Here is a 57,671-nt window from a genome sequence, read left to right on the forward strand (position 1 = left end):
AACAACATGTATTTAAATATCCAAAAGCAGGAGAAAAAAATGCAACTGTTTCATTGCACTTATACAACTTAAATGCTGCAAAAACGTCTGAAATCAACTTAGGAAACTACAATGATTTCTACATTCCAAGAATTGAATGGACAAATGATCCAGCAGTATTAAGTGTGCAAGTGATCAATAGACATCAAAACGAATTGGACTTGATTATGTATAATGCGGCAACCGATAAAGCAACAATCGTACTCAAAGAAAAAGACAAGGCATATGTTGATATTACAGATGATTTAACATTTTTAGCGGATAACAGCTTTATTTGGACAAGTGAAAAAGATGGGTTCAAACATATTTATCATTACAAAAAAGATGGGACGCTTATCAATCAAGTAACAAAAGGTTCTTGGGAAGTAACGGCATATTACGGATACAATGAAAAAGATGATATTATTTACTATCAATCTGTAGAAAATGGTTCTGTAAACAGAGATGTATATTCGATCAAAATTAATGGAAAGAAAAAGAAAAGGCTTTCTACTAAAGAAGGAACAAATGGAGCCAACTTTAGTGCTAACTTTACATACTACATCAGTTCTTTTTCTAGTGCGACAACTCCGCCAGAATATGCTTTACATTTAGCTAAGAATGGTAAGTTGGTTAAAGAAATTAAAAACAATGCAAGCGTAAAAGAAGAATTAGACAACTATAAAATCTCTAAAAAAGAATTCTTCACAATAACAACTGCCAAAGGACACGAGTTGAATGCTTGGATGATAAAACCAGCAGACTTTGATGCTTCAAAAAAATATCCTGTATTCATGTATCAATATTCTGGTCCAGGTTCGCAAACAGTTTCTAACAGATGGAATGGTAGTAATGACTATTGGTATCAAATGTTAGCACAAAAAGGAATGATCATTGTGTGTGTGGACGGACGTGGGACAGGTTTCAAAGGAGCAGACTTTAAAAAAGTAACCTATAAAGAATTAGGGAAATATGAAGTAGAAGATCAAATAGATGCGGCTATTGAACTTGGGAAACGTTCCTATGTTGATAAAGACCGTATCGGAATTTGGGGATGGAGTTACGGAGGATTCATGTCTAGTAACTGTATCTTAAAAGGAAATGATGTATTTAGTATGGCAATTGCAGTTGCACCAGTAACAAGCTGGCGTTTTTATGATACAATATATACGGAACGTTACATGCAAACGCCACAAGAAAACGCAAGTGGCTATGATGACAATTCGCCAATAAACCATGTAGAAAAGCTAAAAGGTGATTACTTAATAATTCATGGAACAGGTGATGATAACGTACATGTACAAAACACAATGCGCATGGTTGATGCATTAATAAAAGCAAACAAACAATTTGATTGGATGATTTATCCAGATAAAAACCACGGAATTTACGGTGGATATACACGTTTGCATTTATACACAAAAATGACCGATTTCATCGAAAAGACATTACTAAAAAAATAATTTCAAAAAAGGTACTAACCCAAACTATTTAATATAATGACAAACTCAGTAAAACAAGCTCATCAAAAAGAGCTATTTGGACATCCAGTAGGATTATATGTGTTGTTCTTCACAGAAATGTGGGAACGTTTCTCGTATTATGGAATGCGAGCAATCTTAGTATTATATCTTGTAGCACAAACACAAGGTGATAATGCAGGATTAGGCTGGACAAATGGAGAAGCATTGTCGCTTTATGGAACATATACGATGTTAGTATATGTAATGTCTATTCCTGGTGGATGGATTGCAGATAAATTTTTAGGACAAAAAAAATCTGTACTCTACGGAGGAATTTTACTGGTTGCTGGGCATAGTGTCTTGGCAGTTGAAGAAATGTGGGCGTTTTATACAGGTTTAGGATTAATCATTGCAGGTGTTGGAATGTTAAAGCCAAATATCTCAACAATGGTTGGTGGATTGTATAAGCAAGGAGATATCCGAAGAGACAAAGGATTCACAATTTTCTATATTGGAATCAATGTTGGAGCGTTCTTATCAAGTTTAATCGTAGGATATGTTGGAGAAGTGCACGGATGGCACTATGGTTTCGGATTGGCTGGAATTGGAATGGCTTTAGGGTTATTACAATACTTAGTTGGTCAAAAACACTTGGCACATGTTGGAAACTTCTTAGGAACTTCTGAAAATGAAGCTGAAAAAGAAGCAATGAAAAAGCCACTAACAAAAATAGAAAAAGACAGAATTGTAGTATTATTTATATCATTCTTACTTGTAATCGTATTCTGGGGAGCTTTTGAACAAGCTGGAGGATTAATGAATATCTATGCCGCAGAAAAAACAAACAGAATGCTAATGGGTTGGGAAGTACCTGCTTCATGGTTTCAGTCTTTAAATGCAATGTTTATTATCTTCTTAGGTACTTTGGTTGCAGGATATTGGGCGGCAAGAAAACTAAAAGGAAAAGTATCTACATCACTATTTAAAATGATTATTGGGTTAATCATTATGGGAGCAGGATTTTTCTTTATGACAGCTGCTGCTGCTGAATTTAGTGCTAACGGACCAATTGAGAATGGTGTTGGAGGTTCTGCAATGTACTGGTTAGTATTAGCATACTTATTCCATACAATTGGAGAATTATGTATTTCGCCTGTAGCGTTATCATATATTACAAAACTTGCGCCGCTAAAATATGCATCATTAATGATGGGTGTATACTTTGCAATGACAGGATTTGGAAACAAATTAGCTGGAATTTTAGGAGAAGCTTCTGAAAGCTTAGGAGAATACACAATATTTACAGGAATCGCAGTATTCTGTGTAGTATTTGGATTATTAGTGATGATATTCAGAAAGAAACTCGAACTATTAACGCATGGTGCTGAAGACAATGAAAGAGATATCAATGATGATCTTACGGAAGGTTTTGAATTAGCTGATAACTAAAATTAACGCTACATGAGTACTAATAAATATAGATTTGAAGGTTCTGAAATGAACCGAAAGTTATTAATGGGACATCCATCAGGATTATTTGTCCTATTCTTTACAGAAATGTGGGAACGCTTTTCGTATTATGGAATGCGTGCCATTTTGGTATTATTCTTAACAAGGTCTTTGATGGAAGGCGGATGGGGATGGGACAGAGCAGATGCTTTAGGACTATACGGAACCTACACAATGTTGGTATATTTTTCTCCAATCGTTGGAGGGTTTTTAGCAGATAAATTTTTAGGATATCGAAAAGCAGTTGCTATTGGAGCAGTTATAATGACTCTAGGGCACGCCGCTATGGCATTTGATACGCCATGGGGACTATATGCTGGAATTGCATTTTTAGTGGCTGGTAACGGTTTGTTTAAGCCGAATATTACGTCTATAATCAGTGGAATTTATATAAATGCACAAGACAAAAAAGATGGCGCATTTACCATTTTCTACATGGGTGTAAATGCAGGAGCGTTTATCGGAATCTTATTATGTGGGTACATTGGAGAAAATGTAGGTTGGCATTATGGATTCGGATTAGCAGGAGTTTTTATGTTCTTCGGAATGTTACAATTCTGGTTTGCACAAAAAATATTTGGAAAAGTAGGATTGTCACCTTCGGAAACAATTGATTATGTAGATGCAATTGAAGATAGAAATGACACTGAAGAAGGAACCGAAATTGAGAAGTTTGAAAAAGAAGTAGTGCCAGCTAATGTACAACGTGACCGTTACATTGTAGTTGGTATACTAGCTTTCTTTACGGTATTTTTTTGGGCAGCTTTTGAACAAGCAGGTGGTTCCATGACTATTTTTGCGGCAGATTACACCGAAAGAGTATTAGAAGGCAATGCCGCTAACATTTTTAGGGTTCTAAACACATTACTTACAGTAGTTCCGCTACTAATAATTACATATGTATTATATAAGTTATTTCAAATAACGTTTAGTAAATATGCACTCTCAAATATATTTCTTGCGACTAGCTTCGTAATTATATGGATAATAGTTATTTGGATGTTAAATATTCAATTTAGTGAAGTAGAAACTGAAGTGCCAGCATCTTGGTTCTCCATTCTAAATTCATTCTTTATCATTACACTAGCACCGTTATTTTCAAAAATTTGGGAAAGTAAATACAATCCGCCAGCCACCGTAAAGTTCGGAATGGGATTAGTATTACTTGGAGTCGGATTTGGAATACTTGCCTATGGTTCATCATCAATTGAGCAAGGAGCAACAACAGCCTCTGTAAGTATGATTTGGTTAATCTTAGCGTATCTATTCCATACGTTAGGTGAATTAAGTTTATCACCAGTAGGATTATCATATTTATCTAAATTGGTGCCAGCTGCCAAAATCGGAATGATGTTCGGATTGTGGTACATTGCTATTGGTTTAGGAAACAAAGCTGCAGGTTCTATGGGAGGAATGATTGACTCTATCACAGAACAGTACAATATGAGTACATTCTTCTTAATATTTACAGCAGTACCAATTGGAGCAGGTTTATTAGTTATGGCATTAACGCCAGTTGTAAAAAAACTAATGCACGGAGTAAAATAAACAACATAAAATATAAATCGTAAAAAAGCGTTTTTCTTTTTGAAAGACGCTTTTTTTATATAATGTATATTTGTAAATAATAATTTTCACGTAAAGAAGGCATGGACTTTGCGACAGACAACATATAAAGATTGAACACATGAAAAATATAATAGCACTCATAAGCATACTTTTAGTAAGTATTACGACAGTAAATGCACAAAAAATCAATTGGGTTACGATGGAAGAAGCCCAAGAATTGATGAAAAAAGAACCGCGTAAAGTTATTATGGATGTGTATACAACTTGGTGTGGTCCGTGTAAAATGTTAGATAAAAATACATTTGGAAATCCAGATGTGGCCAACTATATCAACGAGAATTACTATGCGATAAAATTTAATGCGGAGGGTGACACAAGTGTAACATATGAAGGAAATACATTTACGAATCCAAATTACGATCCTGCAAAGAAAAAAAGACGAAATGCACAACATCAATTTGCTCGCTATTTAAGTGTAAGAGCGTATCCAACGATGGTGTTTTTTGATGAAGATTTCAAACTCATTGCGCCAATATCAGGATACTTATTGCCAAATCAGATAGAAATATATTTGAAGTTATTCAAAACAGATAAATACAAAGTAGTGAAGTCTAAAGAAGATTGGGATAAATTCCAAAAAGAATTAGTGCTTGAGTTTAAAAGTTAAACTTATTCTTCTTTAAGAGAAATAGACAAAAATCCTTTTTCATACGTTGCATGAAAAGGGATTTTCTGTTTTAGAGCAGCTACTTTCCAACGTTGTATATAACTCTTATAATTACTTCCATCTGCAATAATTAATTTGGGTTGTAAGGTTTCTATCATACGATCAAAATTGATTTTTGGCGATTGTGTCAGTAAAACATATTTCGGTTTAAAGCCCAACGATTCATACACGCCCAAACTGTCAATTCGCAACAAGTAATCATCTTGCAAACGATACACGTTTTGTAGTGTGTCAATACGTGTAGCTGATAAAAATCGTTGTGTTACTTGTTGTTGTACGATGTAATTCTTCGCGAAAGCGGTACTATCCAACTGATGAAAAATATGTAAGTCTGTTTTATTTTGATACGCCAATACAGACGTTTTAGTTTGATGAAATATTGTAAAAAAACGATCTGTAGGTACATGTCGAGAACGATCAAAAAACCACAAACCTTGACATATTAGAACGCTCAGTAATGCAATTTTTAAATGTTTTACTTTTGGAAGATGGAAATAATTCGCAAATGCAACAATCACCAAATAACAACCAATCATTTGATAGAGACTGATAAAAATATCATCAAACAAAAACTGTTCATGTGAAGCAATCCAAGCAATAAAATGGTTCATTTGCTGAATGATAAAAATGTATATAGAACTTAAAAACTCAGGCAATATTTCAAAATAGGCTAAAATAATCACCAAAATTCCCGTAATTAAAATGATTCCAAGTACAGGAATAATCGTCAAATTTGCTACAAAGAACAATCCAGGAAACTGGTGAAAATAATACAAACTTAATGGCAAAACGCCCAATTGTGCTGCCAAACTTACGGTAAGCAAACTCCAAAACGATTTCAAAAACCACACTTGCGGATTCCAAAGTTTTTTCCATAAAGGTTGCAACCAAACAATTGCAAAAACGGCGGCATAACTTAGTTGAAAACCAACATCAAACAAAAAATGAGGTTTACAAATCAACAAGAAAAACATAGAAATTAGTAATACTTGAAACGTATTCGTTTGTCGTCTTAAATGCGTTGCAATCACAAGTGCAGTAAACATAGTAACGGCTCGCACGACAGAAGCTGACAACCCAGATACAATTGCAAAACTCCACAAAATAAAAATCATAAGGAGAAGTTTTAATAATTTTCCACGTCGAAAACGCGTCATAGGTTTCAATATAAAATTTAACAACAACACTATAATTCCAATATGTAACCCTGAAATTGCTAAGATGTGAATAGCGCCAGCGTTGGCGTAACTTGTTTGTAACTCTTTCGAAATCTGTTGCCGTTGTCCTAACAAAAGTGCTTCAATAACAGCCAATTCGTCTGCGTTAAAATTATTCTTTAGCAGACTTTCATGAATCCGATTTCTAATTGAAGCGGCATACCCAAAAATTGTAGTAGAAGTACTTTTTGCAACGATAAAATCATTCGATTTCAAATACAATTGATGAAAAATATACCGATCATTCAAATAGGTTTTATAATTAAAATTAGTTGGGTTTAATGGCGAACGAACAGCTTTCAACTCAGTATTTGTATATATAAAATCATCTACATGAAGCATTTTGGAAACACTATCTTTCTGTACATGAATCAACAACTTTCCAGAAACCTGTAAGCTATCTTTCAATAAAATTTCACCAACATATCTATTGTAATAATTTGTAGATTTTAAAACTTCCCGAATTTGAATTGTAGTGTTAGAATGTTCAATATTTTTAGCTAAAAGTTGTGTATAATGTGTTTTGTGATGTTTTTCTTGATGAAAATTTTCAATCACAATTCCCAAGCTAATAGCTGTCAAAAAAGCAATTCCACCAAAATACATTGTCTGTAAAAACTGCTTGCGAGCAATCCAAAAGAAAATACATGAAAAGACAAATCCAACACAAAAACCTGCAATACTTAAATTGACAGGAATCTGAAAATAATAACCAATCAATATTCCGAAAACCAGACACAACGTAACTTTTGTAATAATAAAGTCGAACAATTTCATAAGCTATTTCATTTTTTACTTGAATAAAGTAGACAATAGAAATCGGTTATAAACTATATTTTATATAAGCGTAGGATAAAATTAATAAGCGTCGTAAAATCAGCAGAAAATGACTTTCTCTCTGTTAAATATGATTAGAAAACTGAAATTTAAAATTATTTCCTACAAAATGAAGATATAAAGTATTATTTTTATAAAAACCAATCAACCAATACATTACATGAAAACAAGACTACTTTATACGATATTTATATTCTTGACTTATACAACTATAGGCTTTTCGCAAGTAGATCTCGGTGATGACATCACTACATGCGATGGACAAGAAATTCTTTTAGATGCTACAACACAAAATGCAACTTCGTACCAATGGACTGTTAACGGACAAATACTTGTAAATGAGACAAATGCTACGCTTGTAGTGTTGCAAAGCGGTGTGTATGAAGCAACAGCAATAATTATTGGAGTGCCTTCATCAGATACTGTAACAGTAAGTTTCAATCCGTCACCAGTAGTTGGAAACATAACAAATTTACTTGCGCAAGGAGCAAGCGGAGGTGATATTGGTGTTTTTAATCTTACCACAAAAATACCCGAAATTACGAATGGAAATACAAACTTAGATGTTACTTTTTATGAATCGTTGTCAGATGCGGAAGCTGATACAAACCCTATTGTAAACCCTACAAATTATCAAAACACAGTCAATCCACAAATCTTATTTGTACGTGTGCAAGACATAAGTACTGGCTGTTTTAGTATAGGGAGTTTTGCATTGGAAGTATCTACGCATACCGTAGTAAGTTGTAATACAAATCCTGGAATTACTACATATTGTTATGGAAATAATGATTCAACTCAATTTGTTATCAGAAGTGCAGATGACATTTCAACTGTAAGCGTAGAATTTTTAGCTGGTGAAGTAGAAAATAGTTGGGATGAATTGATTGTTTATGACACGGGCGGAACAGTCGTTTATACTGGTTATGGAAATAATGGCGATCTTACAGGATTGATTTTTGAGTCTACAGGAAATGAAATTACGATACAAATTACTTCAGATGGTTATATGTCATGTGTAACAGACTCTTTAGAACCTTGGGTATTTACAGCGTCATGTACTGATACGAGTTCGGTAGGAATTATTAATACACAAAGTTTTTTAGATGAAAATAATAACAGTGTTTTTGATGATGGAGAAATTTTATTCCCTTTTGGAAATATATCGTATGAACTAAATGATAGTGGAGAAATCAATGTTGGCTCAACCAATGGAACTTATTTTATAATAAGTGATGATGCCAACAATTCCTACGATCTAACCTTTTCTTTATTTGAAGGATATGAAGATTGTTACGACGTCACTACACCAACGGTTGATGATGCTACTGTGGCCATTGGCGAATCATTGGTACTGTATTTCCCTATCACAGTAGCACAACCATGTGAGGATTTAGAAGTTGTTCTAATAAATTCTTTTGCGCCGCCGCGACCAGGGTTTACGCATAATAATTATCTGTATCTCAATAATGTATCAACTTCAACAATAGCTACAGGAACTATTGAAGTAGTAATTGATGATTTGTTAGTGTTTAATGGTGTTATAAGTATAAATCCAAATTATATAGTAACAAATACAGCAACTGGTTTTACAGTCGATTTTGTTAATTTTGCACCTTTGTCAACTGAACTAATAGAAATAGAATTGCTATGTCCTGCAAGTGTGGCTTTAGGTGAAGTAGTGACAAACACGGCAACATACACGACTGATACAAACGATCTTATAACAGAGAATAACAGTTCTTCTTTATCAGAAGTAGTTGTCGGTTCATGGGATCCAAATGATATCACAGAATCTCACGGCCCAGAAATTGTTCATGAAAATTTCACTTCTCAAGATTACTTATACTACACAATCCGATTCCAAAACTTAGGAACTGCAGAAGCTGTAAATGTTAGAATAGAAGAAACGTTAGATACAGAATTAGATGAAACTACTTTTGAAATGATTACGGCTAGTCATAACTTTCAAGTACAACGCGTAAATGATGAACTTGTTTGGAATTTTGACAATATCAACTTGCCAGCAGAAATGTTTGATGCGGAAGGAAGTAACGGCTTTGTGTACTTTAAAATAAAGCCTAAAGCAGGATATGCTATTGATGATATGATTCCGGGAGTAGCAGGAATCTACTTTGACTTTAACGCGCCCGTAATTACAAATACCTTTGAAACTACTTTTATAGCGCCACTTTCAGTTGATGAAATAGCTACAACAAACATTGCAATTTATCCAAATCCTGCAAAGGACATACTATACGTTTCTTCTGAAATACTAGAAAAAATAACAATTCAATTATACGATTTACAAGGAAAACAAATACTACAAAAAGTTGCAGAAAACACTAAAATTCCATTAAATATATCAACGGTAAAAAGTGGTATTTATTTCTTGAAAATTACAACTGCGACAAAGCAATTCATAAAAAAAATAATAGTTGACTAAAAACTATAGCACACGACGCGCTTCGGTAAATGCATTTTTCCAATACCGCTCGTCCAATGAAGAAACCAATACGCCTCTTGAAGTTGTAGAATGTATAAATTGAATCACACCTTTTTTAACTTCTACAACCAAACCAACATGATTAATTCGTTTTCTGTTTTTATTCGTTTGGAAAAATAACAAATCTCCTTTTTTAACGGAAGATTTGCTAATCTTTTTACCGCGTTTTGCTTGCTCATAAGAAACTCTTGGCAACTCAACTTGATGCGCTCTAAAAGCAGTATACATCAAACCAGAGCAATCCATTCCTTTTCGCGTTGTTCCGCCATATTTATAGCGTGTACCTTTATAAGCCAATGCTGTTTCAATAATTGCATTCGACTTGCTAAATGTCCGCTTTTTACTTGCACGCGTCTTAGTCGTTTTAGTTTTTACAGTTCGTTTAGAAGCTGTTTTCTTTGAAGAACCACAAGACAATACAGAAAAGGCAAGGAGAAGGAATAGTAATTTTTTAATCATGTGGTAATTTACTTAAATTTTTCAACAATCAACTTTGCGGCGTTTTCACTTGCGCCTTTTCCGCCTAATTTTAACTCTAAATCATGGTAGTCATGAAATAGCTTTTTACGATTTTCGCCATCTAAAATCTTAGTCAATTCTATTTTCAGATTTTTAGTGTTCAAATCATGTTGAATAAGCTCTTTCACAACTTCTTTATCCATAATCAAATTCACCAAAGAAATATACTCCAACGTAATAATTCGTTTTGCAATTTGATATGAAACATTGCTAGCTTTATAACAAACAACTTGCGGTACTTTATACAGCGCAGTTTCAAGCGTAGCGGTTCCGGAAGTCACCAACGCGGCAGTAGAAATACTCAACAAATCATACGTTTTGTTGCTTATAAATGTAACATTTGTATCATTTATAAACTGACTGTAAAATTCTCTATCCTGACTTGGTGCGCCAGCAATAACAAACTGATAATCTGGGAAATCTGCTACAACAGAAAGCATTACGGAAAGCATTTTTTTAATCTCTTGTTTTCTGCTTCCAGGTAACAAGGCAATAATATCTCGAGTGTCTAATTTGTGTGTAGTTCTAAATTTTTTACTATCAATCTTTGGTCTATCTGCAATAGCATCTAACAATGGATGTCCCACAAAATGAACATCGTACTCATACTTTTTATAAAATTCTTTTTCAAAAGGAAGAATAACAAGCATTTTATCAACATACTTCTTAATATTCTTAACTCTTCCAGCTCTACTTGCCCAAACCTGTGGAGAAATAAAATAATTTGTAGTAAAACCTGCTGTCTTTGCCCATTTTGCAATAGGAAGATTAAAGCCAGAATTATCAATTAAAATAAGAACATCAGGTTGATACGACGCAATATCTTTCTTGCAAAAAGACATCATGCCCAAAATTTTACGAAGATTCATGATAATTTCAATGAATCCCATAAACGCACGTTCTTTATAATGTTTTACCAAAGTACCACCAACTGCTTGCATCAAATCTCCACCCCAAAACCTAAAATCGGCAGTTGGATCTTGTTTTACAATGGCTTTCATCAAATTAGAACCATGTAAATCACCTGAAGCTTCTCCTGCAATAATGTAGTACTTCATAATTTTTTTAAAAAAGTAATTTATGCAATAAAACAATGATGGCAGTAACGATTGTCACAATTAAAACACCTTTAGCTCTAGCTTCTTTATTGAACTTTAGAAAACCAAAAAATGCTAAAAAATTAAGCGCGGCTCCGTACACAACTACTGAGCTAATTTCGCCAGTTGTAATCGCAAAATCCCAAATAGCACCAAAAGTAGCATTTCGTTGTGAAGCTACATATAACATATACAATACGGTACCTATGCTTGTGGAAAGTAATCCAACAATGATCCCAATAATAATCTCTTTATTTTTCATTAAATCCTAAACTATTAAGTTTTTGAATAGCATGGTGTGCTGTCAAATCAAACTGAACAGGAACCAAAGAAACATATCCATTAGCCAACGCCCATTCGTCTGTATCTTCACCTTTATCTTGACTTACAAGTTTTCCAGAAAGCCAGTAATATTGTCGTCCATGCGGATTGGTGCGCTTGTCAAAATCTTCTGCCCAATATGCTTTTGCTTGTCTGCAAATACGAATTCCTTTAATCTCTTTCTTCTTCAATTTAGGAAAATTCACATTCAACACAACACCTTCAGGCAAACCGTGTTCCAATACTTTAGACGTAATAGTTTTTACATATTTCTTGGTTGCTTCAAAATTTGCTTCCCAATCATAATCTAATAATGAAAATCCAATTGCAGGAATTCCTTCAATACCAGCTTCTACAGCGGCACTCATGGTTCCTGAATAAATTACATTAATAGAAGAATTTGATCCGTGATTAATTCCTGAAACACAAATATCAGGTTTACGATTCAAAATTTCATTCACGGCTAGCTTTACACAATCAACGGGCGTTCCCGAGCTTGAATATTCAATCTGCGGGCCTTCATCAATAGTGATGGCCTTACAATAAATTGTTGAGTTTACTGTAATTGCATGTCCCATGCCACTTTGTGGACTATCGGGCGCAACAACAATAACATCGCCAAGTTCATTCATTACATCAATTAATGCGCGCAAACCAGGCGCAGTTATACCATCGTCGTTGGTAACTAAAATTAAAGGTTTATCATCCATAAAAAAATACTTCTTTTTCAATTGCTAAAGTAAGCATTTTACTGATTACATACATAGCATTTTATTTTTAACCAAAATTATATGTAATGGATTTTATTAGACATAATTCGGGTTTAACAAAAAATTAGTAACATTGTTAAAAAATGGCATGGTTTTTTCGTTATTTTAGTGGAAAATTAAAATGATTAGCATTGATTACCCCTAAAATATTCAAACTATAAAAGAATAACACGCTAATTAATGTGAATGAAAAAAATAAAATGTGTGAAAATCCGAGCGTTTATGAGAAGGAATAAAATATACTTAGTGGCATTATTAGTTTTTGCAATGGTGTCATGTAGTTTTGCAAAAAAGTCATTTGATGATCCTGAAAAGGATAAAACTCTAGTAGACTTAATAGCATATGTGTTAAATAGATGGCACTTTGACCCACAAGAAATTAATGATGAGTTTTCTGAAAACGTATACAACGATTTCATTGAGGCAGTTGATCCGATGAAACGTTACTTTTTAGCGTCAGATATTGAAGAATTTGAAGTGTACAAAGACAAAATTGATGATGAAATTAAAGAACCAGGTGTAAAATTCTTTACATTGGTGCATACACGCTTAGAGAAAAGAATGCTGGAAGCGAAAAAGTTTCAAAAAGAATTATTAGGTTCTCCATTCGACTTTACAATTGATGAAAGTATCAATCGTGATTATGAAAAATTACCGTTTGCAAAAAACGAAAAAGAATTAAAAGAGCGTTGGAGAAAAGAATTGAAATTCTCCACCTTAGCAAATTACGATATCAAACTTGAAGTTGAACAAAACAAAAAGAAAGAAGACAAATCGTATGTAATTAAAGATGAAGTTACGCTAGAAAAAGAAGCACGCGAATCTACTACAAAAACATACATTGAGTTTTTTGACCTAATGGACGATTTGGAACGTAAAGACTGGTTTAGTATTTACGTAAATACAATTGTAGAAGAATTTGATCCGCATACATCATATTTGGCTCCAGAAGACAAAGATCGTTTTGATATGAGTATGTCTGGAACGTTAGAAGGAATTGGAGCGCGCTTACAGAAACGTACAGAAGGCGCAAAAATATTTGAAGTAATTTCTGGTGGTCCAGCTTGGAGAAGTAAAAAAGTTGAAGCAGGTGACATTATCCTAAAAGTTGCACAAGAAGGTGAAGAACCTGTTGATATTGTGGGCATGCGTTTGGATGATGCTGTAAAACTAATAAAAGGACCAAAAGGAACAAAAGTTACCTTAACAATGAAAAAAGTTGATGGTTCCATAGATGTAATTACAATCAAAAGAGATTTAGTTGAAATTGAAGAAACATATGCAAAATCAGCTGTTGTAAAGAAAAATCAACGAACATTTGGTGTTATTAATCTACCAAAATTTTATGTTGATTTTCAAGATTACAATAACAGAAATGCTGCAAGTGACGTGAAAAAAGAAATTGAACGTCTCAAGAAAGAAGGTATGGAAGGTTTGGTAATTGACTTAAGAAACAATGGAGGTGGATCGTTAAAAACGGTTGTAGACATGGCAGGATTCTTCATCAAAGACGGGCCAATTGTTCAAGTAAAAAGTTCAATTGACGGAAAAGAAGTATTAAGTGATGAAGACAGTCGCATACAATGGGATGGACCTTTAGTAATCTTAGTAAATGAATTATCAGCTTCAGCTTCAGAAATTTTAGCGGCAGCATTACAAGATTATAAAAGAGCTGTTGTTATCGGAAGTAAACAAACGTATGGAAAAGGTACGGTTCAAAATGTAGTAGACTTAAACAGATTTATAAGAGGCGGCGATACCAATGTTGGTGCTTTAAAATTAACAACGCAAAAATTCTACAGAATTGACGGTGGATCAACACAATTAGAAGGTGTAAAAAGTGATGTCGTTGTTGTTGATAAATATAGTTTCATTGACATAGGAGAAAAAGACCAAGAAAATCCATTACCTTGGGATCGAATTGACCCAGCAACGTATGATGTTTGGGACGGATATATTGGATACGAAGAAACAATTGAAAAAAGTAAAGCGCGTATGGCAAACAATGCGCAATTGAAATTGATTGAAGAAAATGCAAAATGGATTCGTACACGTCGAGACGACAATGAATATCCATTAAACTATGCAACATACAGAAAAGAAGTAGCTGCAGATGAAGACTATGCAAAACGTTTCAAAGCACTTTCTGATTATGATACAAAACTTGTGTTTACGTCATTGCCTTATGAAGAATTACTAATGAAAAAAGATTCTTCATTACAAAGAAAACGTCAAGCCTGGCATGAAGATTTAGCTAAAGACGTTTATGTAGAAGAAGCAATCAACGTATTAAGCGATATTCAAATCAACAACATCAAAAAACAAAAAAGAGCTGTTGTAAAAGGATAATATAAAAGACATTAATGAGTAAAAACTCAAATTCATTAGCACAATTAGCGCTCCAAAAATTTAAAAAGAATTTTTGGGGCGTTTTGAGTTTAGGCTTTATTGCAATGTGTGCGTTTATCGTAATTTTTGCGTATCTCTTTACACCTGATGACACAAAAAATGCAAATCAAATGCATTTATCAATTCATTCGAAAAAGCCAGGATTTTCGGTTCAAATGTTGACAATTCCATCTAAAGAACCAGCAACAGAAAGCTTTGTAAGTACACTTTTTTTAGGAAAAGAAAACACAACGACTGAAATTCCAATTTCAAGGTATAGAATAGAAAATAATACTTTATTCGTAACAGAATATTCTGATGATGCTGTTGCTGGAATTGAAAAAGAAATTCCGCTAACGTCGTTTCCTTCAATGACAAATGCAAATGAAATTCCAACCCAATTCATTCAACAAAAAACCTTTCGTTTAGGAACCGATAAATATGGTAGAGACGTATTGAGTAGAATGCTTATTGGAATGCGAATATCGTTTACAATAGGCTTTGTTGCAGTATTTATATCATTATTAATTGGAATCTCATTAGGTGCGCTGGCAGGTTATTTTGAAGGAACAGTAGATGCCGTTATCATGTGGATAATCAATGTAACTTGGTCTATTCCAACCTTACTATTAGTCATAGCAATTACACTCACACTTGGAAAAGGATTTTGGCAAGTTTTTGTCGCGGTCGGATTAACCATGTGGGTTGAAGTTGCCCGAATTGTGCGTGGACAAGTATTAAGCGTAAAACGAATGCAATATGTAACAGCGGCACGTGCGTTAGGATATCACGATTTTAGAATCATCATCAAGCACATATTACCAAATATTATGGCGCCAGTTATTGTAATTTCGGCAGCAAACTTTGCAGCGGCTATTTTAATAGAAAGCGGATTGAGTTTTCTAGGAATAGGCGCACAACCGCCAATGCCAAGTTGGGGCGCAATGATAAAAGATCATTACAGTTATATCATTCTTGGAAAACCCTACTTAGCTATTATTCCAGGTATTGCAATTATGAGTTTGGTAATGGCATTTATGTTAGTTGGAAATGCGTTACGTGATGCATTGGACGTGAAAAATTAATTCAATGTATTAATGTAATAATTTGAAAATAGTTTTGTGTCATCTAACTAATATAGCGTAACGTCACTTCGAGTAGTTTTTCGAAATAAAATGAAGAAAAATTGTATCGAGAAGCAATTCTGGGAGTTTAAATAAAAAGATAATTTTAATAGTAAAGCGACAAAAAACCAAAACCCAAAATCGTCTTGAAAAGAAACAAAATATACCCTTTAGTTGTACTATTTATCGGAGCTGCTTTTATCATATACGAACAATATGGTGAGCAACTTACTGAAAAAACCACTTACAATCCGAATGATGAAATTCACGGAAGTAAAACACAAACGACTAATAGTAATCCGAAAGCATTAACCAATGCATACTATTTGCCAAGTTCTACAACGGGACAAGTAATTCATCATGAAGGCTATTCGTTATCATATCATGAAACCTATGAACAAGCGGAATGGGTTGCGTATGAATTAAAAAAAGATCAAGTTGTTAATACCGATTTTAAACGTCCTTATTTTGAGATTGATAATGCGGTAAAAACAGAATCGGCACATTGGCGAAACTATAAAAAGTCGGGATATGATCGTGGGCATTTATGTCCGGCGGCAGATCGAAAGTATAGCAAAGCTGCATTTACGGAAACGTTTCTAACAAGTAATATATCACCACAAAAACATGATTTTAATGCAGGTATTTGGAATACTTTGGAACATAAAGTGCGGTATTGGGCAAAAAAGTATGATGGTGTTTATGTAATTACTGGCGGAATTTTACAAGATGGTTTAAAAACTATTGGAAACGAAGAAGTTGCCATACCAAATTACTTTTATAAAATATTACTCGATAATACTGGCGGACAAACTAAAATGATTGCTTTTTTGATGCCACATAAAGATATAGACAAACCTTTGTATGAATTTGTTGTATCTGTTGATGAGGTGGAAAGGCGTACAGGAATTGACTTCTTTCCTGAATTAGAAGATGCCAAAGAAAACCAATTAGAAGCTTCTACAAGTTATAAGGAATGGAGTTTTAGATAACAAACTTGATAAAATTTCACTTGGAGTAAAGTCGGGAATACGATCCAATTTAGATGTTAAATAGTTCTTTATTAAATCAAATAAAAAACTATCTAGATAACTTTACAAAAACATCAAGACAAAAAAATATTTTGTCTTGATAAGTTGCGCAAAATGTCTTGATAAAAAAATATTTTATCTTGACAAAATTTAAGTTCTTTCAATACCTAGTGTTTACAGGGCTTTCGGCGTATGCGTAAATTGCAAGATCGCGATACAAAATTCTTTCTGAGTTTCACCTGATCTGACATGATTCTAACTTAAAAATCTTCAATTTAAGTACTTTAACTTACGAGTCACTTTCTTCAGAATCTTGTTGCGTTTCTAAAATTATATCCTGAATAAATAACGGTAAATCTTTAATTTCATATGTTTTCGGGAAGAAATTATTATTTAAAATACTAGCTGGCGTATAATGAACATCATTAATATTTGACCATTCGTTATGTGCATCAAGTACTTGTGAAACTAGTGTGTTTTCTGAAAATCCGAAGTTTTTATGCCATTCGTCAATATCTCTATTGGCAAACCAATTTTTTAAAGCGGTATATGATTTTCTAGGATTTTCTAAATATAAATCAACCAATCGTGCGGCAATTTTAGTACTCTTATTTTCAGCATTCTTAGGTACATTAAAAATAATTTCTAAACGAATATCATCTCCGTATGTACTAAGTAACTTGTCATACGATTCAAAAGCCGCCGTACAATAGCCACATAGCGGATTTGTAACACCTTGAAGTTGTATGGCGCCATTTGGATTTCCAAAAACAACACGCAATGGTTTCGGAATTACATCTGGATTTATAACAGATTGCTCTTGCAACATCTTTTTAAACAATTCTGGATTTCGTTTAAACTTTAAGAAATCACGTTCGGTGTTTCCTAGTTTTTCATGACTTTCCCAATAGGCTTTACAGTAATTCCATGCAATGTAGATTAATCCGAAAATCCCAGCGGCTTTGGCAATATATACCCAGTTTAGTACCCAATTGTATGAAAATGTACTTGCTAATAATCCTGTTTGTAATACCAAGATTCCTGCAATTAGTAAACATAAAGCACACCATTTTTTAAGTACAATGCCTTGTCTGTAAATAGCGTATAATACTATTGGAATTCCTACTAAAGACAATCCAAATAATGTAGTTTGCTGAAATCCTATAGATGATAATATTAAAAATAATGCGGCAAAAAAGACAAATGAAGCATCACTCAATGCAATAAACCCAAAGAGTAAGTTTCCTTTTGTGGTAATTACGTCGCCACAATCGCTATTTTTAGAAATAGCACCACAAACTTTAGCTACAGCTTTGCTTTTTATGCCTAAATCTTCTCTGATAATTAATACACTAATATACAAACCTACTAACGTAAGAGAAGTATATAATAAATATGTCAAACTAAAATTAAACATCACATTTACAGAAGCCACAACGGCAACCACAAAATATGGAAGTGCCGCTTTGATAGATTGTGTATCTACTACTTTTTCAACCTCTTCAACAGCAATTATAGTTCCTGTCCAACGCTCAGTAAATGTTTCTTCAGTCAGTTTTTCCTTGGTATCATCAGACTTAGACATTTGAACCATACCGCGTTTCTTTTCCACTAAAACAACATCATCACCATTTTCAGAATTTACCAATGCTAAAAAGGACGTTGGCATTTCAGGCAATGCTTCTTTTGGTACAGTTGCGGCTAGATTTTCAATTTCAAAATAATCGAGTGTATCTGTAATTGATTTTAAACTTGGGTATTCAGGATGTGATAATAATTGCAAGTTAAGACGTTCGCTATCTACACCTAAATAGCCGTTGGTTCTTAATAAAGAAAGTATAATATGTTCCATCTAATTGATTTCAATTTTGGTAGGGGAAATTAAAATTTTGTTATCGTTAGCTAAAGATAGAAAGTATTTTTGATGTATGTTGTATGAATAGCTGTTTTTAAGAGTTAAGGCTGTTCGATTTATAAAATGGCAAATGTAATAGATATTAGAAGTCTTTGATTAATAGTTGTAATGTTATGGTTAGTTGTATTTAAAAATAAAAAGTAAGATAATACATCAGATAAAGTCTATTTGGTATAAAGTTTGTTATACAATTTATATCATTAACTTTAAAAAAAATTATTATGAAAAAACAAAAATTGAAACTATTTTTAAACAAAAAAGTAATTGCTAACCCACAATTAAATAACCTTAAAGGTGGAGTGCGATGGTCTGAATACTATTGGCAATGTCCATACAATAGTGAAGTGTGTACTGATTTTGCTTGCCCAACAGGTAACTGTCCTGTTACATCCAACGATACTGATGGTCATTCTAATCAGTGTGATACAACAAATCCTACTGTAGTAGTGATTTTTTAAACGATAAGACTATTTTTGCTTATAGCAAGAATAGTCTTTATATTTTCTTTCAATGAAAAACTACATTATCATATTTCTCTCTTTTCTATTTGTTAATTGTACGAATGATTCTAATAAGGTATATTTAACGGAGGCGCTGGAGATAATAGAATCTAATTCTATAGTAGTGTCAGGTATAGATTGGGAGAAAATCAAAACAAAGGCATATGAAACGCTAGAAGATAAAGAAAGCACAGAAGATATACATGAAATTATAAAAGATGTATTAAAACAGTTAGGAGATAATCATAGTACTTTTATATCACCTTCGAAAAAAAATAATATTGCTAATAATAATAATAGAGCTATTGCAATCAATCATAAGCTTATAGAAAATAATATTGGATATATTAATATACCATCATTTTCTGGTAATGGTCGTTTGTCTATTCAATTTTCAAAAAGAATTATTGAGAAGATTACATTATTAGATGATTCAAATGTTCAAAATTGGATTATTGATTTAAGAGGCAATACTGGAGGTAATATGTGGCCTATGTTGTTAGGATTATCACCATTATTAGAAGAAGGTGTAGCAGGATATTTTATACAAAAAAAAGATACGTTGAGTTGGTCCTTGGAAAATGGTAAAGTATTAGAAGGTAATAAGACTCGATTGAAATTTGCTAAACCATATCAGCTTAAGACAAAGAAAAAAGCTATTGCTATTTTAGTTAGCAATAAAACGTGTAGTTCTGCGGAAGCAGTCGTTATCTCATTTATGAGTAGACCTAATGTTAAGATTATTGGAACTGAGACATGTGGATTAACAACAAGTAATTCAGTTTTTCATTTAAAAGATGGAAGCTTATTAGTGTTAACAACGTCTGTGTTTGCTGATAGAAATAAAAATATATTTGGTAAAAAAATTCAACCAGATATAAGTTCTAATAAACCATTAGAAGAAGCACTTATATGGATGAATAATGAGTTTTAGTTACTTCTTACCACTCATTAATACGATTCGCGTCAAGCTTAATGAAGATAAATAGTAAAATAGTAAATCCCCAAAGTCCAGAACCACCATAACTAAAGAAAGGTAGTGGAATGCCAACCGTTGGAAACAATCCTATCACCATTCCTATATTAATAGCAAAGTGGAAAAATAATATGGCGGCGACACTATAACCATATACACGACTGAATTTATTCTTTTGTTGTTCGGCTCTGCTGAGAATCCGCAATAGTAGTGTTACAAAGAGAAAGATAACAACAAAGCTTCCTATAAAACCCCATTCTTCACCAACAGTTGTAAAGATGTAATCGGTATCTTGTTCTGGGACAAAGTCTCCACGTGTACGAGTCCCTTTAAGCCAACCTTTACCAAAAAATCCTCCTGAACCAATAGCAATTTCAGATTGATTGGTGTTGAAACCAAACGTTTTTCGCATCTGTTCAAGCTTTACAGGGTCTTTTTCTAACCCTAAAACAAGTGTAAAACGATCACGATGGTGTTGTTGAAATACATTGTAAAAGATATAGTTTACAGCAAGAATAAACATAATAGCTGTAACTAATGAAGTAATAGCTAAAGATGTGTGGCGTTGTCGTTTTAATTTCTTTCGAAAGAATATAAAAATACATGCTAGCCCAATAATTAACGTAGCAATAATTGTGATGAGATATCCTAATTTCAGTGTGATGATAAATAGTAAAACCAACATAAAACCAATCCCTAAATAAATAGCTGGTAAGCCTTCGCGATACAATACAAAAAAGAATGCCATATATACCATGGCACTTCCGGCATCAGGTTGTAGCATAATGAGTACTGGTGGTGCAAGTATGATAGCAAATGAAATTAATTGGTGTTTGAAGTTGTTGATATTCGTTTGAATATCACTCAAAAACTTTGCCAATGCTAATACGGTTGCTGCTTTCGCAAATTCAGATGGTTGTAAAGTGAAACTTCCAATAGCATACCAAGAAGTTGCACCATTTATGTTTTTACCAAAGACGACAACGCCCATTAAAGCTAGTAAGCCAATAATGTAAATAATACTGGAAAACCGTTCATAGAATTTGGCTTCTATGGAAAGAATTAAAATAATAAGTATGATACTCGTGATGATGAATACTAGCTGTTTTCCGTAGAGTTCGCTCATATCAAGAAAACCTGTAGAAGCATTTGTAACGGAAGCTGAGTAAATATTAATCCAGCCAATTCCAACTAACAAAAAGTAGAGGAGGATGGAAAGCCAATCAATTTTTTTTATAAATTTTACTTCTCTACTCATTAATGGTAAAAGGTTTCCCGCTTAAAGGCTTTGCATATTCTTCTTCTAAACTCTTTTCTAATACTAGTTTTTCCATTGCTTTCAAGGTAATTTCACCATTCAAGTACTTTTCAATCATTAAACTAGATATCTTTCCTGCCCAACGCGCACCGTAATATCCATTTTCAACAAATACTGCAATAGCAATTTTAGGATTGTCTTTTGGTGCAAATGCTACAAATATAGAATGATCGGTTAGTTGTTTTCTTTCACCTTCAACAATAGCAAAGTTTTCTGCGGTTCCTGTTTTTCCACATATTTCAATACCTGGCACATTTAAAAAACGAGCTGTTCCACCTTTTTTCATACTAAATACATCATGCATTCCTTGAATTACTGGTTCAAAATGTGCTGGTGTAATTGTGGTTTGTTTTGGTTTTGTGAAGTGATCATTATTTATAGGCTTTTCATCAATTGACTTGATGATGTGAGGTGTAAAATAATGTCCTCTATTTGCAATGGTAGCGGTCATATGTGCTAACTGAATTGGAGTCATTTCTACTTGTCCTTGTCCAATAGCATTTGAAATTGTATTTAAAACATGCCACTTATTGTGTTTGAAATACGTGTTTGTGTAGTATTCACCAGTTGGAATTCTACCTGTTCGTCCTGTCGATAAATCATTATCAAAATAATCACCTAAGCCAAAACTTTTGATATGATTTCCCCAAACGTTCATTCCTTCGCGTGGTGTTGCATATTTACTAATAGTTTGTCTGTATGCGTTTGCAAAAAAAGCGTTGCATGATTTGGCAACACCATTAATTACATTTCGTTTTCCACTTCCGCAATGGCAACCCATTTTTCGCCCGCTACGTCCGTAAACATATCCATGATGACATGTATATGTAGTTTGTGGAGTAATTACTTCTTCTTGCAACGCAACCAACGCATTTAAGGTTTTAAAAGGTGAACCTGGTGGGTACATTGCTAGTAAACCTCTATCGTATAATGGTTTATTGATAGAATCGTAATGTAATTTGGTGTAATTTTTAGAACGTTTACGACCAACTAATAAGTTAGGATTGTAACTTGGTGCAGTAACTAACGCTAGTATTTCTCCTGATGAAGGTTCAATAGCAACAATTCCGCCGCGTTTATTAATCATTAGCTGTTCTCCATATTCTTGCAATTTACTATCAATGGTAATTTGAATGTCTTTTCCGTTTACTGCAAGCGTATCGTGACGTCCGTTTTCGTATGAGCCAAGTACTTTGTTATGAATATCTTTTTGAATGTATTGTACGCCTTTTACTCCACGTAATTCGTTTTCATACGATTTTTCAATTCCTGTTTTACCGATCAATTCACCTGATTGGTAGTAAGGATTTTTCTTTAAATCAGTATTGTTTACTTCTCCAATTGAACCTAAAACATTAGCTCCAACGGCAGTTTGATAATTACGAATAGAACGTTTTTGAATGTAGAAACCTTTAAATCGATGCATTTTTTCTTGAAGAAACGCGTATTCGCTTTTTGCCATTTGCGCTACGAATACTGACGGAATTCTCCAAGAACGTTTTTTAGCTTTGGCTAACTTTTTCTCGTAATCTTCTTCCGTGATTTTAAGTAATTTGCAAAATTCTGGAATATCAAATTCTTTTACTTCACGTGGAATCACCATTACATCATACGAAGGTTGATTCGCGACAAGCAAAACACCGTTTCTATCATACACATAACCACGTTGTGGATAATCGTACACCATTTTTATAGCGCTGTCATTTGTAATATCTGTAGCAACTATATTGTCGTTTAACAATTGTAAATACGAAAGTCTCCCTGTATAGATTACTCCAACAGAAATAACAACAAGGTATAACAAAAGCTTCCTCATGAATTTTTTCGACTAAAAAAGGTTATTGATAATGTGATGATCAGTATGGTAAAGATACCAAAGAATAACGTGTTTCTCAATACGAGAAGTATATTTGATATGTTAAATATTTCTAATAAAAATACAAAGAAGTGATGCACTAAGGTAAGTATGATAATATATACCATTCGTTGTCCAAAGGCGGTGTTTTCTAATTTAATAGATTGATGCTCGTAACTTATTCCAAACGCAAAGCGCAATACAAAAGGTCGTATGTACGCAATAATGACGCAAGCGGCGGCATGTGCGCCTCCAGAATCAGAGAACATATCTACGGATAAGCCTAATAAAAATGCTACAACAAGAAATAAACTTTTATTGGAATTGAAAGGAAATAATAAGATAAAGTAAATATACACCATTGGGTTAATATAGCCCATGAAGTCAATATGGTTACAAATTAAAACTTGTACCAAAACGGCTATAACAAACCGAACTATATTCCAAAAAACAACGGAACTCATTTAATTTTTAGGTGCTAATAAATTATCTATTTCTTCTCTGTGTAAATTTTCAATGACATAGATGTTTTCTAAATTTGTCATATCATTGAACAATTGTACATTTATAACATACAAATTTTCTTTTGTATCTAACTTAAAATCTTTTACAGTACCAATTGGAATACCTTTAGGAAACAACGTGGAATATCCGCCTGTAGTGACTGTGTCATTTACGTCAAAAGTCGCAAGTTTTTCTACATCACCTAACTGTACAATGTTTGGATTTTCTCCATTCCATGATAAAGAACCGTAATAATTATCATTGTTTTTTAGTTGTGCGTTTATACTTGAAGCCGAATTTAAAATACTAATTACGGTAGCATGACTTCCGCCGACTCTATCTACAACACCAATAATTCCGTTAGGTGTAATAACGCCCATATTTGTTTTGATGCTGTCAGAACTTCCTTTGTTGATCAAAATTATATTATCAAACTTTGAATAGCTGTTTTTAATAATTTTTCCAGCATGAAATAAATAATCGGTTGCAAACGAAGTACTATCTATAAACTGAATAGTGTCTAAGCTGTCTTTTTTACTGTACAATAACGCTTTTAACCTACGATTTTCTTCAACTAGTTTTTCATTTTCTGATTTGAGCGAAAAATAAGAGGAAACACCATTTGCTTTTTCGTAAATTCCTCCTGTAAACCAATTGGCTGAGTTGATAAATTTACTTTTATGGTATGAATGTGATTGAATCGTAAAAACAAGCGAAATAAACAGCAACAGCATAAAGAGAATAAAGTTTTTATTCTTTATCAGAAAATTAAGAATCTGTTGCATGTACTATAGGTGCTTATTTAATCAATACGCTTTTGAATTTACTTAAGTTTTTCAGGGTAATTCCTGTTCCACGTACAACGGCACGCAATGGATCTTCGGCAATATATACAGGTAGATCTGTTTTTTGAGACAAACGTTTGTCTAGTCCGCGCAACATAGATCCACCACCGGCAAGATAAATTCCTGTATTGTAAATATCAGCCGCTAATTCTGGAGGTGTTTGTGACAACGTTTCCATTACTGCGTCTTCAATACGTAAAATAGATTTGTCTAAGGCTTTGGCAACTTCACGATAGGTAATCTGAACTTGCTTTGGTTTTCCTGTTAGCAAATCACGTCCTTGAACCGACATTTCTTCTGGCGGAACTTCTAAGTCTTCCGTTGCCGCTCCAATTTGAATCTTAATTTTTTCAGCTGTACGTTCTCCAACATACAAGTTGTGTTGTGTACGCATGTAGTACACAATATCGTTGGTAAATACATCACCAGCAACTTTTACAGATTTGTCACAGACAATTCCACCTAAAGCAATTACGGCAATTTCAGTAGTTCCACCTCCGATATCAACAATCATGTTTCCTTTTGGTTGCATGATATCTACACCAATACCAATGGCCGCGGCCATTGGCTCGTGTATTAAGTATACTTCTTTTCCGTTTACACGTTCCGCCGATTCTTTTACCGCTCGCATTTCTACTTCTGTAATTCCTGATGGAATACAAATAACCATACGAAGAGAAGGCGGAAAAAGTTTCTTTTTAAGTGCAGGAATATTTTTTATAAACATACTGATCATCTTTTCAGATGCATCAAAATCGGCAATTACTCCATCTTTCAATGGACGAATCGTTTTGATGTTTTCATGAGTTTTTCCTTGCATACGAGCAGCTTCCTGTCCGACGGCAATAATTTTATTAGATATTCTGTCCCTGGCGACAATAGATGGACTATCTACAACAACCTTATCATTGTGAATAATCAAAGTATTTGCGGTTCCTAAATCTATTGCTATTTCCTCCGTTAAGAAATCAAAAAATCCCATGTGTTTTATCTGCTGTTTGAGTACGTTTTGTAATTCATTTGTAGTGACTTACAAAGGTATGAAAAATTTAATGTTTAAAGTGTCTTGTGCCAGTAAATACCATTGCTACATTATTTGCGTTGCAATAATCGATACTTAATTGATCTTTTATGGATCCGCCTGGCTGAATTACGGCATTTATTCCAGCGTTATCAGCTATTTCTACGCAATCTGGAAACGGGAAAAATGCATCACTTGCCATGACAGCTCCATTTAAATCAAACTTGAAGTTTTTTGCTTTTTCAATAGATTGATTTAATGCGTCAACTCTACTCGTTTGTCCTGTTCCACTTGCACACAATTGTTTGTTTTTGACTAAAACGATTGTGTTTGATTTTGTATGCTTACATAATTTAGAAGCAAATAATAAGTCTTCTAATTGTTCGTCTGTTGGTTTTGTGTCAGTTGCGTACGTTAATCCTTCTAACGTATCTGTTTTTCCATCTTTATCCTGAAGTAATATACCATTTAAGCAGGTGCGTACTTGCATTTCGGGTAAAGCTACTTCATTCTGAATTAGAATTATTCTGTTTTTCTTTCCTTTTAAAACTTCTAGAGCATCTGTATCATATTCTGGAGCAATAACCACTTCACAGAATAGTTTGTGAATTTCCGTAGCCGTCGCTTTGTCAATTTTAGTGTTCGAAATTAGAATTCCTCCAAACGCAGAAACGGGATCACCAGCCAATGCATCTACATACGCTTGGTGAATAGTTGCACGTGTTGCAAAACCACACGCATTGTTATGTTTTAAGATGGCAAATGTTGGATCGTCGTTTGTAAACTCGTTCATTAAGTTTACAGCGGCATCAACATCTAATAAGTTGTTATAGCTTAATTCTTTCCCGTGAAGCTTATCAAACATATCGTCAAAGTTTCCAAAGAAGAATCCTTTTTGATGTGGATTTTCTCCATAACGCAACACTTTTCCTTTAGTTTCACTCACTTTCAATGCAGGAATTTCATGATCTTGATTGAAGTAGTTAAAAATTGCAGTATCATAGTGTGAAGAAACGTTGAATGCTTTCGCGGCAAACGCTTTTCTATCAGCTACAGAAAAAGAACCTTCTTGCGCTGTTAGGATGTCTAAAAAGTTTTCGTAATCGTTTACAGAAGATACACAAAGTACATCTGCAAAGTTTTTAGCCGCAGCTCTAATTAATGAAATTCCTCCGATATCAATTTTTTCAATGATATCTTGTTCGCTAGCACCTGAAGCAACTGTTTTTTCAAACGGATATAAATCTACAATGACAATGTCTAGTTGTGGAATTTCGTACTGTGCTAATTCAGCAACATCACTTTCGTTGTTTTGACGATTTAAGATTCCACCAAATACTTTTGGATGCAATGTTTTTACACGTCCGCCCAAAATAGAAGGATACGAAGTTACATCTTCTACCGGAACGACAGGAATACCAAGTTCTTTGATAAATTTTTCTGTTCCACCTGTGGAATAAATTGTAATATTTAGTGCATGTAGTTTTTCTACAATTGGAGCTAATCCATCTTTGCTAAAAACCGAAATTAAAGCTGATTTTGCTTGTTTTAGGGAATTCATTCGAGTTACGTTGTTAATTGTGTTGTTGTGAAGCTGCAAAAGTAATAATTAACACTAAAAAAACACGCTCTTATTCAAATAATTACTGGAGAATTTTCACTTCTTATGCGATTGTTTTAATTGATGATTAAATTCATCCATAAAAAAAACTGACGAACATTTTTTAAAATGTGAATGTCAGTTTTGTATTTGAGCTGCTGAATCAAGTTCAGTACGACGTTTTTATGATAAGTCAGCGAATTTTATGAAAGTATTTCAATTCTCAATACTAATATCTCACTACTTTTTTAAAGAATTTCCGCAACTTTCGCATTTACAAACTCCAAAAACTCTTCGTCTTCTTTGGTAAAAGGATTTGGTGTGTGCGAATCAATGTCAATTTGTCCAATATTTTCACCATTTACAAAAAGTGGAATTACAATTTCAGCTTTTACATAAATGCTACACGCAATGTAGTTGTCTTGTGCTTTTACATCTGGCACCAAGAAGTTTTCGCTAGAAACGGCAACTTGTCCGCAAATTCCTTTTCCAAATGGAATAATGGTATGATCGGTTGGTTCGCCAGCAAATGCTCGTAGTTTTAATTCGGGTTTGTCTCCGTTTTTAAAGTAAAACCCAACCCAATCATAATGCTCAAAATTTTCTTGTAAGAGTTCGCAGATTTTTGTCATGCGATCGTCTACAGAAAGTGTTTCGTTTGATAAAATTTCGGTTACTTGAGGTTTATATGTTGCAAATGTCATGTGTGCTAATTTTTTAATGCTTGCAAAAATAGTCGAAAAAAGTATAAAAATCTTTCTCCATTTGTCGAATAAAGTTGCTTCCAAAGTGAATCGAACAAAATTTATGGAAATTGTGAGATTTTCAACGGCTTTTGCTGTAAGTTTGTAGGAGTTCCATCTTTAATTTGAATTGTGTTAGAAAGCATTCTCCGATATAAATCAGCACTAGGATTTGTTTTAAAATTCTTTGTCGTGTACATCGTTTTAACGTTTGTATATAGCTTGTATTTGTCAAATTTTGATGGCGAACCAGATGATATTACGCGTATTGTTGCCAATCAAACGGAAGCTATTATTGATACTTTCGGATATAGCACAACAGTTGTGCAACACGAAACCGAACCTACGATGAAGTTGCTTGTAAATGAAGCGTATGTTGGGCGTATTGTTGAAGGTTGTAATTCGATTAGTGTATTGATTTTGTTCATCACGTTTGTGATTGCTTTTACAGGAAATTTAAAAAACACACTTTTATTTGCACTCGCTGGAAGCGTGTGTATTTATATAGCTAATTTACTTCGGATTGTTGTTTTAGGAATTGGATTGTACCGTTTTCCAGAATATGAATATATATTACACCATATTATTTTTCCAACAATTATTTACGGAATGGTGTTTTTGTTGTGGATGTTTTGGGTAAAAAAGTTTTCGAAAAAGTAGATGTGTTCATGAAAAAGAGTTGGAAATATATTGTTGCAGGTTTTCTTTTCGGAATGTTAATTCTGATACGAGCTTTTGAAAACGAACTTTTTTACGATCCGTTTATAAATTTCTTTAAACATGATTATTTACAAGCCAATATTCCTGAGTACGATACTTGGTTACTTTTTATAAATCATGTATTTCGGTATGCGTTGAATATGCTTGTTTCATTAGCAATTATTTATGTGGCGTTTCAAAATAAACATGTGCTAAAGCTGTGCGCAGGTTTGTATGCTGTAGCTTTCGTGATTTTAGTTGCGATGTATTTTTACTTCATTCAACACAATTTGGCAACCGATTATTTGCTTACGTTTTATATTCGTCGCTTTTTAATTCAACCACTTTTCGTATTGATTTTGTTGCCAGCTTTTTACTATCAGCGTACAATTAAAAATGAAGAAGTGTAACAATTACTTTCCAAGATCAATAATCTGTTTTTGAGAAATTAAATCACCATCTTTTGTAATACCTTCTATAAATACTGTAACATATTTTGTTCGTGTATTGAAAATTTTGAATGTAACAGTTTCGTTTTTAGGAAGTGTAATTTCGGGAATCCAAGACACAACTCCATATTTTTTGAAGCTACTGTTTGTGTAACTACTATATTTTGGTGCATAATATTCTTTTGCTGTTTCAAAAGCCAACGGTGCAACGCTCGAATTTGAAATTGAACCACTATCTCCTTTATCTTGATACAATGCTGTTGTACGTGTGTAAATTTTAATAACGCCACCTGTACCACGAATTCCATATCCAAATCCGCTTTTATCAATTAAAATTTTCTCCACATTTCCCATGGAATAGTTGTATAGAATACTAAAGTTACTAAGTGGAACATCGTCTAAAAACACCAAAGGCGGTGTTGCTCCTGCGATACTCAATCTATTTCGTGTTGTAATGGTTACGTTTCCATTACTTTCAAAAACTCTATATCCATTGTTTTGAATGTAATCTGAAACCAAAGGATATTGAAAGTACGTTTCTTCATCAACTTTTTTAAACTTTCCATTCACGGCAATAGGATCACTCTCTTTTTCCTTTTTCTTGGCTTCTAACACAATTTCATCTAACTCTACAGAATTTTCATAGAAAAAGTCTTTCGAAAGATCCGCATTTAGTGCTAAAAATTTTGTGTCTAATATTTTTTCTCTTGCTATTTCAGCACTGATATTATCTTTGTTGTTGGTAATGCTGAAAGAGATATACATGCCTGGTTTTTTGAAAATACCACGATTATCTAAGTAAGAAAAACGAATTTTTTCTCCTTTTTCTAAATAGAAATTTCTAAGTATAAACGTTTGATCGTCACTAAGATTGATGAATTGTGCTTGGTGATTTTTAGTAGCATATAAAAACAATCGGTCAATTCCAGTTTTTGGAGAATTTACCTTTCCTTTAATTGTAATTCCGCTTTCAAACTGATGTAATTGTTTTGGTGGATTGTTAAAAATTGTATTCCAATTGTATTTACTCCAACCTTGTGTAAGTAGCAAAATATCTAATTCATAAGCACGTTTTCTATCAAATTTGGTAAAGTAGTATTCAGGATTTTCAATGATTCCTTTTACATATGGTTTTAATAAAAAACTTGAAATTATAGTATGCGTTGGCGCGTAGCTTTCTGTTTCTTCTGGCAACATAGAAATACTAATGTTTGCATCTGTTTGTAGGTTTAATTCTTTCACAGACAATAGAATAGAATCATTTTCAGTTTTCAGTTTTGACACAGAAACCGAAGTTTCTTTTAGCATTGAACTATTAAAAAACAAGCGTTCCAGAATAGGTTTTTCGTTTTCATCAAACAACGTAATAGTATTGATTCCTTTGTAAAGATCTTTTTTTGGAATCGTAATTGTTTTTACAACTCCTGCATCAAATTTGAAATTTACTATTTTCAGTTTTCCACTTTGGTGAATTAGTAATTTGTATTTCGCATTGCTAAATCTTTCTAGTGTTTTAGCATTTGTATGTAGTGTAATGATTGCTTTATCAGGAAAAAGATTGTTCATCGTAACTGCAATTCCTTGATTTTTAATTGGCGGAAGTGCTTGCTCAATAATTTTCCCAGAAGCCAAGGTGATTTTTGAAGTATACTTTTGATTGGATTCAGGTTGAAATAAAAATTTTCCAAGTCCTAACGCATTACTTTTAAACTTGGTAACTTCTTCGTTATTTTCATTAAAAATACTTCCTGTTGCCGCAACACCTTTTCCACTAGCGTCTGTCACTTTAAAACCAACATTGTTTTTGGTATTCATAACAATATGTCCACCTTCTGGCAGAAACTGAAAATCATACATATTTTCAGTTGTTACATCATCATTTGTAGCTACAATTTTATCTCCGTAAACTTTAATTTTTTGAATGTATGCGCCATCATCGTTGAAGTTTTTCATCCAATTGGTGGATGCTTTTATGTAATACGTTCCAGAAACAAATGTAGAATCAATTGCCAAATTTCCTTTGGCAGCTCCATTTTCACCTTTAAATAATGCTCTTTTAACTTCTTTTCCATCGGCATCATAAATTCCAATATTGAAGTTTGTAGTTGCTTTGGATATCAATTGATTTTTTTGATCGTATGCATATCCTTTAAACCATATTTCTTCTCCAGACAAAAAAGTAGTTTTGTTTAAATGTAGAAAAATGGTTTCACGTGGTAACTTAAAATATTCGGTGTAACTGTTTTCAGCTCCATTTTCAGTTTGAGAAAACATAGAAAAGGAAAACAATAAGAGGAAAAGTGGTAGTAATGGTAAAATGCGCTTCATGCTAAAATGATCGGTTTTAATTCAGATATTAAAAATACCACAAAAAAAATATGGAAATGTTAAATAAAACAAAAACTCCGAAAAATAACTGCTAGAATTTTAATGTCTAGCTAGTTTTCTTTTAGTTACTTCAAATTTAAATCTATAGTTTGTTTTTGAGAGATCAGAGCTCCATCTTTTGTAATTCCTTCTATAAAAACAGTTACGCGCTTTGTACGTGTGTTAAAGATTTTAAAATTTGTTGTTTCATTTTTGGTTAACGTTAGCTCTGGAATCCAAGAAATAACGCCAAACTTTTTGAATATATTGTCTGTGTACGAACTATATTTTGGTGCGTAGTATTCTTTTGTTTTTTGAAAAGCAAAAGGAGCAATACTTGTAGTAGAGACAGCCTCTTCAGAGTCATTTTCATCAACTAAAGCAGTCATCCGTGTGTAAATTTTAATAACACCTCCAGCACTACGAAGTCCATATCCAAACCCGCTTTTGTCAATTAAAATCTTCTCTACATTCGCCATAGAATAGTTGTATAAAATGCTAAAATTTCTCAGAGGAACATCATCAAGAAATACTAATGGAGAAGTATAATCTTTAAATTTTTCAAGCTTCTTACTAGAAGTATTGGTTGAAGTTGTGTTTGTGGGAGTGGTACTTGTTGTGGTAGTATTTCCAAATAATTCATCGTCATTAGGTTGCGACGCGACTGTCTCTCCTAAACTTAATCTATTCCGCTTTGTAATCGAAACTTCTCCGAAATCTTCAATAACTCTGTATCCGTTGTTTTGAATATAATCAGTAATAAACGGATATTGATGGTATTCTTTTAGTGTAATGGTTTTTAATTTACCATTGATTGAAATAGGGTCATCTTCTACTTTTGTTTTTTTCTTGGTTTTAAGAACAACAGCTTCTAGTTTGATAGATTCTTTGAGAAAAAACTTTTCTGGTAAATCAAAATTGCTTGTGATTGTATGTGAAGTTTCAATTTTTTTCGAAGTAATTATCTCACTAAGATTATCTTCTTTGTTGGTGATACTAAACGTAACATACATACTTGGCTTTTTGAATACACCACTTTTGTCAACATATGAGAAACGAATTTTTTCATCTTTTTCCAAATAGAAATTATTAATGTTGAACGATTGATCTTCGTTTAATGGAATAAATTGTGCAGGATGATTTTTAGTAGCATATAAGAACAATTTGTCGATACCTGAAGTTGGAAAATTTACTTTCCCATTAACGATAATTCCGTTTTCAAAACCGTATAATTTTTTTGGCGTTTTTCTGAAAACTGCATTCCAATTATATTTACTCCAACCTTGTGTAAGTAATAGAATATCTAGTTCATACGCTCGTTTCCGATCTTGTTTTTCAAAATAATATTGAGGATTTTCAATAGTTCCTTTTAGATATGGATTTAGATAGAAACTTGAAATTATAGTATGTGTTGGTGCATAACTTTCCGTTTCTTCTGGCAACATAGAAATGCTAATATTTGCGTCTGTTTGTAGGTTTAATTCTTTAACAGATAAAACAATAGAATCAATGTCAGTTTTTAGTTTTGATACAGAAACGGAGGCTTTTTTTAACATTGAATTATTAAAAAACAAACGTTCCAGAATAGGTTGTTCGTTTTCATCAAATAACGTTATGGTATTAATTCCTTTGAATAATTCTTTTTTAGGAATTGTAATGGTTTTTACAACTCCTGCATCAAATTTGAAGTTTACTATTTTTAGTTTTCCGCTTTGGTGAATTAGTAATTTATATTCCGCATTGCTAAATCTTTTCAACGTTTCAGCATTTGTATGTAGTGTAATGATTGCTTTGTCAGGAAAAAGATTGTTCATGATTACTGCAATTCCTTGATTTTTAATCGTTGGAAGTGCTTGTTCAATTGTTTTGCCAGAAGTCAAGGTAATTTTTGAAGTATATTTTTGATTGGATTTAGGTTGAAATAAAAACTTCCCAAGGCCTAACGCATTACTTTTAAACTTAGCAACTTCTTCATTATTTTCATTAAAAATGCTTCCTGTTGCCACAACACCTTTCCCGCTAGCATCTGTCACTTTAAAACCAACATTGTTTTTAGTATTCATAACAATATGTCCGCCTTCAGGGAGAAACTGAAAATCGTATTCATTGTTGGAAACTGTAGTTTTGTCAGCTATAATTTTATCTTTAAAAACTTTAATTTTTTGAATGTATGCGCCATCATCGTTGAAGTTTTTCATCCAATTGGTGGATGCTTTGATGTAATATGTTCCAGAAACAAATGTAGAGTCAATGGCAAAATTTCCTTTGGTAACACCGTTTTCGCCTTTAAATAGTGCTTTTTTAACTTCTTTTCCATCAGCATCATAAATTCCAATATTGAAATTTGTAGTTGCTTTGGATGTCAATTGATTTTTTTGGTCATAGGCATATCCTTTAAACCATATTTCTTCTCCAGATAAATAGGTAGTTTTATTTAAGTGTAGAAAAATTGTTTCACGTGGTAACTTAAAATATTCGGTATAACTGTTTTCGGCTGCATTTTCTGTTTGAGAAAACATAGAAAAGGAAAATAATAAAACGAAAAAAGGGAGTAGTGGTAACGTACGTTTCATGCTAATAATAATCAGTTTCATTCAAGATATTAAAAATATCACAGAAAAAATATGGAAATATTAAATAAAACAAAAACTCCGAAAAATTACTTTTTTGGAGTTTTGAGAATGATAAGTAATTTTTTTATAGAGTCTACTTTCTTAGATTATGTTTACTAAAGTCAACAATTTTTTTCTGGGAAATTAAGTATCCTTCTTTGGTAATGCCTTCAATATATAATGTGATAAATTTTGTTTTTGTGTCTGGAACTTTCATGACAATAGTTTCATCTTTTTTCAAGATAACCTCTGGAATCCATGAGATTACGCCATATTTTTTAAATAAGTTACTAGAATAACTATTGTATTTAGGTGTATAAAATTCTTTGGCTGTACTGAAAGCATACGGAGCTGTGTTTTCGTTAAATAGTTGCGTTTCATAGTTCGCTTCATCAATAAGTGGAGTTGTTCTTGTATAAACTTTGATTACACCACCAGCGCCACGTGATCCAAATTCAGAGCCAAGTTTGTCGATGATAATTTTTTCTACGTTTGCCATCGAAAATTTATATAAAATATTTGCATTACTTAACGGAACGCCATCAAATACAATCAAAGGTGAAGCGGCACCAGAGCTAAAGGGATTTCGTGTTAGAATAGTTAAATCTCCAAAACCCTCAATAACTCTATAGCCATTATTTTCTATGTAATCTGTTACAAACGGGTATCGAGTATAGGTATCCATGGTTACTTTTTGATATTTTCCAAAAAGCACAATTGGTTTATCTTTATCTTCTTTTTCTTTTTTGACTTCAATAACGATTGCATTAAGTTGTTCATAATCAGGTGTAATGAAATCTTCTGAAATAGTAAAATTAGTAGTATTCAGTTTGGTTGCGATTTCATTTTCTAAACCAACAATTGATTCTTGATTGTTCGTTATATTGAAAGCAACATACATAGCAGGTTTTTTAAAAGCACCTTTTTTATCTAAGTATGAAAAACGAATAGATTCGTCTTCTTCTAAGTATAAGTTTTTAATGATAAATGATTGATCTTTATTTAAATCAATAAACTGTGCAGGATGATTTTTAGTAGCATATACAAACAGCTTGTCAACGCCCGAAGCGGGTAAATTTACCTTTCCTCGTATGGTAATTCCATTTTCAAAAGCATGATTGTTTTGTGGATGATTTTTAAAAATATCATTCCAGCTGTATTTACTCCAACCTTGTGTAAGTAATAAAATATCAAGCTCGTACTGTTGTTTGCGATCTAGTTTTGTAAAATAATATGATGGATTTTCTATAGTTCCTTTTAGATATGGTTTTAAGAAAAAGCTGGAGATAATACTGTGATCAGGATAGTAACTTTCTGTTTCTTCTGGCAAGATAGAAATGCTAATATTTGTCTCTGTATTTGTATTGAATTGTTTTGCAGAAAGTAATATAGTATCGTTAATTGTGTTTAAAGTCGATATTGCAATATCAGTTTTTTTAATTGCGAGTGCGTTAAAAAACAAACGTTCTAAAATAGGTTGTTCATTTTCATCAAATAATGTAATGATATTTACTCCTTTAAATATATTTGTTTTGGGAATGCTAATTGTTTTTGAAGTTCCTTCGTCAAAAGTGAAATTGATTGTTTTTAGTTTGCCACTTTGGTGAATCAATAATTTGTAATTTAAACCCTCTATCTTCTTTAACGTTTCTGTATTTGTGTTAAATTTTACAATTAATTTTTCTGGAAATAAATTATTAATGATCACAGAAATTCCTTGATTTTTTATCATTGGCAACTCTTGCGTAATCGTTTCTCTTGAATCAATTGTTATTTTTGAAGTATATTTTTGATTAGATTTAGGTTGAAATAAAAACTTCCCAATACCTAACGCATTACTTTTAAAGGTTGTGATTTCTTCATTTTTTTCATTGTATATGCTTCCTGAAGCTTTAACACCTTTTCCATAAGCATTTGTAACTTTAAAGCCAATGTTATTTTTAGTGTTTGAAACAATATGTCCACCTTCTGGTAAAAACTGAAAATCATATGAGTTTTGTGCAGTTTTTTCAATAGTAACTAGTTTTTCAGTGTTGCTTGGATCAACTGTTTCACTAACATCTTTATTGGCATTATCATTTGCGGATACCTCAATTTTCTGAATATATGCGCCTTCATCGTTGAAGTTTTTCATCCAGTTGGTTGATGCTTTTATATAGTAGGTTCCAGAAACGAAAGTAGAATCAATTAAGAAGTTTCCTTTGGCAGCTCCATTTTCACCCTTAAATAATGCTTTTTTAACTTCTTTTCCATCGGCATCATAAATTCCAATATTGAAATTTGTAGTGGCTTTGGATGTCAATTGATTTTTTTGGTCATAGGCATATCCTTTAAACCATATTTCTTCACCAGATAAATAGGTAGTTTTGTTTAAATGAAGATGTAATGTTTCTCTTGGAAGATTGAAATACGTAGTATAATTATCTTCAACTTTTTGATTTTTTTGACCAAATACGCCAAAAGAGGATAGTAAGAAAAGGAATAGTAAAGTGTAGTTTTTAATCATAGTAATTGGTTTTAATGTTCTAAAAGATCATCAAAAATAATACCATAATATATCAAAAAACTCCGAAAAATTGCTTTTCGGAGTTTTGAGTTTGTATTGTATTTGTAAAGAATTATTACATCATTCCTGGCATTCCTCCGCCCATTGGTGGCATTCCGCCTCCTGCAGGAGCTTCTTCTTTAATGTCAATTAATGCACATTCGGTAGTTAAGATCATTCCTGAAACAGATGCTGCATTTTCCAATGCAATACGCGTTACTTTTTTAGGATCAATGATTCCTGCTTTTAGCATATCTACATATTCATCTGTTTTAGCATTGTAACCAAAGTCTTTTTTACCTTCCATTACTTTAGAAACAACAACACTTCCTTCGCCACCAGCGTTGGAAACAATTGTACGTAACGGTTCTTCAATTGCACGTGCAATAATTTTGATTCCTGTTACTTCATCTAAGTTATTTGTAGTAATTTTTTCTAAAACACCTTTTGCTCTTACCAAAGCAACTCCACCACCTGCAACAATTCCTTCTTCAACTGCGGCTCTTGTAGCGTGTAATGCATCATCAACTCTGTCTTTTTTCTCTTTCATTTCCACTTCAGATGGCGCTCCAACGTATAAAACTGCAACTCCACCAGCTAATTTAGCCAAACGTTCTTGTAGTTTTTCTTTGTCGTAATCAGAAGTTGTAGCTTCAATTTGCGCTTTTATTTGAGCAACACGCGCTTTGATCATATCTGGATCTCCAGCACCATTTACAACAGTTGTATTGTCTTTGTCAATAGTGATTTTTTCAGCAGTTCCTAACAAATCAATTGTCGCATTTTCTAACGTGAAACCTCTTTCTTCAGAAATTACAGTTCCGCCAGTTAAGATCGCGATATCTTCTAACATTGCTTTTCTACGGTCACCAAATCCTGGCGCTTTTACAGCGGCAATTTTTAATGCGCCTCTTAGTTTGTTTACTACTAAAGTAGCTAACGCTTCTCCATCAACATCTTCAGCAATAATTAATAAAGGCTTTCCAGTTTGCGCAACAGGCTCTAAAACTGGCATTAAGTCTTTCATTGAAGATATTTTCTTATCAAATAATAAGATGTAAGGACTTTCCAATTCTGCTTCCATCTTTTCAGAATTCGTCACAAAATATGGAGATAAATATCCTCTATCAAACTGCATCCCTTCAACAACATCAACATAAGTATCTGTTCCTTTTGCTTCTTCAACAGTTATAACTCCTTCTTTTCCAACTTTTCCAAAAGCTTTTGCAATTAAATCACCAACAACTTCATCGTTGTTTGCAGATATAGAAGCAATTTGTTTTATCTTTTCAGAAGAATCACCAACTTTTTTAGCTTGTTTGTTTAAGTCTTCAACAATGGCAGTTACTGCTTTGTCAATTCCTCTTTTTAAATCCATCGGATTTGCACCAGCCGCAACGTTTTTTAAACCTTCTTTTACGATAGCTTGTGCTAAAACTGTTGCTGTTGTTGTTCCATCTCCTGCTAAATCATTCGTTCTAGAAGCAACCTCTTTTACCATTTGTGCTCCCATGTTTTCCAATGGGTTTTCTAGCTCAATTTCTTTTGCTACGGTAACACCATCTTTTGTTACTGATGGCGCACCAAATGATTTACTAATAATTACGTTTCTTCCTTTTGGTCCTAATGTTACTTTTACTGCATTTGCCAATGCATCCACACCACGTTTTAGCCCGTCGCGTGCTTCAATATCAAATTTTATATCTTTTGCCATGTCTTTTTAATTGTTAGTCAATAATCAATTTTGCTTGTGATTGACTAGAGTTATTTTGTTTTATAAATAATAACGATTGTTAGAAGTCAATAGCTTATTAAATAATAGCTAAAATATCATCTTCTCTCATAATGATGTAATCGGCTCCTTCATATTTGATTTCAGATCCAGAAAACTTTCCATAAAGAACCGTATCACCAACTTTTACCGTCATTGGTTCGTCTTTTTTACCTGATCCAACTGCGACAACAGTTCCACGTTGTTGCTTTTCTTGTGCTGAATCTGGAATATAAAGCCCTGAAGCAGTTTGTGTCGCTGCCGGTAATGGGGCAATCAAAACTCTATCTGCTAGTGGTTTGATATTAACTTTGCTCATTTTGTTAATTATTTTATTTGATTAATTATGTTATTTTTTACGTGTAGAAAATAGTCAGAAACTGTGCCATTGTACGAATACTGACAAATTGAAATAAAAAATGCCAGCTTGTCATAAGCTGGCATTTTTTTATATGATATGATGAAAAAAATTACTGTCCGTCAGTAGTTTTTTCGTCTGTTGTGTTTGTATTGTTGTCTGCAGGAGGCGTTGTTGTTTGTTCCGTTGTTGGAACTATGTTGGTATCTTCCGCAACTTTCGATTTAGCATTGGCATTACTTAAGTTTGTAAAGTTGGTTACCAAAATTAATCCAATTAAGATTGTTGCCAATGCCCATGTACTTTTATCAAGAAAATCGGTTGTTTTTTGAACACCACCAATTTGCTGATTTCCACCACCACCAAAAGAAGAAGATAATCCTCCACCTTTTGGGTTTTGTACCATTATTACTAACATTAATAAAAATGCTACGATAAGGATTAAGATTATAAATATGTAATAAGTTGAACTCATTTTGTACTAATTATTTTGTTGTAATTTTTTTATTGCTCGAATTTGGTCTGCAAAGAAACCACTTTTTTCTGGATATTTCAAAATTAAAATAGTATAAGCTTTAATTGCTTTTTTATATTTCTTTTGTTCTAAATAAACTTTCGCCAAAGTTTCCGTCATCAGTATAGACTGGTCAACGGTTGAAGCACTTGCAAGATTCACCGTTTTTTCAAGTGTTGGCTTCGGTTTTATCTTCGGTTTTTTTGCTATAAACTTGTCTATTAAATCAAATCTTTTATCTTTTTCTGTTTCCGCTACAGCGGGATTTGACTCACTTTCTGCTTGTTTTATTGCTTTTTCTTCAACTTCTTTCTCGTTAGAACGATCAATAGGTTTAAAATTTGCAAGTTGTAACCATTCTGAGAATGAATGTTTTTCTTTTTTCTCAAAATGTAATGGTTTTCCAAGTTTTAAAGTTTCTTCTGGCGATTTTTCTATTTCAGTTTGCTTTTCCTGAACAGGAATTTCTTCTTCAATCGTTTTTTCTTGTACAACTTCTTGAGTGTCTGAAATTGTTTCTATAACAGGAGTTGAAACTACTTTTGGTAGAAATAAATCTGGATCAAGAATTGCATTTGCTTCTTGAATTTTTGTTTTGATGGCATCTTCCATGCGAAGATTTTTATCAACTTTTACTTCTTCAACATCAATAGAAATTTCATTAATATCAACCGCATTTGGATTGCTTTGTGCTTTTTGAATTGCACTTGATATTTCATGTTGTTCAAATAATTCAGACGTAATAAAATCAAATAGAATACTACGATCTGTTGTGTGCGCCGCCGTTATTTTTAAACTTTGATTGTACTTAAAACTATCCTGATTTTTCAATCCTTTTAAGTGTACAATGCGCGCCGCCTGAAAGTATGGAAATTCTTTTGTAATAGCAGCAATCGCTTCTGTCTGCGAAGCATTAATGTACGCAGGATTTTTTAGTATGTATGTAAAATCAGAAATGTTCATGTAGTTACCAATTTGCTAAACTAGCATTAAAAATGTCTTGTGTTAAACGTTCAAATATTTCTTCAAATGCCGTGCTTTGTACAGCTGCTAATTGCGAAGAAGCAGGATAATCATAAAAAAATGAAAAACGCGTATCAAAATCATCATCTGGTCTGTTGTTGTGTGTAAAACGCACTTGTACAGCAATTGTCAAGCGGTTTTGCGCGGCTGTGTTGTTGGCAGTTGCGCTCATTGGAGAAACACGATATTCTACAATTTCACCTTCATATATTAAGTCTGCATTTGATCTAACCAATGTTAAACTTGTTTGATTCTGAATTAAATCTTGTAGCGCAAGTGTAAAATCTCTGTCCAATCCAGGTTCAATGATAGGCGCGTTGTTTTGAAAGAAATTTACTTGATAGGTTTCTGCATTTAAGTCACCAGTTCCTGTAAAGTTGTAAAATTTACAACCTGTAAATGAAAGAGAAATAATGACAGCGGTAATGTATATTTTAATACGTTTCATCGGTTTTGTATGTGTAATTTATAAATCAAATTGTTTGATTTTTCTATATAAGGTACGTTCAGAAATTCCAAGCTCGCTTGCCGCGGCTTTTCGTTTTCCTTTGTTGCGTTCCAACGCTTTTTTGATGAGTTCTAGTTCTTTGTCATGAAGTGAAAGTGTTTCTTCTTCTTCAATTTCTTCTGCAAAATGATATTTGTCAGCTTCAGAAACCACAGTAACTTCAGGTGAAATTGGCAATAGCTTTACGCTTTCTTCTTCTTCATGAAATACTTCATCACCATCATCATCACCATATATTTTCTGAATTAGACTTTCGTTTTCTTCTTGTACTTTTTGCGAAACTCCATTTTGCATGAGTTCCATGGTGAGTTTTTTTAAATCGTTTAAATCACTTTTCATATCAAAAAGCACTTTGTACAGTATTTCACGCTCCGAACTAAAGTCGCTTTCACTTTTCGATTTTTCAATAACCGCTGGCAAATTCCCAGAGGTATTTGGCAAGTATTGCATTAGTGTTTCTGCAGTAATTCCTCTATTTTCTTCCAGTACAGAAATTTGTTCGGCTACATTTCGCAATTGTCTAATATTTCCGTTCCAACGATATTTTGTCAATAGTGCCGTTGCGTTTTCGTCCAAACGAATAGATGGCATTTTGTACTTCATTGCAAAGTCGGAAGCAAATTTTCTGAATAGTAAATGAATGTCTTCTTTTCGCGCTCGCAAAGGCGGAAGTAATATTTCAACTGTGCTTAAACGATAGTATAAATCTTCTCTAAATTTTCCTTTTTTGATGGCTTCAAACATATTTACATTGGTAGCCGCCACAATACGAACATTGGTTTTTTGTACTTTGGATGAACCAACTTTGATGAATTCTCCATTTTCCAATACACGTAACAATCGTACTTGCGTTGTTAATGGTAATTCGCCAACTTCATCTAAGAAAATTGTTCCGTTATCGGCAACTTCAAAGTATCCATTTCTGGTTTGTGTTGCGCCTGTAAAAGCACCTTTTTCGTGTCCAAAAAGTTCACTGTCGATAGTTCCTTCTGGAATAGCTCCGCAATTTACAGCAATATATTTTCCGTGTTTTCTGTGTGATAGTGAGTGGATGATTTTTGGAACACTTTCTTTTCCAACACCACTTTCACCAGTTACAAGTACAGAAATATCTGTGGGAGCTACCTGAATCGCTTTTTCAATAGCACGATTAAGTCCTGCATCATTTCCGATGATTCCAAAACGTTGTTTTATAGCTTGTATGGATTCCATTTTTTTCGTGCGTTGTTTTTTAATTTATGTATTGAAAGTTTTCACTGATGGTAATAGTTACATCATTAGAAATGAATGGTAATGATGAATATAAAGTTCCAGACCTACTTAAAATTCTGTTATTTGTATCATATTGAATGTCTAAGTTTGATGGTCCTTGCGAAGTTGTAACTGATGTAACATTGTTGTTACTGTACACCATTGCTTGCCAATGTTCGTATTGATCGTCATATTCATCATAGAATATTGAAAATTTATACAAATCGTTCATGGTAAAACTGAGCGGATTTATGTTACTATCATGCGTATATACGTATGTATTTGGATTTTGACCTGTAATCTCAGACATGATTAAATTTCCATTAGTATCATAGGTAATATTTTCCGTTTTAACCACAACGCCACTTTCCATCGTTTCTCTTTTGATAAGTTTATTTTGATCAGTAAATGTAAACTTTGTACTGTAGATGGTTCCTTCTTTTGTACGTGTAACTTCAGTATTGAAATGTGTAAACGTGAATATAAAATCTTCAGAAGCATCTTGTAAATCTTCATACTCAATTGTTGCAATTTTGCCAATATTATAGGTTACGGATGCTCTATTAATAATAGTTCCGTCAACTCTGGTAATAGCGCCAATGACTCTAGTATTTTGATCTCTAATAACAGAAGCCGTTGCATCAATAGTAGTTCCTAAAAACGAAAGACTTGTTTGTTGTGATGTAAATTGATTTTGAGAGTTGATATTAAAATCTGTATTAAAAGAAGTATCGCTTCCGTTAGCTGTAAATTCTTTTACATAGTTGTAATTTGATAATTGATTGCTGTTTCCAGGATCTGTTGGGTCGGTTGGATCTGTAGGATCAGTTGGAGTGCCAGGATCAGGATTTGTTGGATTTCCATTGGTAGGAACTTCCTCTGTTACAATTTCAAAATCAACAGGTTCATTATCACATGAAAAACATAAAAATGCCAATAGAACAGTGGTAAGTAAATAAGCTTTTTTCATTGGATTGCTTTTATGAGTTATGCATGTTTTTTAAGATTGTTGTATGATTAATATTGAAATGTTTCGTTTAGTGTAAATAGAAAACCATCTCCTAAATCAAACGTTCCATTTCTAGTTGTTATGTTGTTGTCAGCATTATACGTTAAGTCAAATGTTACATTTTGCCCGTTATCTTGAACTCCTGCCCAGTTGTTTGTACTATGAAAAGTTGCAATCGTATTTGCTACTTCGTCCTCATAATCTATATTAAAAATACTAAATAGAAATTGATCGTTAAAAACAGCTTTTGACGGATTTGTAAATGAATCATACGAAAGTGTGTATCCGCCTTCATTTGTTCCCGTTGTAGTTGTAGAAGTCAAGTTTCCGTTCGTATACGTTAGTGTTTCTATTTGCGTGCTCATGGTTCCTGTGAACGCTTCTACAGAAATTAGTTGACTGTTTGAATCAAATGTATATTCAATTCTTTCATCAGAACCAACAGTAGTTCTCGTAACAATTGTTCCGCTATAGGTAAAATTATAGATATGATTTTCAGTAGGATCTTCTAAATCTTCATAAACGATTTCAGAAATATTATCGCCAGTATAACTTATCGTTGTGTCCTCTGAAGGTGTTCCGTTAGTTGTAGCATTTAAGCGAACAATTTTACCGTTTCCGTCACGTGTAAATACGCCAAAAGCTGGAGTTGATGAACCTGCTATAATTACTTCTGCATCTAACGAAATTACAACGCCTCCTGAAACATTGAAATCCGTATTTGTAATAATTTCGCCAAAAATAGGCAGGTTTGATGTTACATCATATGAATATAATGATAGTGTGCTTGCTGGATCTGTCGGGTCTGTCGGATCGGTTGGGTCAGTTGGGTCCGTCGGATCTGTTGGGTCTGTCGGATCCGTAGGATTTGTTACCTCTACATCAAAATCTATAGGTTCATCATCACATGAGAAACATAAAAATGCTACCAAAATTGAAGTTATTAAAAGTGTCTTTTTCATCATATTTATTTTTTGATGGTTGATTGAATAGTATTTGATTATTTTTTTAATTATTTTCTGAATGTTCAATGGCTTCACCAATTAACGTTGCAGAAGTACAATCGTGAATTTTTACATTTACGAAATCACCAAGGTTGTAGTGTTCTTTTGGGAAAACTACTACTGTGTTTTGAGAACTTCTTCCCATCCAATGTGCGTCTGATTTTTTAGAAGAACCTTCAATAAGGACTTCTTTTACCGTATTGAGATGTGATTGCGTTCTGTATGCGCTATGCGATCGTTGCAGTTCAATAATTTCTGCAAGTCTTCGTTTTTTTGTTGTTTCAGGAATGTCGTCTTCCATTTTTCTTCCAGCCATTGTTCCAGGGCGTTCAGAATACGTAAACATATATCCAAAATCATATTTTACATATTCCATTAATGAAAGTGTATCTTGATGATCTTGTTCTGTTTCTGTTGGAAAACCAGCAATTAAATCTTGCGATATTCCACAGTTTGGTAAGATGTCACGAATCTTATCTATCAACGCAAAATATTCTTCGCGCGTATGCAAACGATTCATTTCTTTTAAAATTCGATCGCTTCCACTTTGTACAGGTAAGTGTATGTGTTTGCAAATATTTCTATGTTTTGCCATGATATGAAATACATTTTCATGCATGTCTTGCGGATTTGAAGTTGAAAATCGGACTCTCAACTTTGGAAACTTGACAGCAACCATATCCAACAACTTTGCAAAATCTACCGCAGTTGCTTTTTGCATTTCAGAAGCTTTTTCAAAATCTTTTTTCAAGCCGCCACCATACCATAAATAGCTATCTACATTTTGACCTAATAAGGTTACTTCTTTAAAGTTTTTGTCTGAAAGTTCTTGAATTTCTTCTAAAATCGATTGCGGATCACGGCTACGTTCGCGTCCACGGGTAAATGGAACAACGCAAAACGTACACATGTTGTCGCAACCTCTTGTAATGGAAACTAACGCTGTAATTCCGTTTGTGTTCAATCGAACAGGCGCAATATCTCCATACGTTTCATCCTTTGAAAGTACTACATTTATGGCGTCTCGTCCTTCATCAATTTCTTGGAGCAAATTTGGTAAATCTTTGTAAGCATCAGGGCCAACAACCATGTCTACAATTTTTTCTTCTTCCAAAAATTTACTTTTTAAGCGTTCTGCCATACAGCCCAATACACCAACTTTCATTTTTGGGTTGTGTCGTTTTACGGCATTGTATTTTTCCAGACGTTTACGAACCGTTTGTTCAGCTTTGTCACGAATTGAGCATGTATTCACCAACACCAAATCAGCTTCTTCCAAACGATTTGTGGTATTAAAACCTTCTTTTGCAAGAATGGAAGCTACAACTTCACTATCAGCAAAATTCATTTGGCAACCATAACTTTCAATATATAGTTTTCGTGTGTTTTGAGGTTTTTGTGCTAAAACAATGCTTTCACCTTGCTTACTTTCGTCTATTATCTTCTCCATGTATGCTGTAATCTGAATGGTAGTTTACTATCAATTAAGATGCAAAGATAGGATTATTTCAAAACATATGACATAATGGCATGTTAAATAACTTGCTATCTTTCACACTCAAATTATTGGACTTATAATAATTCTTTTATTTTTGTTACTCAACCAATTAACTATAAAGGACATGAATAAAAATTTCTTACTAGAAAAAATTGACAATGCGAAACAATTATCTTTTGGAGATATTTTTAACGAATCTATAGAATTGTTTAAAAAAGTATGGATGCAAGGATTTGTAAAAACTCTTTTACAAATGATATTAGGCTTGGTCATTGCACTACTATCATACATTCCAATTTTTATGGTGTTAGGATTTTTCGGAGTAACATTTAGCATCATGGGAGAACGATCGGCACCAGTGATAGCTTTGCCTATGGTGGTGTTAATCATAGCAATATTTATTTTGATAATTATTGTAGCAGGCGTTGTGCCAATGGCTTTAATAGCTGGTTTTTACAGAATATGTAAACAGAAAGATTTGAATGAAGCAACTTCGGATGATTATTTTTATTTCTTAAAAAGAAGATATTTTAAAAAAATGGCAACTTTAGTAGCGGCTTCTATTGGAATTAGTCTTCTAGCAACATTGTTGTGTTATTTTCCAGTATTTTTTGTAATGATTCCAATTACTTTTTTTACCATAATATTTGCGTTCAATCCAGAATTAAGCGCAAGCGATATTATAAGTGTTGGTTTTAAACTTGGTGTAAAAAAATGGGGAATTACATTTGCGCTCGTGTTGGTAAGTGGATTTGCTGCATCAATAATTGGATTTATTCTTTGTGGAATAGGAATATTTTTTACGAGCTCATTTATATACCTGCCAATATATTTTGTGTACAAACATGTTATTGGTTTTGAGGATGATTACAGGGTATATTCTGACGATCTAAAACAAATTGAACAATAAACATGTTATTATAAATGAAAGCCTATCAGAATAATGATAGGCTTTTTTATGCGTTAAAAAGTACTTAGGAAAATTTGTTTTTCTTGCTCTCAAAAAAATATACAACTTATAATAATTCTGTTATTTTTGTACGCTATTGAAATAAATACACATGAATAAAGAAACACTACTAGAAAAAATAGAAGAAGCAAAACCTCTATCATTTCAAACAATTATGAATGAATCTGGGACTTTGTTTACCAAAACCTGGGGACAAGCGCTTCTAAGTAGTTTGTTAATTTTGTTATTTTCTTTGGTAGCGGCAATTATATGCTTTATTCCATACACAATAACATTGGTATTTTTTGGAATTACTTCCGAATACATGGACTTTCATGTTTCAAATGACGAAAGAGTACGTGTTATATCATTCATATTTGGAGGAATATTTTCAGTAGCCGCAGGAGCTATTTTTATAGCAATATCAGCGGCATTTTTTAGAATATGTAAAATGAAAGATCATAACAGAGCTGGTTTTTACGATTACTATTACTTCTTGAAACGAAAATATTTTTCAAAACTCTTTGTATTAGGAACATTGTCTACGGCAATTATTGCTCCTTCAGTACTCTATTTATCGTACATTCCTTTGGTGTATCTTATCGTTCCTATTATTTTTTTCATTGCTATTTTTGCGTTCAATCCAGAATTATCAACAAAAGATATTATAAATCTTAGTTTTAAACTTGGAACTGAAAAATGGGGAGTTTCTATCGGATTCATACTAATTATAGGCTTTATTTCCATGATTGTAGGTGTTATTTTATGTGGATTCGGATTTGTGCTAACAATGACGTTTGTTAACTTGCCACTCTATTTCATCTACAAACATGTCATTGGTTTTGACGATGAAAAACCTGTAGATCCATACCAAGAAAAAACAGATTTAATCATTCAAAAACTACACGACTACAAAAGACCTGTCAAAAAAAGATAATCTTTTTTACATACTTCGGGAACCTTTTTCTTTTACAACGCGTCTATATTAATAGAAAGGATTGAATGCTCGAAAATGAAGTGGATGATGCTCGATTTTCAATTAATATTGAAAATATTTGAGTATTTCTGAAGCCTTTTTGCAATTCATACATCTATAAAATATACGAACATTAACAATACCTGATAATTATGAAAGAAAAAATTTTAAAAGCTGGATTATGTATATTTATAATAATAGCCACTTTTTCATGCTCTGACCTAGATGACAATGAAGAAGTAGGAACTGTAGATCTTGTAAATCTCATCGAAAAAGAATCTGAACTCTTCGATCTTATATCGCGTGTGGCAGATGAAGATTCGGATAAGGAAATTACCTGTATCAAATTCATTTATACATTTACAATGTTAGAATTTAATAGTGATGCAGAAGTTGTTGCGCAACATGTAGTTGCAAGCGATGTGCAATTTAGTACAATACTAGACGGTATTGCAGACGGAAACAGTATCGGAATCAGCTTTCCAATTCAAAGTGAACTCGAAAGTGGTGAAGAATTCTTAATTCAAAATAAAGACGAATTAAAACAAGCTATTGACGATTGTGTTTTGGTACAACAAACACAAATTGCAGGAAATTGTCGCCAACTATTGCAAGAATGTGTTTGGGTTGTAAGTCATGATGATGAAGATGAAGACACGTATGAAAACGCTGTATTTGATGTTGCTGATGACGGAACATTCAAATTTTATAACAACGGCGAACTGTTTGAAGGCACTTGGATTGTGTACTTTATTGAATACGAATTACACATCAATATTGCCTTTGATGAACCTAGCGAAACGGCAGACGACTGGAGTTCTGATTGGAAAACAGTAATACAACCAGACAATATTATGACGTTGACAAATAATGACATCGTATTTACGTTTACGCAAGAATGTGAAGAAGAAAATTACTGTACCGAATTGGTTTTTATAGAATGTGAAAACATTGATGGTTCTGAAATTTCCGAATTCGCATTTGAAGAATACATTCCGTGTATCCTAGAAATAAAAGATTTGGACGAATTAACCAATGCAGATACAATTGCCTTTTATATAAGTGAAGATGATGCAAACAATCAAACAAATCCGTTACCTTTAAACTCATATCAAAATACGTCAAGTGTAGAAATTATATATGTACGTATTGACTATGCAATGAGTACTGAATTTATCCTAATTCCAATAGAAATTCAGTCGATAAGTTGTTAAAAGCAATCAAAATACAAAACAATCTAATAGGGTCGCCATTTTTGGGAAAAACGAACAAACAAATACATAACATTGATGGGTTGCGAGCTAATGATGAACTGGTGCAAAAAGCAGTTTATGAAGCACTCGCGCCTAAAATGTTAGGAGCTTGTCTCAACTTTATTTCAGATCGTTCAATGGCGGAAGAAGTCATGAACAATGGTTTTGTAAAAGTATTTTTCAACATCAAAAAGTACAAACAAGAAGGAAGCTTTGAAGGTTGGGTACGTAAAATCATGATTCGTGAAAGTTTATCATTTCTACGAAAAAAGAAATTCCTAATCTCTGATCAAAGTGAAACCATACTCGAACATCAAAAAACATATCAAAAACCAGTAACAGAAATTTCGGAAATACAACGCTTAGTGATGCAACTTCCTGTAGAATTTAAGCTGGTTTTCAATTTATATGCAGTAGAAGGCTATTCACACAAAGAAATCTCAGTACTATTAAAAATTCCTGAAGCAACTTCTAAAACACGCTTATTTAGAGCGCGAACACTATTAAAAGAACAATTAACAACAAAAAAGTCCAATGGAAGATTTTGATTACATAGACGCACTTGCAAAAAGTGAACTTTCGGGTCGTGAAGCAACGCCTTCCAATGATGGTTGGGACATTGTTCAGGAAAAACTACAACGCAAAAGAAAAAAGCGAAGACTATTTTTGTTGCTATTATTCTTTATTATAATAAGCTTTGTTGGAATCTATCATGGAATCAATTTCAATTCAGATATTGATGGAAATTCGGTTACCAACAAAAATACAGAGGAACTAAATACAGGAAATACACAAAACACGATTTCGGATTCAACTTCAACTTCAACTTCAATTTCTAATATAGATACTTCTAATCTCAGTCAAGCTGAAAAAGACGCGTTAGGCGCAAATGACGCAACTCAAAACAACAATCAGCAAGCAAACAAGCTTCAAGGAAGTGAAAGAGGAATTGTAAATGCTGCATCAAAAGTAAAATCTCGCGGAAGCGATACACAAAACAACATTCTATATAATGGTGATAAAAAGTTGCAACAACATTCATCAAATACTATAAGTGAAACTTCATCAGCAGCAGAAAGTGAAGAAATTGTAGCAACAGCAGAAGATGTAAAATTATATGCTTGGGAATTAGTTCCACCAGAAACACTCAAAAAGAAACGTAAAAAGCGTAAAAAGGCGAAAAAGGAAAAAGCAAAACCGTTATATGAAAACACAGATATCATGGTTGGTCTCAACGGATTTTTTACACCAAACGATTATCAAATTATAAAATCGTACGTAATTGAGCTTTCCTATGAACTCAAGAATGAACTCAAAAATGATTATCTGCTCAATTATGGAGTTGGTTTGCAATTTAGAAATTTACACTTCAAAAGAGATAGTACAAGTTTTAACAAAGGCGAGTTGAGTTTTAACTTATTTTCCAACGTTGAAAAACGATTTGGCGATTACAGTTTGGAAGCTGGTGTATATGCTGGATATGAAATATATTCGCCTAACAATAAATTTTTCAGTACCAAAGTTAAAAGTTTTTTCGATCAAAAAATTAATTACGGATTAAGCGCAGGAATCAATTATAAAAATGTTGGACTTATTTTTAAATATGAACTATCACCGTACGTAAATTACCTTGGAGACAAAAAATATGGTGGATTCATTATCGGTCTGAAATATGATTTTTAAACGTCTAAAAAGTGATTTCTAACAAGCATAAAAAAAGTATAAATACAAAAAAATGTGTCCGTTTTTAAAAATCTACATACTTTTGTACTCTGAAAAATCAATATATGGCAAAGAATCTGGTAATTGTAGAGTCACCTGCAAAAGCGAAAACGATTGAAAAATTTCTAGGAAAAGAATTCAAAGTAGAATCAAGTTTTGGGCACATTGCAGACTTACCATCCAAAGAGTTAGGTGTAAATGTAGACGGCGATTTTGAACCTCAATATATAGTCTCTGATGACAAAAAAGCAGTTGTAAAAAAATTAAAGGATTTAGCGAAAAAAGCAGAAATGGTTTGGCTCGCTAGTGATGAGGATCGAGAAGGAGAAGCGATTGCTTGGCATTTGGCTGAAACATTAAAGCTTACGCCAGAACGTACAAAACGAATTGTTTTTCATGAAATTACAAAAACAGCAATTCTAAAAGCGATAGACAATCCGAGAGATATTGATTACAACTTAGTAAATGCACAACAAGCCCGAAGAATCTTAGACAGATTGGTTGGTTACGAATTGTCGCCAGTACTTTGGAGAAAAGTAAAAGGTGGATTGTCTGCCGGAAGAGTACAATCGGTTTCAGTACGTTTAATTGTTGAACGTGAACGTAGTATTCAAGATTTTAAACCACAAGTATCTTTCAAAGTAGCTGCAGAATTTTTGAACTCAGAAGGGAAAAAATTCAAGGCAAAACTCAATAAAACATTTCCAACACACAAAGCGGCAAAAGACTTCTTAGCTAAAAATGTTGGTGCAGACTTCAAAATAGCAAACTTAGAAACAAAGCCAGCTAAAAAATCTCCAGCGGCACCATTTACAACATCAACGTTGCAACAAGAAGCATCACGAAAGCTATATTTCTCCGTTAGTAAAACGATGACGTTAGCACAGCGCTTATACGAAGCAGGTTTCATAACATACATGAGAACGGATAGTGTAAACTTGTCTAACGATGCGAAAAATGCGGCACAAGCCGAAATTATTCGTTCGTACGGAGAAGAATACAGCAAACCAAGAAACTATAAAAGCAAAGCAAAAGGCGCACAAGAAGCGCATGAGGCAATTCGTCCGACCAACATGGAAAACCATTCTGTTGATGCAGAATATGATCAAGTACGTTTATATGAACTTATTTGGAAACGTACGTTAGCTTCTCAAATGAGTGATGCACAATTAGAACGTACCAACGCTAAAATTGAAGCAAATACACACGGTGAACGTTTTACAGCAAACGGAGAAGTGTTAAAATTTGAAGGTTTCCTAAAAGTATATCTGGAAGGAAAAGATGAAGAAGAAGAAGAGCAAGATGGAATGTTACCAGCATTAAAAGTTGGTGAAAAACTTGCAAACGAATACATAACTGCTACACAACGTTATACACAAGCTCCTTACAGATTTACGGAAGCTTCCTTAGTAAAACAATTAGAAGAATTAGGGATTGGACGTCCGTCAACATACGCACCAACCATTTCTACCATTCAAAACAGAGGATACATTGAAAAAGGAACTGTTGATGGCGTAGAAAGAAACTATGAGCAACTTTTACTAAAAGGTGATAAAATCATTGAAAAAGAACTCACGGAAAAAGTCGGTTCGGACAAAGGAAAACTTGTGCCTACAGATATTGGAATGATTGTAAATGATTTCTTGGTGAAAAATTTCGCATCCATCTTAGATTACAACTTTACTGCAAAAGTTGAGCAAGACTTTGATGATATAGCGTCTGGAAATGAAGAATGGAAAGACATGATGAAAAGTTTTTACAAAGACTTTCATCCAAAAGTAGAAGATGTAAAAGAAAATGCCGAACGTGAATCTGGAGAACGAATTCTTGGAACTGATCCTGAAAGCGGAAAACAAGTAAGTGTTCGTTTAGGAAAATTTGGACCGATGGTTCAAGTTGGAACCGTGGACGATGAGGAAAAACCAAAATTTGCAAGTTTAAGTCCAGATCAACAACTAAACACCATCACTTTTGAAGAAGCAATGGATTTATTTCAGTTGCCAAAAGAATTAGGTGAATACAAAGGAGAAACTGTTGAGGTAAACAACGGGCGTTTTGGTCCGTATGTGAAATTTGGTAAAAAATTCATCTCACTTGATAAAGGTGAAGATCCACTAAGTGTGGAAATGGACAGAGCAATGGAGCTTATTAAAGCACGTGAAATAGCTGATGCGCCAATTGCACAATATGAAACGCATGATGTTACAAAAGGTGTTGGACGTTTTGGGCCTTTCTTAAAATGGAATGGAATTTTCATTAATGTGAATAAAAAATATGATTTCGACAATCTTTCACAAGCTGATATTGTAGAACTTATAGAAGACAAAAAGCAAAAAGAACGTGATAAAGTCATTCACAATTGGGAAGCAGAAGGAATTCGCGTTGAAAAAGCTCGTTGGGGACGAAGCAACATTCTCAAAGGAAAAATAAAAATTGAACTTCCAAAAACGGTTGATGCTACAAAATTAACACTAGAAGAAGTTCAAAAAATGATTGAGGACAAAGCTCCTAAGAAAAAAACGAAAGCAAAGGCAAAGGCAAAAGCGAAACCAAAAGCAAAAGCTAAAAAATAATGGAATTCGAATTTTTATCGCCTGTCAATGATTTATTAATGGCTCACAAAGAGTTATTGCCAAATCAAGCGTTAGGAAACCAAATAGCAATACACACATCCAAAGACGGAATTCCTGAAGTGGTTACAGCTGCAAAATTTGCCATCATTGCAGTTTTAGAAAATCGAAGTGATATCAATTACTTAGGTGAAGAACTCAATTTGTTGGAAATTCGGAAAGCACTATACAGTTTATATCCAGGAAACTGGAGTAAAAAAATTGTGGATTTAGGAAATCTGCACAAAGGAGCAACGGTAAACGATACATATGCGGCATTAAAAACCATTATGGAGCCGTTACTCAAAAACAATATCATTCCTATAATAATTGGCGGAAGTCAAGATTTAATGTATGCCATGTACAGAGCATATGACAATCTTGAACAAATGGTAAACATGGTTAACATTGATAGTAAGTTCGATTTTGGAGCTGTTACGCAATCGGTAAGTAATCATTCCTATATGGGAAAAATTATTATGGAACCACCGCACAATTTGTTCAATTACAGTAACATTGGATATCAAACCTATTTCAATGCGCAAGAAGAAATAGATTTAATGCAAAAACTATTATTTGATGCGTGTCGTTTAGGACAAGTGTCAAATGACATAAGTATTGTTGAACCTATTACACGTGATGCAGATATAGTCGGAATTGATTTATCAGCGGTAAAAGCTTCTGAAGTAAGTGGAAATCAAAACACATCACCAAATGGATTTGATGGAAAAGAAATCTGTGCTATCAGTCGGTATGCAGGAATAAGTGACAAAGTTTCGACATTTGGAATCTTTGAATACAAAAACTCAAAAGACGAAGAAATTACAGCAATGTTAGTGGCACAAATGATCTGGTATTTCGTTGAAGGTGTTAATTATCGCGTAAATGATTACCCTTTTGCATCAAAAGACGACTATTTGAAGTATATTGTGCCAAATGACCGAGAAGAGATGATCTTCTACAAAAGTAACAAGACAGAAAGATGGTGGATAGAAATACCATTTATTTCAAGTTTGAATAATAAATTAAAAAGACATACGTTATTACCTTGCACACACCAAGATTATTTGAATGCTTGCAACCAAATAATCCCTGAAAGATGGTGGATGGCGTATAAAAAAAGTATAAATTAAATAAGCGTGTTAAGAAAACCTTAAAATGATATTTAAAAAAAGCAATTCAAAACCATTAGTTTTTAGAATAAAAAATTGTTTTTTTGAAAATAAATAGATAGGTTTACGCCCTTAAAATCTATAAAAAACGTATTAACCTCAATATTTCCGTATGAAAAAGATTGTTGTATTAACAGCCGTTTTAGCATTTCTTTATAGCTGTGGTTCTAAAGATAGAGGTGAGCTAGTCGGTGTCAAAGGTAAAAAGTGGCATCCTGAAAAACCTTATGGGATGGCATTAATTCCAGGTGGTTCGTTCATCATGGGTAAATCCGATGACGACATTGCTCAAACCAAAAATGCACCCACAAAAACAGTTACTGTTCCTTCATTTTACATGGATGAAACTGAAATCACTAATAGTGAATACAGAGAATTCGTATATTGGGTTAGAGACTCTATAATCCGAACTAGATTGGCAATATTAGCCGATGAAGAAGGGAAAACAGATCCTAACGAAGACGGAATTGCAAAATATGTTTTTAAAGATGCAGATACTACAGATGTGTCTGCTTGGCAAAAGTATAATATAGATAACTATGCTGGAATGGGACCTACTGGATATGAAGGTAGACGCCTAAACCAAGATATAGATCTAATTTGGGACTATTCTGAAATCCCAGATGAGTTCTATGCAGAAGTAATGGATTCTATGCTAATTCCAGAAGCTGAAGCATACAATGGACAACGTACTATTGATTGGACAAAAGTAAGGTTTCAATACACTTGGATGGATATTGAAAGTGCTGCAAAAAACACTAGAAATACAGGTTTAAAACGTTCAGATTTTATAAAAAGAGAAAACTTAGAAATATATCCAGATACAACTGTTTGGATTAGAGACTTCGAATACTCGTACAATGAACCTATGCACAATGACTACTTTTGGCATGATGCATACAATGATTATCCAGTAGTAGGTGTTACTTGGAAACAAGCAAAAGCATTCTGTGAGTGGAGAACATTAAAAAAGAATATCTACAGAAGAGAAAGAAAACGTCATCAAATCAATAAATTCAGATTGCCATCTGAAGCAGAGTGGGAATACGCTGCAAGAGGTGGACTCGAAGGAGCTACCTATCCTTGGGGTGGACCTTACACTATGAATGATAGAGGATGTTTCTTAGCAAACTTTAAGCCATTAAGAGGTAATTACGCGGCAGATCAAGCATTATATACCGTAGAAGCTGATGCTTATGAGCCAAATGATTTCAACTTATACAATATGGCAGGTAACGTAGCCGAATGGACAGCATCATCTTACGATCCAAGTTCATACGAATACATGTCTACAATGAGTCCTAACGTAAATGATACACTAAACCAGCGTGTAGTAATTCGTGGTGGGTCATGGAAAGATGTTGAATACTTCTTACAAGTAAACACTAGAGATTTCGAATACAGAGACTCTGCAAGAAGTTACATCGGATTCAGAACAGTTCAAAGTTATATGGGAACTGATGTTGTAGGTACAGGAAAAAGATAACTCATAATTCAACAAATTAACTAATAGGTAACCCAACACTTAAATTTATTAACTAAACACTAAACTAAAATTAGATTATTATGGCAAAGAATGGCAAGATCACGCTAACGAACATGGTTTATGGACTTGGAGCGGCAATTGTAATTGTAGGAGCATTATTTAAAATTCAACACTGGCCTTACGGAAGTGAGATTTTAACACTTGGAATGATTGTAGAAGCACTAGTATTTACATATTCAGCATTTGAAAGACAACAAGACGACCTAGATTGGTCTCTAGTATATCCAGAATTATCTGGAGGATCAGCAAAAGTAAAAGCTAAAAAGCAAGAAGCTACTGATGCAGAAGGATTATTATCAAAAAAATTAGACAACTTATTAAAAGATGCTAAAATTGATAGCGAGTTAATGACAAGCTTAGGATCAAGTATCCGTAACTTTGAAGGAGCTGCTAAAAGTATTTCTCCAACTGTTGATGCAATTTCTTCAACTAAGAAATATGGTGAGCAAATGTCATTAGCCGCTGCACAAATGGAATCTTTAAATAGCCTTTACAAAGTTCAAATGGAAAGCGCTAGTCGTCAAGCTTCAATCAACGAAGAAGCAGTTGAAAACGCAGCTAAGCTAAAAGAGCAAATGCAATCATTAGCATCAAACTTATCATCATTAAATGGTGTATATGGTGGAATGTTATCTGCAATGAACAAAAACTAATTAGTATTTATACTTAATTTAAATTAACTAAAAAAACTAATTAGACATGGCAGGAGGAAAAGTATCTGCAAGGCAGAAAATGATTAACTTGATGTATTTGGTTTTCATCGCAATGATGGCAATGCAAATGTCAAAAGAAGTGCTATCATCGTTTGGGCAAATGGAAGAAAAGTTTGCTATGTCAAACGTTGCTGCATCTGAAACAAACAAAAACATGCTGGAAGGCTTAGAAGGAAAAGCGAAAGAAAAGAAAGAAAAATTCGCTGTACCGTATGCTTTAGCTCAGGATGTAAGTAGAATATCAAATAGCTTTTATGCTTTCTTAGCAGAAGTTAAAGAAAAAGATATCTTAGATAGAGGTAAATTTGAGCGTGACGAAAGAGGAAGCTTACCTTTCCAGTCAATGGAAAAAGGAGATTTTCTTGATGAATACTGGTTCACAGGAGACAGACCATCTAAAAGAGGTCAGGCAATCGTAGATCGTATCGAACAGTATAAAGCTGAAATGAATGAAATTTTTGATAAAGACAAATCATATCTTAAAGTTCAACAAAACTTCAACAAACGTTTCGATTTAAGCGAAGTAGAAAATGCTGATGGAAAAAAATTAGGTTGGTTAGAATATAACTTTAACGGATATCCGTCAATTGCTTCATATACAAAATTAACAGCAATGCAGAATGATGTCAAAGCATCTGAATCTGCAGCATACAACTTATTCTTAGGAAACTCACTAGAAGATGCAATTACATTAAGAAAGTACAAAGCAATTGTACTTGCTGACAAATCAGCTTTCTTCGCTGGTGAAAA

At 33.3% G+C, this 57,671-nt stretch carries 47 protein-coding genes (2 of these 47 only partly in view); 22 read left to right on the forward strand and 25 right to left on the reverse strand.

What is annotated here, in order from left to right; all coding sequences use genetic code 11:
- From ACQ654_RS17605 to ACQ654_RS17620, 4 genes are all read left to right on the forward strand, one after another.
- A protein-coding gene (locus ACQ654_RS17605) for a S9 family peptidase (protein WP_430411658.1) crosses the window boundary here: on the forward strand, positions 1 to 1,481 show its 3' portion. It extends 691 nt beyond the left edge of the window; the window shows 1,481 of its 2,172 coding nt (coding positions 692–2,172); its start codon lies off the left edge, out of view; it ends in the stop codon at positions 1,479 to 1,481.
- A gap of 36 nt (positions 1,482 to 1,517) precedes the next feature.
- Positions 1,518 to 2,930: a peptide MFS transporter gene (locus ACQ654_RS17610; RefSeq protein WP_430411659.1), complete on the forward strand. Its 1,413-nt coding sequence runs from the start codon at positions 1,518 to 1,520 to the stop codon at positions 2,928 to 2,930.
- A 12-nt stretch (positions 2,931 to 2,942) separates the two neighbouring features.
- Positions 2,943 to 4,538: a peptide MFS transporter gene (locus ACQ654_RS17615; protein ID WP_430411660.1), complete on the forward strand. Its 1,596-nt coding sequence runs from the start codon at positions 2,943 to 2,945 to the stop codon at positions 4,536 to 4,538.
- A 139-nt stretch (positions 4,539 to 4,677) separates the two neighbouring features.
- Complete coding sequence (locus tag ACQ654_RS17620) at positions 4,678 to 5,226, forward strand: thioredoxin family protein (protein WP_430411661.1); 549 nt, start codon at positions 4,678 to 4,680, stop codon at positions 5,224 to 5,226.
- 2 nt (positions 5,227 to 5,228) lie between these two features.
- Here ACQ654_RS17620 and ACQ654_RS17625 read toward each other — a convergent pair whose 3' ends face one another.
- Complete coding sequence (locus tag ACQ654_RS17625) at positions 5,229 to 7,280, reverse strand: ComEC/Rec2 family competence protein (RefSeq protein WP_430411662.1); 2,052 nt, start codon at positions 7,278 to 7,280, stop codon at positions 5,229 to 5,231.
- Between the two features lie 220 nt (positions 7,281 to 7,500).
- On the opposite strand from ACQ654_RS17625, the gene ACQ654_RS17630 reads away from it, so the two are divergent.
- On the forward strand, positions 7,501 to 9,786 hold the full coding sequence (locus ACQ654_RS17630) for a T9SS type A sorting domain-containing protein (RefSeq protein WP_430411663.1): 2,286 nt from the start codon (positions 7,501 to 7,503) through the stop codon (positions 9,784 to 9,786).
- A gap of 3 nt (positions 9,787 to 9,789) precedes the next feature.
- On the opposite strand, the gene ACQ654_RS17635 is transcribed toward ACQ654_RS17630, so the two are convergent.
- Genes ACQ654_RS17635 through surE form a run of 4 tightly spaced genes read right to left on the reverse strand, consistent with a single transcriptional unit; the run spans position 9,790 to position 12,493 of the window.
- Positions 9,790 to 10,305: a C40 family peptidase gene (locus ACQ654_RS17635; protein ID WP_430411664.1), complete on the reverse strand. Its 516-nt coding sequence runs from the start codon at positions 10,303 to 10,305 to the stop codon at positions 9,790 to 9,792.
- Positions 10,306 to 10,313: 8 nt separating this feature from the next.
- Complete coding sequence (lpxB, locus tag ACQ654_RS17640; protein ID WP_430411665.1) at positions 10,314 to 11,423, reverse strand: lipid-A-disaccharide synthase; 1,110 nt, start codon at positions 11,421 to 11,423, stop codon at positions 10,314 to 10,316.
- Between the two features lie 7 nt (positions 11,424 to 11,430).
- Positions 11,431 to 11,724, reverse strand: coding sequence for a hypothetical protein (locus ACQ654_RS17645; protein ID WP_430411666.1), 294 nt, complete (start codon positions 11,722 to 11,724; stop codon positions 11,431 to 11,433).
- Positions 11,714 to 12,493 (reverse strand): 5'/3'-nucleotidase SurE, encoded by a 780-nt coding sequence (gene surE / locus ACQ654_RS17650; RefSeq protein WP_430411667.1) that lies wholly within the window; start codon positions 12,491 to 12,493, stop codon positions 11,714 to 11,716. Before surE ends, ACQ654_RS17645 begins: the two co-directional genes overlap by 11 nt.
- A 282-nt stretch (positions 12,494 to 12,775) precedes the next feature.
- Between surE and ACQ654_RS17655 the strand changes: the two genes are divergently transcribed.
- From ACQ654_RS17655 to ACQ654_RS17665, 3 genes are all read left to right on the forward strand, one after another.
- Positions 12,776 to 14,902, forward strand: a complete 2,127-nt coding sequence (locus ACQ654_RS17655) for a carboxy terminal-processing peptidase (protein WP_430411668.1) — start codon at positions 12,776 to 12,778, stop codon at positions 14,900 to 14,902.
- Between the two features lie 14 nt (positions 14,903 to 14,916).
- The gene (locus ACQ654_RS17660) at positions 14,917 to 16,026 is read left to right on the forward strand and encodes an ABC transporter permease (RefSeq protein ID WP_430411669.1); all 1,110 of its coding nucleotides are present in this window, start codon (positions 14,917 to 14,919) and stop codon (positions 16,024 to 16,026) included.
- 185 nt (positions 16,027 to 16,211) lie between these two features.
- Positions 16,212 to 17,057, forward strand: coding sequence for a DNA/RNA non-specific endonuclease (locus ACQ654_RS17665; protein WP_430411670.1), 846 nt, complete (start codon positions 16,212 to 16,214; stop codon positions 17,055 to 17,057).
- A 328-nt stretch (positions 17,058 to 17,385) separates the two neighbouring features.
- On the opposite strand, the gene ACQ654_RS17670 is transcribed toward ACQ654_RS17665, so the two are convergent.
- Positions 17,386 to 18,948: a vitamin K epoxide reductase family protein gene (locus tag ACQ654_RS17670; protein WP_430411671.1), complete on the reverse strand. Its 1,563-nt coding sequence runs from the start codon at positions 18,946 to 18,948 to the stop codon at positions 17,386 to 17,388.
- 284 nt (positions 18,949 to 19,232) lie between these two features.
- Here ACQ654_RS17670 and ACQ654_RS17675 point away from each other — a divergent pair, with 284 nt between their 5' ends.
- Together ACQ654_RS17675 and ACQ654_RS17680 are read left to right on the forward strand one after the other, a co-directional pair.
- Positions 19,233 to 19,469 (forward strand): hypothetical protein, encoded by a 237-nt coding sequence (locus tag ACQ654_RS17675; RefSeq protein ID WP_430411672.1) that lies wholly within the window; start codon positions 19,233 to 19,235, stop codon positions 19,467 to 19,469.
- Positions 19,470 to 19,521: 52 nt separating this feature from the next.
- On the forward strand, positions 19,522 to 20,445 hold the full coding sequence (locus ACQ654_RS17680; RefSeq protein ID WP_430411673.1) for a S41 family peptidase: 924 nt from the start codon (positions 19,522 to 19,524) through the stop codon (positions 20,443 to 20,445).
- Between the two features lie 7 nt (positions 20,446 to 20,452).
- On the opposite strand, the gene rodA is transcribed toward ACQ654_RS17680, so the two are convergent.
- From rodA to ACQ654_RS17715, 7 genes are all read right to left on the reverse strand, one after another.
- Positions 20,453 to 21,745 (reverse strand): rod shape-determining protein RodA, encoded by a 1,293-nt coding sequence (rodA, locus tag ACQ654_RS17685; protein ID WP_430411674.1) that lies wholly within the window; start codon positions 21,743 to 21,745, stop codon positions 20,453 to 20,455.
- Positions 21,738 to 23,621 carry a penicillin-binding protein 2 gene (mrdA, locus tag ACQ654_RS17690; protein ID WP_430411675.1) on the reverse strand — a complete coding sequence of 628 codons (1,884 nt, stop codon included), beginning with the start codon at positions 23,619 to 23,621 and terminating at the stop codon, positions 21,738 to 21,740. Before mrdA ends, rodA begins: the two co-directional genes overlap by 8 nt.
- Positions 23,618 to 24,040 (reverse strand): rod shape-determining protein MreD, encoded by a 423-nt coding sequence (locus ACQ654_RS17695; protein ID WP_430411676.1) that lies wholly within the window; start codon positions 24,038 to 24,040, stop codon positions 23,618 to 23,620. The genes mrdA and ACQ654_RS17695 overlap by 4 nt, the downstream gene beginning before the upstream one ends.
- 84 nt (positions 24,041 to 24,124) lie before the next feature.
- The gene (gene mreC / locus ACQ654_RS17700; protein ID WP_430411677.1) at positions 24,125 to 24,949 is read right to left on the reverse strand and encodes a rod shape-determining protein MreC; all 825 of its coding nucleotides are present in this window, start codon (positions 24,947 to 24,949) and stop codon (positions 24,125 to 24,127) included.
- A gap of 13 nt (positions 24,950 to 24,962) precedes the next feature.
- A complete protein-coding gene (locus tag ACQ654_RS17705; protein WP_430411678.1) occupies positions 24,963 to 25,991 on the reverse strand; it encodes a rod shape-determining protein in 1,029 nt (342 codons plus the stop codon).
- 67 nt (positions 25,992 to 26,058) lie between these two features.
- The gene (gene purH, locus ACQ654_RS17710) at positions 26,059 to 27,591 is read right to left on the reverse strand and encodes a bifunctional phosphoribosylaminoimidazolecarboxamide formyltransferase/IMP cyclohydrolase (protein WP_430411679.1); all 1,533 of its coding nucleotides are present in this window, start codon (positions 27,589 to 27,591) and stop codon (positions 26,059 to 26,061) included.
- 287 nt (positions 27,592 to 27,878) lie between these two features.
- Complete coding sequence (locus ACQ654_RS17715; RefSeq protein WP_430411680.1) at positions 27,879 to 28,334, reverse strand: GAF domain-containing protein; 456 nt, start codon at positions 28,332 to 28,334, stop codon at positions 27,879 to 27,881.
- 171 nt (positions 28,335 to 28,505) lie between these two features.
- Between ACQ654_RS17715 and xrtF the strand changes: the two genes are divergently transcribed.
- Positions 28,506 to 29,033, forward strand: a complete 528-nt coding sequence (gene xrtF / locus ACQ654_RS17720) for an exosortase family protein XrtF (RefSeq protein WP_430411681.1) — start codon at positions 28,506 to 28,508, stop codon at positions 29,031 to 29,033.
- 8 nt (positions 29,034 to 29,041) lie between these two features.
- Entirely contained in the window at positions 29,042 to 29,482 is a 441-nt protein-coding gene (locus tag ACQ654_RS17725) for an exosortase F system-associated membrane protein (RefSeq protein ID WP_430411682.1), read from the forward strand.
- A gap of 3 nt (positions 29,483 to 29,485) precedes the next feature.
- Here ACQ654_RS17725 and ACQ654_RS17730 read toward each other — a convergent pair whose 3' ends face one another.
- The 12 genes from ACQ654_RS17730 to miaB all read right to left on the reverse strand — a co-directional run bounded on the left by ACQ654_RS17730 (position 29,486) and on the right by miaB (position 45,933).
- Complete coding sequence (locus tag ACQ654_RS17730; protein ID WP_430411683.1) at positions 29,486 to 31,849, reverse strand: hypothetical protein; 2,364 nt, start codon at positions 31,847 to 31,849, stop codon at positions 29,486 to 29,488.
- A 125-nt stretch (positions 31,850 to 31,974) separates the two neighbouring features.
- Entirely contained in the window at positions 31,975 to 34,461 is a 2,487-nt protein-coding gene (locus tag ACQ654_RS17735; protein WP_430411684.1) for a hypothetical protein, read from the reverse strand.
- Between the two features lie 133 nt (positions 34,462 to 34,594).
- Positions 34,595 to 37,006 carry a hypothetical protein gene (locus ACQ654_RS17740; protein WP_430411685.1) on the reverse strand — a complete coding sequence of 804 codons (2,412 nt, stop codon included), beginning with the start codon at positions 37,004 to 37,006 and terminating at the stop codon, positions 34,595 to 34,597.
- 115 nt (positions 37,007 to 37,121) lie between these two features.
- Positions 37,122 to 38,759, reverse strand: a complete 1,638-nt coding sequence (groL, locus tag ACQ654_RS17745) for a chaperonin GroEL (protein WP_430411686.1) — start codon at positions 38,757 to 38,759, stop codon at positions 37,122 to 37,124.
- A 97-nt stretch (positions 38,760 to 38,856) separates the two neighbouring features.
- Positions 38,857 to 39,135, reverse strand: coding sequence for a co-chaperone GroES (locus tag ACQ654_RS17750; protein ID WP_298416673.1), 279 nt, complete (start codon positions 39,133 to 39,135; stop codon positions 38,857 to 38,859).
- Positions 39,136 to 39,286: 151 nt separating this feature from the next.
- Positions 39,287 to 39,649 carry a preprotein translocase subunit SecG gene (secG, locus tag ACQ654_RS17755; protein WP_430411687.1) on the reverse strand — a complete coding sequence of 121 codons (363 nt, stop codon included), beginning with the start codon at positions 39,647 to 39,649 and terminating at the stop codon, positions 39,287 to 39,289.
- Positions 39,650 to 39,655: 6 nt separating this feature from the next.
- Complete coding sequence (locus ACQ654_RS17760) at positions 39,656 to 40,651, reverse strand: hypothetical protein (protein ID WP_430411688.1); 996 nt, start codon at positions 40,649 to 40,651, stop codon at positions 39,656 to 39,658.
- Between the two features lie 4 nt (positions 40,652 to 40,655).
- On the reverse strand, positions 40,656 to 41,159 hold the full coding sequence (locus ACQ654_RS17765; RefSeq protein ID WP_430411689.1) for an LptE family protein: 504 nt from the start codon (positions 41,157 to 41,159) through the stop codon (positions 40,656 to 40,658).
- An 18-nt stretch (positions 41,160 to 41,177) separates the two neighbouring features.
- Positions 41,178 to 42,431 carry a sigma 54-interacting transcriptional regulator gene (locus ACQ654_RS17770; RefSeq protein WP_430411690.1) on the reverse strand — a complete coding sequence of 418 codons (1,254 nt, stop codon included), beginning with the start codon at positions 42,429 to 42,431 and terminating at the stop codon, positions 41,178 to 41,180.
- A gap of 19 nt (positions 42,432 to 42,450) precedes the next feature.
- Positions 42,451 to 43,440, reverse strand: coding sequence for a hypothetical protein (locus tag ACQ654_RS17775; protein ID WP_430411691.1), 990 nt, complete (start codon positions 43,438 to 43,440; stop codon positions 42,451 to 42,453).
- Between the two features lie 47 nt (positions 43,441 to 43,487).
- On the reverse strand, positions 43,488 to 44,441 hold the full coding sequence (locus tag ACQ654_RS17780) for a hypothetical protein (RefSeq protein WP_430411692.1): 954 nt from the start codon (positions 44,439 to 44,441) through the stop codon (positions 43,488 to 43,490).
- A gap of 46 nt (positions 44,442 to 44,487) precedes the next feature.
- Positions 44,488 to 45,933 carry a tRNA (N6-isopentenyl adenosine(37)-C2)-methylthiotransferase MiaB gene (miaB, locus tag ACQ654_RS17785; protein WP_430411693.1) on the reverse strand — a complete coding sequence of 482 codons (1,446 nt, stop codon included), beginning with the start codon at positions 45,931 to 45,933 and terminating at the stop codon, positions 44,488 to 44,490.
- Between the two features lie 172 nt (positions 45,934 to 46,105).
- Here miaB and ACQ654_RS17790 point away from each other — a divergent pair, with 172 nt between their 5' ends.
- The 10 genes from ACQ654_RS17790 to gldM form a co-directional block, all read left to right on the forward strand.
- The gene (locus ACQ654_RS17790; RefSeq protein WP_430411694.1) at positions 46,106 to 46,891 is read left to right on the forward strand and encodes a hypothetical protein; all 786 of its coding nucleotides are present in this window, start codon (positions 46,106 to 46,108) and stop codon (positions 46,889 to 46,891) included.
- Between the two features lie 151 nt (positions 46,892 to 47,042).
- Entirely contained in the window at positions 47,043 to 47,867 is an 825-nt protein-coding gene (locus ACQ654_RS17795; protein ID WP_430411695.1) for a hypothetical protein, read from the forward strand.
- A gap of 191 nt (positions 47,868 to 48,058) precedes the next feature.
- Positions 48,059 to 49,120, forward strand: coding sequence for a hypothetical protein (locus ACQ654_RS17800; RefSeq protein WP_430411696.1), 1,062 nt, complete (start codon positions 48,059 to 48,061; stop codon positions 49,118 to 49,120).
- A 41-nt stretch (positions 49,121 to 49,161) separates the two neighbouring features.
- Positions 49,162 to 49,707 carry an RNA polymerase sigma factor gene (locus ACQ654_RS17805; RefSeq protein ID WP_430411697.1) on the forward strand — a complete coding sequence of 182 codons (546 nt, stop codon included), beginning with the start codon at positions 49,162 to 49,164 and terminating at the stop codon, positions 49,705 to 49,707.
- Positions 49,694 to 50,842: a hypothetical protein gene (locus ACQ654_RS17810; protein ID WP_430411698.1), complete on the forward strand. Its 1,149-nt coding sequence runs from the start codon at positions 49,694 to 49,696 to the stop codon at positions 50,840 to 50,842. Before ACQ654_RS17805 ends, ACQ654_RS17810 begins: the two co-directional genes overlap by 14 nt.
- A 104-nt stretch (positions 50,843 to 50,946) precedes the next feature.
- Positions 50,947 to 53,454: a type I DNA topoisomerase gene (gene topA, locus ACQ654_RS17815; RefSeq protein WP_430411699.1), complete on the forward strand. Its 2,508-nt coding sequence runs from the start codon at positions 50,947 to 50,949 to the stop codon at positions 53,452 to 53,454.
- On the forward strand, positions 53,454 to 54,623 hold the full coding sequence (locus tag ACQ654_RS17820) for a formimidoylglutamase (RefSeq protein ID WP_430411700.1): 1,170 nt from the start codon (positions 53,454 to 53,456) through the stop codon (positions 54,621 to 54,623). The genes topA and ACQ654_RS17820 overlap by 1 nt, the downstream gene beginning before the upstream one ends.
- A gap of 151 nt (positions 54,624 to 54,774) precedes the next feature.
- Complete coding sequence (gene gldK / locus ACQ654_RS17825; RefSeq protein WP_430411701.1) at positions 54,775 to 56,148, forward strand: gliding motility lipoprotein GldK; 1,374 nt, start codon at positions 54,775 to 54,777, stop codon at positions 56,146 to 56,148.
- 80 nt (positions 56,149 to 56,228) lie between these two features.
- Positions 56,229 to 56,861, forward strand: a complete 633-nt coding sequence (gldL, locus tag ACQ654_RS17830; protein ID WP_430411702.1) for a gliding motility protein GldL — start codon at positions 56,229 to 56,231, stop codon at positions 56,859 to 56,861.
- A gap of 46 nt (positions 56,862 to 56,907) precedes the next feature.
- Positions 56,908 to 57,671: the 5' portion of a gliding motility protein GldM gene (gene gldM / locus ACQ654_RS17835; protein ID WP_430411703.1), read on the forward strand. Its footprint extends 808 nt past the window's final position; only the first 764 of its 1,572 coding nucleotides appear in the window; the start codon lies at positions 56,908 to 56,910; its stop codon lies off the right edge, out of view.

This window comes from Kordia sp. (genome assembly GCF_965283645.1).
Classification (GTDB): Bacteria; Bacteroidota; Bacteroidia; order Flavobacteriales; family Flavobacteriaceae; genus Kordia.

Excerpts from the sequence above, each read along its gene's own strand:
- ACQ654_RS17625 (WP_430411662.1), bottom strand. The coding sequence starts at position 7,280 with ATGAAATTGTTCGACTTTATTATTACAAAAGTTACGTTGTGTCTGGTT.
- rodA (WP_430411674.1), bottom strand. The coding sequence starts at position 21,745 with ATGAGTAGAGAAGTAAAATTTATAAAAAAAATTGATTGGCTTTCCATC.
- ACQ654_RS17655 (WP_430411668.1), top strand. The coding sequence starts at position 12,776 with ATGAGAAGGAATAAAATATACTTAGTGGCATTATTAGTTTTTGCAATG.
- purH (WP_430411679.1), bottom strand. The coding sequence starts at position 27,591 with ATGAATTCCCTAAAACAAGCAAAATCAGCTTTAATTTCGGTTTTTAGC.
- surE (WP_430411667.1), bottom strand. The coding sequence starts at position 12,493 with ATGGATGATAAACCTTTAATTTTAGTTACCAACGACGATGGTATAACT.
- ACQ654_RS17705 (WP_430411678.1), bottom strand. The coding sequence starts at position 25,991 with ATGGGATTTTTTGATTTCTTAACGGAGGAAATAGCAATAGATTTAGGA.
- ACQ654_RS17645 (WP_430411666.1), bottom strand. The coding sequence starts at position 11,724 with ATGAAAAATAAAGAGATTATTATTGGGATCATTGTTGGATTACTTTCC.
- ACQ654_RS17630 (WP_430411663.1), top strand. The coding sequence starts at position 7,501 with ATGAAAACAAGACTACTTTATACGATATTTATATTCTTGACTTATACA.
- mrdA (WP_430411675.1), bottom strand. The coding sequence starts at position 23,621 with ATGAGGAAGCTTTTGTTATACCTTGTTGTTATTTCTGTTGGAGTAATC.
- ACQ654_RS17635 (WP_430411664.1), bottom strand. The coding sequence starts at position 10,305 with ATGATTAAAAAATTACTATTCCTTCTCCTTGCCTTTTCTGTATTGTCT.
- ACQ654_RS17715 (WP_430411680.1), bottom strand. The coding sequence starts at position 28,334 with ATGACATTTGCAACATATAAACCTCAAGTAACCGAAATTTTATCAAAC.
- ACQ654_RS17795 (WP_430411695.1), top strand. The coding sequence starts at position 47,043 with ATGAATAAAGAAACACTACTAGAAAAAATAGAAGAAGCAAAACCTCTA.
- ACQ654_RS17820 (WP_430411700.1), top strand. The coding sequence starts at position 53,454 with ATGGAATTCGAATTTTTATCGCCTGTCAATGATTTATTAATGGCTCAC.
- ACQ654_RS17810 (WP_430411698.1), top strand. The coding sequence starts at position 49,694 with ATGGAAGATTTTGATTACATAGACGCACTTGCAAAAAGTGAACTTTCG.
- ACQ654_RS17725 (WP_430411682.1), top strand. The coding sequence starts at position 29,042 with ATGAAAAAGAGTTGGAAATATATTGTTGCAGGTTTTCTTTTCGGAATG.
- ACQ654_RS17765 (WP_430411689.1), bottom strand. The coding sequence starts at position 41,159 with ATGAAACGTATTAAAATATACATTACCGCTGTCATTATTTCTCTTTCA.
- ACQ654_RS17780 (WP_430411692.1), bottom strand. The coding sequence starts at position 44,441 with ATGAAAAAGACACTTTTAATAACTTCAATTTTGGTAGCATTTTTATGT.
- mreC (WP_430411677.1), bottom strand. The coding sequence starts at position 24,949 with ATGCAACAGATTCTTAATTTTCTGATAAAGAATAAAAACTTTATTCTC.
- ACQ654_RS17800 (WP_430411696.1), top strand. The coding sequence starts at position 48,059 with ATGAAAGAAAAAATTTTAAAAGCTGGATTATGTATATTTATAATAATA.
- ACQ654_RS17790 (WP_430411694.1), top strand. The coding sequence starts at position 46,106 with ATGAATAAAAATTTCTTACTAGAAAAAATTGACAATGCGAAACAATTA.
- ACQ654_RS17760 (WP_430411688.1), bottom strand. The coding sequence starts at position 40,651 with ATGAACATTTCTGATTTTACATACATACTAAAAAATCCTGCGTACATT.
- miaB (WP_430411693.1), bottom strand. The coding sequence starts at position 45,933 with ATGGAGAAGATAATAGACGAAAGTAAGCAAGGTGAAAGCATTGTTTTA.
- ACQ654_RS17660 (WP_430411669.1), top strand. The coding sequence starts at position 14,917 with ATGAGTAAAAACTCAAATTCATTAGCACAATTAGCGCTCCAAAAATTT.
- ACQ654_RS17680 (WP_430411673.1), top strand. The coding sequence starts at position 19,522 with ATGAAAAACTACATTATCATATTTCTCTCTTTTCTATTTGTTAATTGT.
- gldK (WP_430411701.1), top strand. The coding sequence starts at position 54,775 with ATGAAAAAGATTGTTGTATTAACAGCCGTTTTAGCATTTCTTTATAGC.
- ACQ654_RS17735 (WP_430411684.1), bottom strand. The coding sequence starts at position 34,461 with ATGAAACGTACGTTACCACTACTCCCTTTTTTCGTTTTATTATTTTCC.
- ACQ654_RS17610 (WP_430411659.1), top strand. The coding sequence starts at position 1,518 with ATGACAAACTCAGTAAAACAAGCTCATCAAAAAGAGCTATTTGGACAT.
- ACQ654_RS17740 (WP_430411685.1), bottom strand. The coding sequence starts at position 37,006 with ATGATTAAAAACTACACTTTACTATTCCTTTTCTTACTATCCTCTTTT.
- ACQ654_RS17615 (WP_430411660.1), top strand. The coding sequence starts at position 2,943 with ATGAGTACTAATAAATATAGATTTGAAGGTTCTGAAATGAACCGAAAG.
- secG (WP_430411687.1), bottom strand. The coding sequence starts at position 39,649 with ATGAGTTCAACTTATTACATATTTATAATCTTAATCCTTATCGTAGCA.
- topA (WP_430411699.1), top strand. The coding sequence starts at position 50,947 with ATGGCAAAGAATCTGGTAATTGTAGAGTCACCTGCAAAAGCGAAAACG.
- ACQ654_RS17695 (WP_430411676.1), bottom strand. The coding sequence starts at position 24,040 with ATGGGCTATATTAACCCAATGGTGTATATTTACTTTATCTTATTATTT.
- ACQ654_RS17620 (WP_430411661.1), top strand. The coding sequence starts at position 4,678 with ATGAAAAATATAATAGCACTCATAAGCATACTTTTAGTAAGTATTACG.
- gldL (WP_430411702.1), top strand. The coding sequence starts at position 56,229 with ATGGCAAAGAATGGCAAGATCACGCTAACGAACATGGTTTATGGACTT.
- ACQ654_RS17770 (WP_430411690.1), bottom strand. The coding sequence starts at position 42,431 with ATGGAATCCATACAAGCTATAAAACAACGTTTTGGAATCATCGGAAAT.
- ACQ654_RS17675 (WP_430411672.1), top strand. The coding sequence starts at position 19,233 with ATGAAAAAACAAAAATTGAAACTATTTTTAAACAAAAAAGTAATTGCT.
- groL (WP_430411686.1), bottom strand. The coding sequence starts at position 38,759 with ATGGCAAAAGATATAAAATTTGATATTGAAGCACGCGACGGGCTAAAA.
- ACQ654_RS17670 (WP_430411671.1), bottom strand. The coding sequence starts at position 18,948 with ATGGAACATATTATACTTTCTTTATTAAGAACCAACGGCTATTTAGGT.
- ACQ654_RS17750 (WP_298416673.1), bottom strand. The coding sequence starts at position 39,135 with ATGAGCAAAGTTAATATCAAACCACTAGCAGATAGAGTTTTGATTGCC.
- lpxB (WP_430411665.1), bottom strand. The coding sequence starts at position 11,423 with ATGAAGTACTACATTATTGCAGGAGAAGCTTCAGGTGATTTACATGGT.
- ACQ654_RS17775 (WP_430411691.1), bottom strand. The coding sequence starts at position 43,440 with ATGAAAAAAGCTTATTTACTTACCACTGTTCTATTGGCATTTTTATGT.
- ACQ654_RS17730 (WP_430411683.1), bottom strand. The coding sequence starts at position 31,849 with ATGAAGCGCATTTTACCATTACTACCACTTTTCCTCTTATTGTTTTCC.